Consider the following 55,447-nt stretch of genomic DNA (forward strand, 5'->3'; position numbering starts at 1 on the left):
CCAACCAGCTCATCCCCCAGCTCGAAGAACTCACCGCCAAACACCGCTGACGCGGGATCGGGAGACACCACCACCATGCGCATCCTGTTCACCACATATCCAGAACGGACGCACTTCCTGCTGCTGGCTCCGCTGGCCTGGGCGCTGCGCACGGCCGGCCACGAGGTGCGCGTCGCGGTCCAGCCCAAGTTCGCCGACGTCGTCACCCAGGCCGGCCTGACCGCCGTGCCCATCGGCACCGACCGCGACCTGTGGCAGTACCTCGGCCGCCTCAAGGAGATGGCCCATGCCAAGAAGGAGTGGACGGAGGAGTGGACCGGCAGCAAGGAGGTGGGCTGGCCCACCCCGTACGCGGCGGCGGAGTGGGAGCCCGAGGACGTCGACTGGGACTACCTCCGCAACGGCTACGAGCTGCAGATCGGCCAGTGGCACAAGCAGAGCAACGTCCCCATGATCAGCAGCCTGGTGGAGTTCGCCCAGAGCTGGCGCCCCGACCTGGTCGTCTGGGAACCCACCACCTACGCCGGCGCGATCGCCGCCAGGGCCTGCGGTGCCGCGCACGCCCGCCTGCTCATCGGCGCGGACGTCTACGGCATCACCCGCGACCACTACCTGCGGCTCGGCGCCGAACGCCCGGAGAACGACCGCGCCGACCCGATGGCCGACTGGCTCGGCTCCTACGCCCGCAAGTACGGGTTCGACTTCGGCGAGGAGCTCATCACCGGCCAGTTCACCATCGACATGTTGCCGCCCTCGCTGCGGATGCGGGCGAACCTGAACTACCTCCCGCTGCGGTACACCCCCTACGGCGGCCCGGCGGTCGTACCGAAGTGGCTGTCCACCCCGCCCGAGCGGACCAGGGTCGCCATCACCATGGGGCTCACCGTCACCGACCGCGCCGTCGGTTACCCGGTCGATGTGCAGGACCTCTTCGACGCCCTGGGGGATCTCGACATCGAGATCGTCGCCACCATCGTGGAGGAGGAGCAGCGGAAGCTCGCCAGGATCCCGGACAACATCCGCCCGGTGCCCTATGTGCCGCTCCAGGCGCTGCTCGCCTCCTGCTCCGCCGTCATCCACCACGCCGGGGTGGGCACCCTCGCCACCACGGCCCTGCAGGGTCTGCCCCAGCTGTCGCTGCCGTGGGACGTCGACCAGCCGGCGCTGGCCGAACGTCTGGCCGCGCAGGGCGCCGGCCTGGCCGTGCACGCCGCCAAGGCGACGGGCGAGGCCGTCCGCGAGAACCTGCTGCGGCTGCTGAACGAACCTCGGTTCCAGCACGGGGCCGCCCTGCTGCGCGAGGAGTTCCTCGCCATGCCGACGCCCAACGAGCTCGTCCCCCGGCTGGAGGAGCTCGTCGCCGAACACCGCGGCGACGGGTGAGGCCGATGCGCGTCCTGTTCACCACCTACCCGGAGAAGACGCACTTCTTGGCCATGGCCCCACTGGCCTGGGCACTGCGCACCGCCGGCCACGAGGTGGTCTTCGCCGTCCAGCCGGTCTTCACGGACGTGATCACCCAGGCGGGTCTGACCGCGGTGCCGGTCGGCGGGGAGCGGCACCTGTGGCAACTCATGAGCCGGCACATGCACTGGCTCCCCGCGGGGGTCGGCGGACTGCCCGTCCCCTACGACGCGGCCGAGTGGCATCCGGGCGACGTCACCTGGAGCTACCTGAAGGACGGGTACGAGCTCCAGGTCAGCCGCTGGCACAAGATGAGCAACGTCCCGATCGTCGCGGACCTGGTGGAGTTCGCCCGGTCCTGGAAACCCGACCTGGTCGTCTGGGAGCCCACCACCTACGCCGGCGCGATCGCCGCCGAGGCGTGCGGCGCCGCCCACGCCCGCCTGCTGTTCAGCGTGGACAGCCTCGCCGTGACCCGCGCCCACCACCTGCGGCTCATGGAACGGCAGCCCCCTGGGGACCGGGCCGACCCACTTGCCGACTGGCTCGGCGGCTACGCCCACAAGTACGGCTTCGAGTTCTCCGAGGAACTCGTCACCGGCCAGTTCACGATCAGCCTCCTGCCGCGCTCGCTGCGCCTGGAGGCCGACCTGCGGTACGTGCCGATGCGCTACGTGCCCTACAGCGGCGCGGCGGTCGTCCCGTCGTGGCTGCGGGAGCCCCCGGGACGCCCCAGGGTCGCGCTGACGATGGGGCTCAGCACCGCCGACCACGGGGCGGGATACGTGGTCGACCTGCCCGACGTACTGGAGGCGCTGGCCGACATGGACGTCGAGCTCGTCGCCACCGTCTCCGAGGCCGCGCGGGACAGGCTCGCCTCGATCCCGGACAACGCCCGGCTTGTGCCGTTCGTACCGTTGGACGCTCTGGCGGCCACCTGTTCGGCAGTGATCCACCACGCCGGTTTCGGCACCCTCGCCACCACCGCGCTGCACGCGGTCCCGCACCTGGTCGTCCCGTGGGACGGCGACGGCCCGGCGCTGGGACGCCGGATCGCGGCGCAGGGGGCCGGGCTGGCCCTGCACCCCATGCAGGCCACCGGCACCACCATCAGGGACCGCCTGCTGCGGCTGCTGAACGAACCTCGGTTCCGGCACGGGGCCGCCCTGCTGCGCGAGGAGATGCTGGCCATGCCGACGCCGAACGAGCTGGCCGGCGACCTTGAGGAACTGGCCGCGGCGCACCGGCACGCGCCGCTCGCCGGGTCCGCGATCGGTGGGGGGTGAGGACGATGCGTGTGCTGTTCGTCGCCAACCCGGAGAAGGCGCACCTGCTGACCATGGTCCCGCTGGCCTGGGCACTGCGCACCGCGGGCCACGAGGTCCGGGTCGCCGGCCAGCCGAAGTTCGCCGACATGATCACCCAGGCCGGGCTGACCGCCGTGCCCGTCGGCCGGGACGCCGACCTGTGGCAGCTGCTGGCCCGCGACCACCGTATCCCCGACTGGACCTGGGACCCCGCGTACGGCCTGCCCGTGCCGTACGACGTCGTGGACGATCCGGCCAGGGGCACCTGGCGGCACCTGGCCGACGGGTACGCCGAGGCGCTGCGCACCTGGCACCGGCCCGGCAGCCTGCCGATGATCGCGGGCCTGGTCGACTTCGCCCGGCACTGGCGGCCCGATCTGGTCATCTGGGAACCCCTGGCCTATGCCGGGCCGATCGCGGCCAAGGCCTGCGGCGCCGCGCACGCCCGCCTGCTGTGGAGCCTGGACGTCTTCGGCGTCGCCCGCGACCACTTCCTGCGGCTCAAGGCCGAACAGCCCCCCGAGGAGCGCGCCGACCCCCTGGCCGACTGGCTCGGCGCCTACGGCCGCAAGCACGGCTTCGACTTCACCGAGGACATGACCACCGGCCACTTCACCATCGACCAGATCCCCGCTTCGCTCAGCGTGCGAGCGGATCTGTCCTATCTCCCGATGCGGTTCGTCGCCTACGGCGGTCCCGCCTCCGTGCCGAAGTGGCTGTGGACCGCGCCCGAACGCCCCCGAGTCGCCCTGACGATGGGACTCAGCCTGACCGACCACAAGGCGGGTTACGCGGTCAGCGTGCAGGACGTCCTCGACTCCCTGGCCGACCTCGACGTCGAACTCGTCGCCACGGTCCCCGAGAGCGAGCGGCACAGGCTCAGCCGCGTCCCCGACAACGCGCGGCTCGTGTCGTACGCGCCGCTGCACGCCCTCGCGCCCACCTGCTCGGCGGTCATCAACCACGCGGGGTTCGGCACCTTCCTCACCACCGCGCTCTACGGAATCCCGCAACTCGCCCTGCCGTGGGACTTCGACGGGCCCGCGTTCGCCCGGCAGGCCGCCGGACAGGGCGCCACCCTGGTGATCCGGGCCGACCAGGCGACCGGTCAGGCCATCCGCCAGAGCGTCCTGCGGCTGCTCGGCGAACCCGCCTTCCGGCACCGGGCCGCCGACCTCCGCGACGAGATCCACGCCCTGCCCAGCCCCAACCAGCTCGTCCCCCAGCTCGAAGAACTCACCGCCAAACACCGCTGACGCGGGATCGGGAGACACCACCACCATGCGCGTCCTGTTCGCCGTCAACCCGGGAACGAGCACGTTCCTGCCACTGGTCCCGCTGGCCTGGGCACTGCGCACCGCGGGCCACGAGGTCCGGGTCGCCAGTCAGCCGAAGTTCGCCGACATGATCACCCAGGCCGGGCTGACCGCCGTGCCCGTCGGCCGGGACCTCGACATCATCAAGCTCTTCAAGATCTACGGCGTGACCGAGGAGCAGTTGGAGAAGGCCAGGGTCGGGCTGTCCCCGCCCTACGACGTCGCGGACGACCCGGCGAAGGCCACCTGGCGTCACATGCTGGACGGATACCTCGAAACCGTCGAGGGGTACAAGGCGGAGAACGCCCCGATGATCGCGGGCCTGGTCGACTTCGCCCGGCACTGGCAGCCCGACCTGGTCATCTGGGAACCCTTCACCTACTCCGGGCCGATCGCGGCCAAGGCCTGCGGCGCCGCGCACGCCCGCCTGCTGTGGAGCCTGGACGTCTTCGGCATCGCCCGCGACCACTTCCTGCGGCTCAAGGCCGAACAGCCCCCCGAGGAGCGCGCCGACCCCCTGGCCGACTGGCTCGGCGCCTACGGCCGCAAGTACGGCTTCGACTTCACCGAGGACATGGCCACCGGCCACTTCACCATCCATCAACTCCCCGCCTCGCTCAGCGACCAGGCCGGCTCGCAGCACTACCTGCGGATGCGGTACGTCCCCCACGGCGGTCCCGCCTCCGTGCCGAAGTGGCTGTGGACCGCGCCCGAACGCCCCCGAGTCGCCCTCACCCTCGGTTTCGCCGCCACCGAACTCTTCAGCGGCTACACGGTCGGTGTGCAGGATGTCCTCGACTCCCTGGCCGACCTCGACGTCGAACTCGTCGCCACGGTCTCCGAGAGCGAGCAGCACAAACTCGACCGCGTCCCCGACAACGCGCGGCTCGTGTCGTACGCGCCCCTGGACGCCCTCGCACCCACCTGCTCGGCGGTCATCAACCACGCCGGCGACGGGACCGTCCTCACCACCGCGCTACACGCCGTTCCCCAGCTCGCCATCGGCTACCACTTCAACGAGCCGATCATGGCGCGCAAGCTCGCCGCTCAGGGCGGGGCACTGCGGCTGCACCCCAGCGAGGCCACGGGCCCCAACATCCGCGAAAGTGTGCTCCGGCTGCTGCGCGAGCCCGCCTTCCGCGACGGCGCGATCCGGCTGCGCGACGAGATACGGGCTCTGCCCACTCCCAACGAACTCGTCCCCCACCTGGAGGAGCTCGCCGCCAAACACCGCACCGCGCCCCGGTGAAGCGAAGGAAGCCGATCCGGCTCGCCCGGGCTCCGGCAACACCGCCCGCACATTTCTCGAACGCCCCCCGAACCACCAAGAAAACCGGAGAGAACACATGACGATGACAGCGTCCGACCTCTATCTCGACCTCATGAAGCGAGTCGTCTGCAACACGGTCTACCAGGACCCGGACATGGACGTCTCCAACGTCGACATCGTCGAGGTCTCCGACGGAGAACAGACCGAGCTGAGAATGACGGGCGCCGAACTCGTCGAGTTCAGCGCCGAGGGCCGTGGCGAGGGCCGCGACTGGCCGCGTGACGCGCACACCATGATCGGCATGAAGCGCCTCAACAACCTGCAGGAGTGCACCGAACGCGCGCTGGCCGACGGCGTGCCCGGCGACTTCATGGAGACGGGGGTGTGGCGGGGCGGCGCGTGCATCTTCATGCGCGCCGTGCTGGCCGCGCACGGCGTGACGGACCGGCGGGTCTGGGTCGCCGACTCCTTCGAGGGGATCCCCGAGCCGGACGAGCGCTACCCGGACGACAAGCCGCTGTGGGGCATCCACCTGTTCGAGCCGCTCGCGATCTCCCAGGAGCAGGTGCAGGAGAACTTCCGCAGGTACGGCCTGCTCGACGAACAGGTCGAGTTCGTCAAGGGCCGGTTCGCCGACACCCTGCCCACCGTGCCCGTCGAGCGCCTGTCGGTCCTGCGCCTGGACGGCGACCTGTACGAGTCCACGATGGACGCGCTGGTGAACCTCTATCCCAAGCTGTCGCCGGGCGGATTCCTCATCGTCGACGACTACCACGCGCTGGAGGCCTGTGCCAAGGCCGTCCACGACTACCGGAACGAGCACGCCATCACCGATCCGATCGTCGACATCGACTGGTGCGGCGTGTACTGGCGCAAGGAGGCCTGAGCCGGGCACCGGCCGCGAGGCCGGTGCCCGCCTTCTCACCCACGGGGACATCACATTCACGAAAGGAGAACGATGTCCGGGGAGCAGCATTTCGACGACGCGGCGACCATGGGGGAAACCGGCGGCGATCTCACTTTTTCCTGGTCCACCGAGGGCCTCCCGATCCCGCCCGACCTGATGACGCGGGCCGTTTCCGGGATTCTGCGCGGCGGGAAGGCGCCACGTCCTGGCTCGACGGTGGATCGGATCCTCGACATCGTCGTCGGTTCGCGGCACACGCGTTTCGCCCCCAGGCCCGACGCGGACGGGCGCCGGATCCTGCGCGAACGCATCGACCGGGCGGTGTCGCGGAACGAGCCGATCCCCTTCTCGACGATGTGGGGATGCATCAAGCACTACGTCCGCGACGAGGACCAGGGCATCGACATCGCCGAGCTCTTCACCGTGTTGCGACTCACCCAGATCGTGACGGACATCTCCGAGATCTACGAACCGGGCGCCCGCATCAGTCTGATCATCGAGGACTTCGGCGTGTGGTACGAGGACGCCTACGGCCGTTCCCCCTCCGTCCAGAAGTCGATCACTGTGAACTCCCGCCTGTACGCGGACGGTCTGATCGACCTGATCGGGGTGGTGGCCGGAAAGTCCATACAGCCCTACCTGTTCCACGACACGGTCGACGCCGACTACCGCGAGTGCATCGCACAGGCCGAGCAGAACCGGGACCTGCTGCACGCCTACTGGACGGCGGAGGAGGACTCCGAGGCCCGATTCGGTGAGCTGTGCGCCGCGGGATGGCGCGGGGAGATCGGAGCCGAGACGCGACGGCACTACCTCGGCCGCCTCCGCAAGCTCTATCCCGCGGAGAACGAGACGCAGTGGCTCGACAGGGTCGTCCGCTACCTGGCGATGGTCCTGCTCTACGAGCAGACCGGGGCGCTGCGGAAGATCGACCCGCATGCCATTCGGCTCTCGTTCTACCAGCCCGCTCCCGGTATCGCGCAGGGCAGGGCGATGGCCCGGGTGCACCTGCGGGGCCTGCCGCGGACCTGGTGCTCGGCGGCCATGCCGCCCTGGACGGCCAGGGGGTGCTGGGTCCTTGAGCCCGACGGCTCCCTGCGCCCGCGGATCGAGAGCTTCCTGGAGTTGCACAGGTCCGGCACGACGTACCACCGGGGTTCCCTGAGCGTGACGCGCGCGAACCAGACGGCGGACCTGCTCATGAACGTGGTGATGCGGGATGGCCGGCCGGCACGGCCGCTGGCGCTGAAGCAGTACGGCTGACGACGCACAGCGGGGTCGCCTGACGCCCCCGGCGCGGGTCGCGGTCCTGGACGCGCGACCCGCGCCGCCGAGACAGGCGCCGTCAGAAAGAGAGCACGGAAAGGGGAGGGACCTCTCGGAGAGATCCCTCCCCTCCCACGCCGACCGTCAGGACAGGCCGGCCTCCGCCCGGCGGGCCACGACGAGGACGACACCTTCGTACTGCGGTCCTTCCGCCGCCTCCAGCCAGTCCTCGTCGCTTCCCTTGCCGAAGATTCGCGCGAGGTCCGGCGGTAGCTCACCGTGTCGCCGGACATACTCACCGGCTTTCAGATAGAGCTTTCCGAACGAGTACTTCGTGTGCTCGGTGATGTCCGCGACCTCGTCGATGACCAGACCGGCCTGACGCGCGAATTCCGGGTAGTGCTCGGCCCGTGGCATGGGGACCATACGCCAGAGCGCCGACATCTCCGCCAGCGCGTACTCCTCCTCCTCACTGAGCTCCGGCCCCCGCCTGACGTAGTCCGTGAGGACCACTCTGCCCCCGGGGCGCAGGACGCGCCCGATCTCGCTCAGGGCCCGCACCTGGTCGGAAAGGTGCACGAAGGAATCGATCGCCAGGACGGCGTCGAAGAAGCCGGGGGCGAACGACAGATTCAGCGCGTCGCCCCGCTGGAACCGCACCTGCCCTTCCATGCCCTCGGCCCTGGCCAGAGCGGCCGCCGTGTCGACCTCGCCGGCGCTGATCGAAACACCGACCACCTCCGCGCCCGTCGCCCGCGCCACCTGGACGGCCGACGCTCCCGACCCGCAGCCGAGGTCCAGGATCCTGTCGCCCGGCCCCACCCCGAGCTTTCCGATCATGACATCGGTCAGCCGGACGCCGGCCTCGCCCAGTTCGCTGCCGTCCTGGGGCCCCGTCCAGTACCCGACGTGCGTCTGCCCGCCGTACATCTCCGAGAGGGCCTGACCGTTCCTGTCGTAGAACTCGGCGACCTGTTCCGGCGTCGGGGGCTCGAAGGCCGAACGCGTCGTGGCCGAGATGAAGTCACGCGCGCTGCGCCGTAGCTGTTCGATGCTCATCGGCTCGTCCCCTCCCTCGTCACTCGGCGGCGAGCGCCGTGGCGGCGTGCCGGTCGAGCAGGTCGCGGGCGTCCCGCACCTCCTGGGCCATCGGCCGGTCGGCGTCCAGCGGCGGGGAGATCTCGGCCAGCTCCGCCCAGATCCCGTCGGCCTGGGGCTCCTCGCCGACCATCACGGCGAGCTGGGCCACGCCCAGGGCCAGCGAGCCGATGGCCAGCCAGCCCAGCTCCAGGCCGTCCGACACCGCGTTCGCCCCGTTGAGCGCCATCGGGACGTGGTCCTGGTTCCAGCCGTTGGTCGGCAGCGTGGTCAGCGAGGCCGGGTAGACGACCTGCCTGATCCGGGAGACGAACGACGTCGCGCTGATGTGCACGCCCGCCAGCCCGCAGCCCCGGCCGGCCCTCGGCGTGAGCATGGGCGGCAGGTCTCCGTTGGTGGCCGGGCTGAGCAGCAGGCCGAGCTGCCGTTCGGCCAGGTAGGCGGCCATGTGCAGGGAGAGCCCGATCTGGTCGGAGGCGAGGCCGACCGGCATGGCGTGGAAGTTGCCGCCGTGCAGGATCTGGCCCTCGTAGGCGATCGGGTTGTCCTGGCAGCCGCTCGCCTCCCTGGCCAGCACGTCACCCGCCGAGGTGAGCTGGTCGAGCACCGCGCCGAGCACCTGCGGCGCGCACCGCAGGCTGTACGGCTCCTGCAGCGGCCGCCGCTCGTCCCGGACCAGGCCCTGGGGCAGTTCCCGCCTGATCCACCTGGCCGCCGTGAGCTGCCCGAGCTGGCCGCGGGCGAACGCGTGGCCGTCGTCGTAGTGCTCGCTGTTGGCCCGCAGCAGGGTGGCCAGCCGGCCGGTCAGCATCGCCGCCGCCCGGACCAGCCGCACCGCCGACTGGTGGTTGAGGATGGACACCGCCAGGCTGGCGCCGGTGCCGTTGACGAAGGCAAGCGCCTCCCTGACCGGCCACTCGAACGGCTCGGCGCCCAGCGCCGCGAGCGCCTCCCTGGCGGGTCTCGTCTCCCAGCCGCCGCCGGCGCCGCGCATCCACGCCTCGCCGAATCCGGTGAACGTCAGCGCCGCGTGGGCCAGCGGCTGCAGGTCCCCGCTCGCGCTGACCGTGCCGTCCCGCGGGATCACCGGGGTGAAACCGGCGTTCCACAGGTCGGCCAGGGTCTGCCAGAACTCCGGCGAGACCGCCGAGAACCCTCGGCGCATGCTGTTGAGGCGCAGCCAGAAGACAAGCCTGGACACCTCCGGGCTCAGCGGCCTGCCCTGGCCGGTGCCCAGGTGTGAGATCAGCGAGCTGCCCTGCTCCATCTCCGATTCCGCGGCGTACGTGACGAGCGGGCCGAATCCCTGGGTGAGGCCGTAGATGGGCTGGTCGGCGGCCAGATGTTTCGCGACGGTCGCCGCGCTGGCCTCCATCCTGGCGATGTCGGCGTCGTCGCACGGATCGATCCGGCCATCCCAGGAGGCGCTCCTGGCGATCTCCGCCAGGTACGCCGCACCGGTCGTCTCGCTGCTCGTCATCTCGGCGGTCAGTGTCACTTCGCTACCTCTGCTTCGGTTGCCTCGGTGGTGGGTGATGTCTGGAGGTGCCGCACCTTGCCCAGCGCGGACCGCTCGATCCTGGGCACCGCGTGCACGCGCTTCGGGCGGACCCCGATCCGGTCGAACGCGGCGGACAGGTCGAGGTCGGCCAGTTCCGTGCCCGGCTTCAGCACGACCAGCAGGTCGACGTGCTCGCCGATCATCCGGTCGGCGACGGGGACGACCGCGAGGTCCTCGCAGTCCAGCACGGCGCGCAGCGCGTGCTCGACCTCGTCCAGGTTGATCCGGCGGCCGTTCACCTTGACCAGCCGGGTGCGGCGACCGGCGAACCGGAAGGTCCGCTCGTCCAACGGCTGGACGTGGTCGTCCGCCTCCCAGAGCGGCGGCGGCCGCTCGTCCGGCCGGAACGCCAGCCGGGGACTGCGGATCACGAGCGGTACCTCTTCGTCCTCGTCCGATCCGGCGGGTTCGGGTTCAGGCTCGGGATCGGCGAAGGACACGTCGGGGAAGAGGGTCCAGGGGGGAGGTTCGCCCTCCCGCCAGCGCCGGGTCGCGATGCCGCCCGCCTCGGTGGAGCCCAGCACCTCCACGATGAGCGCCCGGTCCGGGCCCGCCTCGGCGAGGAACTCCCCGGCCGTCGCGGGGAGCATCGCGCCGCCGTACAGCACGGTGATGTGCTCCAGCTCGCGGACCCAGCTCATGTGCTGCAACAGCAACGTGAAGATCCACGGTGTCGCCACCACCACGACCCGCCGCTGCTCGATGGGCGGCATGACACCGTAGAACGTCGGTTTGTACCAGACCGGCAGCCGGAGATGGGCGGGGATCAGCACGCTCGCCAGCGCCCCGTACAGGTGGGTCGGGGGAACGCAGGAGATGACCGCCTCCGGCTTCTCCGGTTCGATCAGCTCGGCGAGCATGCCCGCCTCCAGCCAGACGTTCTCCCGCAGCCGCCGCCAGCACCGGCTCGGACCCGTGCTCCCCGAGGTGTGAAAGTCGATGGTCGGCGGCAGGGTGCCGAGCACCAGTTCCCCCGGATCGCGGTCGGCGAGGTCCCAGCGCACCTGCCAGGCCCGGTCGGTCATCGCCGGCGCGGTGAATTCAAGAGAAAGCAATTCGGCCGGGCTCAGCTCGGCATAATCCATGGCCACTCCTTTGCCCCGGGCATGCGGAAAGAGAGACGAAAGAATCGGATTTGCTGTCCCGCTGGCGGGACAGTACTGCTCAGCCGAGCGACTGGGCGATTTCCATGAGGTACTGGCCGTATTCCGAATTCTTCATCCCGGCGCCGAGCCGGTGGCAGGCGTCCGCGTCGATGTATCCCATGCGCACCGCGATCTCCTCCAGGCAGGCCACCCGGACGCCCTGGCGTTTCTCGATGACCTGCACGTACTGGCTCGCGGCCAGAATCGAGTCGTGCGTGCCGGCGTCGAGCCAGGTGAAACCCCGCCCGAGCCGGACCAGGTGGGCCCGCCCCTGTTTCAGGTAGGTCTGGTTGACGTCCGTGATCTCCAGTTCGCCGCGCGGCGAGGGCGCCAGATCCCTGGCGATCTCCACGACGTCGTTGTCGTAGAAGTAGAGCCCGGTGATCGCGTCGTTCGAGCGCGGGCGGAGCGGCTTCTCCTCGATCGACACCAGCGCACCGCTGCCGTCGACCTCGCCGATGCCGTACCGCTCCGGGTCAGAGACCGGGTATCCGAACATCGTGCAACCGTTCAACCTGGTACGACAGGCCCGCAGGATCCGCGGGAAGCCCGCGCCGTGGAAGACGTTGTCGCCCAGGATGAGCGCCGTCTGGTCGTTGCCGATGTAGTCCGCGCCGATGATGAACGCCTCGGCGATTCCCCGCGGTTCCGCCTGCTCGGCATAGGAGATGTCGAGCCCCAGATGCGATCCGTCGCCCAGCAGGTTGCGCAGCGCGGGGAGGCTCTCCGGCGTTGAGATCACCAGAATGTCCCGCATGCCGGCCAGCATGAGCACGGAAAGCGGGTAATAAACCATTGGCTTGTCATAGATGGCCAGCAGCTGCTTGGACGTAGCCAATGTCAGGGGGTACATACGCGTACCGCTACCGCCGGCGAGAACGATTCCCTTCATCACCCGTCCTCTCCTCGATTTCGGGATGAATGCAGCGCAAGAGTAATCAGAGTTTCGCCCGCCGGCCAAGCAGCCGACCCGGTCGTATCCCTTCCCGGAAAACAGCGATGCCGTTTATCGTGTTGACGGGTTCGCTGTCAACCACATCGTTCCGGAAATCCGCGGCCCGGCGGCGACAGCCGCATCCGATTCACACAAGGGATTTCCCGCAAGCGATGAGAAGATGTCACGAACCCGCTCCGCGTGCTCGCCCGAACGGCCCATCGGGACCGGCCGTCGTTCGGCACGGACCCGATGTGCTCGTACACCACCTCCGTGGACGCAACCGCCGGAGGGGTCAAGCGGCCAGGCAGAAAAACAAGGCCACGGGTCTATGCGGGCGCCGGGGTCGGGGCCGGATGGGGGCATGGCCAGGTTTCCGGCAGATCTCCAGCGCCGGGATCACAAGCTGATTCCAAGCCAATAGCAAGATCGACGGAGCAGGGTGATGGCGCACGTCGGCCTGCTGGAGCTGTATAGGACCGCACCCGACGTCTCATCCGTCCGCGCACTCGAAGCTTCCTCTGACCGACCTGGTCGAAGCCGTCACGTCCACTCCGGAGAAGAGCATCTGATGCCCGAGTCCGGCTCGTCGAGCACCGATGGCCCATCACGCCGTCCCGTCAGAGGGCGCATGCTGGCGACCGTCGCCACCCTTGCGGTGTCCATTTTGGTCGTCCTGTTCTGGCAGTCGGACAGCCGCGAGACGCCCTCCTCGCCCGGTGGTTCCACCACGGACAAGGGTTCTGCCCCGGCGGCCCGTTCTGCGGCGACCGCCCCCTTCGGCACGCAGATCTATGTGCAGGCCACAGATCACATCGCCGCAGTGGAGGCGTTGGCGGTGACGGAGTTGAACGGCCGCCCAGTCGCCGTCACCGGCAGCACAGACATGACGGTGCGGGTGCGGGACCTGGCCACCGGCAAGCAGATCGGCGCGCCGTTCGTCCACCCCGACGTGGTCCGGACGATGACGGTGGCCCGGTTGGACGGCCTTCCGGTTGTCATCTCCACCGATCGAAGCTCGGGCTTGCAGGCGTGGAGCCTGTCCCCGCCCTATCCGCCCATCGGTTGATCCGGTTGCCGACCGACTTGGGAAGGCACCGCGTCGCCCCGGATGTCGCAGCCCGGGGCGACCAGACCGGGCCCCTACAGAAGACGTCGCGCGGGACCACGCGGGCCGACGCCCTGTGCTGCTCGCGATGATGAACCGAACATGAAGGAAGACGCATGCCTGTCCTCAGCCCCGTATGTACGTCTCGCGATCGGGGAGTTCTCTCCGCGGGGAGGGGCGCCGCCCGCCGCGCCAACGGTACGGCAGCCGCGGCGGTGGCGATGCTCGCCGTCTGCCTGCTCTCGGCGTGCGCGTCCGGCGGCTCCGGCGGCTCCGCGGCACCGTCTTCCCCTCTGGGTGGGCACTGGCCGGTGAAACCGCTGCCGCAGCGGACGGCGGGCCTTCGCCTCGACGCCATGTGGCCGTTCGCCACGCGGGAGGAACTGCTGTCCGACCGGCCCTCCGTCGGGGGTGCTCCTGTCTACGACGCGGTGAATGCCCGCTACGAGGAGACCGAGAAGGCCAAGGGCCGCAAATGGACCAGGCTCCTCATATTCACCGGATATGAGGCAAGGGTCGTCACCGACCAGTGGCAATCGGCCGTGGGCGACATCCTCCTCACCTTTCGGGCGGTCGGCACACCGGGCGAAGAATTCGAGATCCCCACAGGTCCGTTCGGCGGCTACGCCCGCTGTATTGAAACCCTGCACCTGGACTCCACATCGGGCATGTGTGCCTGGGCCGACGACGGCACGGTCGGAATCGTGTACGGCCCGAACTTCAACGCCGCCGAACTCAGGGATCTCCTCCCCACCTTCCGCGCCGACGTCGAACGCTGAGCGTCGGTGAGGACAGGCTCGCCGACGGGCGGAGTCGCGTGGTGGCCTGTGGATGTAGGACAGAGGTGACCCGCTACCACGCGATCTACCAGGAAGTATCGGTTCCCCGCGGCTACGGTGTTGACCACGCCCTGCCCGGCGACCTTGAGGTCGTAGTCCCACAGGGCGCCGCTTTGGTCGTGGACCCGGTAGTGGCCGCTCAACGTGACCTTGCCTGCCGGACCTCAATCGGTGAAGGCGACGCTGATCGCGTGGCTGTCCTCGTGCATGTGGTAGCCGCTGATCCTGGCGTCGGTGACGGTGAAGTGCAGGGCGAAGTCGTTGGTGAACGCCTTGCCGGTGGACAGCACGCCGAAGCGGCTGCGTCCGGTCACCACGGCGTGGTCACCGTCGAGGACGGTGGCGTTGACGGTGAACTCGTCGGCCGGGGTGAGCTCCGTACCGAGCAGGGTGAAGAACTCGGCGATCTCGTCCCTGGTGGAGCGGGTCCCGGTCCAGGGAACGTTCGGCGCGCCGGGGACGGAGAAGTCCACCCGGTCGGCGAACAGGTCGAGGAGGCCGGGCAGATCCCCGCTGCCGAAGCGGGTGAAGAAGGCGTCGACGATCTCGCGGGTGGTCTCGGGCGTCACGGTCATGTCTCTGTGCCGATCTCTCGTGTCTCTGGGGGTGGCGGGCAGGTCGGACGGAGGCTTGGAGGTCTCCGGTCCGGGTGTGATCAGCCGGGTTCCGGTGGGGCCCGGGTTTCACGCCGATGCCAGGGCCGGGATGGACCACATCTCCAACTGAACAGTTGGAGTTTGGCATGCCCGCCACCAAATGTCCAACTATCTGGTTGGAATCTTGTAGGCTGCCTCCATGGCCTGGGACACCGCCAAGACCAAGCAGCTCCTCCTCGACGCCGCCGTCCAGGAGTTCGCCGAGCACGGCCCCCAAGGCGCGCGGGTCGACCGCGTCGCCGCGCGGGCCGGGGCGAACAAGGAGCGCATTTACCAGTACTTCGGCAACAAGGAGCGGCTGTTCACCGCGGTACTCGAGGCCGAGTTGGCCAAGGTGGCCGCCGCCGTGCCGCTCAGCGTCGAACAGGGTGCCGACCTCGGCGAGTACGCGGGACGGGTCTTCGACTACCACTGCGCACACCCGCACTTCCTGCGCCTGCTGGCCTGGGAAGGGCTGCAGGACGGCCAGGTCGCGGTGGCGGCCGAGGACGAACGCACCACCCACTACGCCGACAAGGTCGCAGCCCTGGCCAGGGCTCAGGCGTCCGGGGCGATCGGCGAGGACCTCGATCCCGCGCACCTGTGCTACGCCGTGTTCGCCCTGACCACCTGGTGGTTCTCGGCTCCCCAGATCGTGCGCATGCTCATGGCCGGGGTCGCCGATGACAGCACCCGGTCGAGGCGCGAGGCGCTGGTCCGCATGGTCCGCCGCCTGGCCGGCTGACCACCGACAGGAGAGCGGAGGGTCCGGCCTCCGGCGCCCACCCCCTCGGTCTGCCGCTGGGCGGCGTTCGCGGTGGCCACCACCTCAGCAGTCCAGATCTCCGCCCAATGCGCGGGCTCGACGTGGGCCTTGACCGCGCCTGGTGAGAAGTCCCTACCCGGGGCAACGTACAACGGACGCCGCGGGGTGCGCCTCACACCGGGTTCGGCGCCGCGGCCAGGTTCTGCTTGACGTGCCGGGTGATGTCGTCGGCGAGGATTTCGGGGAGGCCCTTCTCGATGCCGTCCAGGGCCTGGGCCGCGACCTCGGCGGGATCGACCTTCCGCTCGGCGGGAACGCCGGCGGCCATGTCGGTGTCCATGTACCCGACGTGCAGCGCCGAGACGGTGATGCCGCGAGGTGCCAGTTCCTCGCGGATCGCGTTGGTCTGTGCCCACGCGGCGGCCTTGGCCGCCGAATAGGACCCGGAACCAGCCGGATGCAGCCAGGACAGCACGGACAGGACGTTGAGCACGGCGCCGCCGCCGTTGCCCTCGATGACCGGGGCGAAGGCCCGTGTCACGGCGAGCGGCCCGAAGAAGTTCGTGTCCATCTCCAGCCGCACCGAGTCCAGATCACCGGCGACCAGAGGGGTGCCGGTGAAGATCCCGGCATTGTTCACCAGCAGCGTCGCGTCGGAGGCGATGCCGGCCGCGGCCCGGATCGACTTCTCGTCGGTCACATCCAGGTGGAGTGGGACGGCACCGGCCACGTCCACGCTCTCAGCGCGGCGGGCCGCCGCGTACACCTTCGCTCCGCGCTCCAGAAGCTGGACGGCCAGCTGCCGGCCCAACCCCCGGTTGGCGCCGGTGACCACCGCGACCGTGTCCTTCAGTTCCATGCTTGCTCCCAGCGTCGCGGGCGGTTCCGATGACCGAGCCCGGAAATTAGATTACGTTAATAATCTAAACCGGAGGATAGGATAGATGTCAACCGACATCCAACTTGAGAGGTGGCCGATGGGCCGCGTGTCGCAGGCGCAAGCACAGGAGAACCGCAAGCGGGTCGTGGCAGCCGCCTCCCGGCTGTTCCGCGAGCGGGGCACGCAGGTCAGCGTCGCCGACCTCATGAAGGAGTGCGGGCTGACCCACGGCGGCTTCTACAAGCAGTTCGCCTCCAAGGAGGCGCTCGTCGACGAGGCCACCGCCCACGCCTTCGACGAGTTCGCCCGGCGCCGCGCGGCAGGACCGGAGCAGCGGGCGGCGATCGACACCTACCTCTCCGTCGAGCACCGCGACAACCCGGCGGACGGTTGCCCCGTCGCCGGGCTCGCCACCGACATGGCACGGGAACTCGGTGATCACGAGGCCCACCGCGTCTACGCCGAGGGCGTGAGCGACTTCGCCGAGTGGCTCGCCACCGAGGACCAGGACGGCATCACCCGGCTGTGCACGATGCTCGGCGCACTCGTCCTGTCCCGGGCCACCAAGGGCTCCCCCCTCTCCGAGGAGATCCTCACCACCGCACGCGCCGCCTTGACGGCGAACAGCTGACCCGGGACACAAGGCCCGCCGGTCCGGCGCCGACATCACGTTCACGCCGGACGGCGTCGCCTTCGTCGACCACGGCGACGGCATGGACGCCGTGGTCGGCCGGGTTGTCGGCGCGACGGCGGCGGCACTGGCCGACGAGACGTGGGCCCGCCTGAAAGCCTGCGCCAATGACGGTTGCCGGTGGGCCTTCCACGACCACTCCCGATCCCGGACGGGCCGCTGGTGCTCGATGCGACTGCGCGGGAACCGTGTCGATATGCCGCTAAGATCACCCGCATCGTCACTCGAATCTGGGCCGCCATCGGACGATACCGCTTCGGGCGCGTGGCCGCCGTCGTCGTCGCGCTCTACCTGACCGTCGTGGCGGTAGCCGCGGTGCTCGCCGCCGTGTCCGGGGACCTGTCGGCGCTGTCGGTGGCCGCGGCGGCCTCGACGTGGGGCATCTCCGCGGAGGAAGGCTGGCTGGGGCCCCTGCTCGCCGGGATCTGCGGGCTCAACGCGTGGATGCTGTGGCAGGTGCTGCGCGGTCCCGCGCTGCCGCGCGCCGAGGGGCTGCCGCGCGGCGTGGTCTGGCTGCGGCGCCTGCTCTATGTGAACGTCGTCGGCGACCTGGTGCTCTGGGAACTCGTCGACGAGCTGTCCGACACCGTGGAGTACGTCGCGAGCCTGGTCGCGTGGGCCGCCACGGTGATCCTGCTGGCGCGGGTCGTCTCCGGGGTCTCGGCCCTGTTCCGGGCGATCGCCCTGGCGCTCGGCCTGATCGGCGTGCTGACCCCGGCGTTGCTGCGCTTCCTCGACGGCCCCGGCCTCCAGGTGATCAGCCTGCTGGGACTGGCGAGCTTCGGCTGGATGGTGATGATCCTCGTCGGGCAGCGCCGCGACGGGCGGTGGAGCAGCGCCACGATCGACATCGGGCGGATCGCGCTCGTCGTCCTGCTGGCCTTCCCCGTGCTCAACCTCGCCTTCCAGTGGCTGCTGTTCGACGGCCCGGGGCTCGTGGTGAACGCGCTCGGCGTGTTCCACACGGTGTGGCTGGCACGCACCGCGCACGAGCTCGCCGGACCCGCCGACATGCCCGCCGCTGAAACCGCCACGCGGCCCGCCACCGGCCGCGGGCCGCGGCCGATCGTCGCCGTGGCGCTCGTGCTGCCGCTCGTCGTGGTCGGCGCCGAGGAAGGCGCCCGGTTCAGCTTCACCGGCGCGGACGAAGGTTGCCGCGAGCGGATCCGGTCCTACGCCGACACTCCGCCGCAGGACCGGCGGCGGGCGTTTCTGTGCCTGGCCAGGAACGACACCTACGCGGGGAGCCCGATGTTCCCCGAGGACCTGCCGGACCAGCGCATCCTGGCCCACGGCGAGAAACTGTGCGCGGTGCCCGGTGTCGAGGAACGGCGGGAGCTGCTCCGGCGGGCGGGCGGATCGGCGGGCGCGGGCGAGCTCGGCGACGCCCTGGAGTTCCTGTGCCCCGACGTCGTCGCCCGGCAGCGGGCGGACGAGGCGCGCGAACAGGCCGAGCGGGAGCGGGAACTGGCCGCGTGGGAGAGCGAGATGAACGCCCGATGCGTCGACCCCTGGCCGAAGCTGCGGGCCAGGCGGCAGGGCACGGCCGCGTACCTGCTCTTCGAAGGGGGCGGCTATGACGTCTTCGACGACCGGGACAGCACCGAGGGCGCGGGCGGTGACATCTTCAAGGCCATCGACGACGGGTTCATCGACGCCGCCGGCAGCAGCGCCGCCATCACGACCGACGGCGAGAACGCGCCGATGTGCCTGACCGTCAAGGCGTTCGGCGCCGCCCCGCCGCTCCGGCTCAAGGGCTGGGAGCGGGTGGTCGAGGTGGGCGTCATCAGCCGCAGCGGCCGCCTGGTCGTACCGCCGTACCCCGAGGGCGGTGACAGCGGGGCGATCAAGCCGCTGCCCAACCTGGCCGTCGACGGCCCCGGCCGCTACCGGATGCGCGTCTACGCCCGCGCGTTCGAGTGGAACGAGGACGACCCCGACGCGCCCGTCGAGGAGCACCTGATCGTCGTCTACCCCGGCCGTTCCGCGACGAAGGTCGTCCACCGCCCGTGGCGGTGACCGGTCGGCCGCCCTGCGCGCAGACCGTGCGCGAACACGCGCAGCGGGGACTCCTGTCTGGATGACAACCGGTGCCACGAACAAACCGTGTGGGCCGTCCGGGGAGCATGCCGCGTCGAACTCCTGACGTTTCTGAAACACGTCCTCATGTATCAAACCCTCCCCCTCGCCTAGGCCGATGGGTAGGATTTGATACATGAGGATGAGGGAGGAACGGGCGCCTGAGGGGCGATTGGCGGCCTTGCCGCCCACGTTCACCGCTGCTCAGGCGCGTCGTACTGGAATCTCCTCCCGTGATCTTTCCCAGCTGGTCACGGACGGAAAGCTCGACGAGCTGTCGCGAGGGGTCTACCGCCACGCGAGCGCTCCGGAGACAGCACATCTTGATCTGCTTGCCGTGTGTACGCGGGTCCCCCGCGCGATCGTCTGCGGAGAATCAGCTCTTGCTCTTCACGAGCTCATCGACGACATACCCTCCGCTGTTCACATCGCAGTGGCGCGCGGCAGTCATCGCCCGTCGATCTCCTATCCACCTGTCGTGGTGTCCCAGTACACAGTCAGCACATTCGACCTCGGCCGCGAAGAGTTCCAGGCCGCTCCTGGAGAGAGGATTCCTGTGTACAGCGCACCTCGGAGTGTGGTCGACGCGATGCGACATCGTCATCGGATCGGAGAGAGCTTGGCGCTTTCCGCGCTCGGCCGGTACCTGCGCACCCGCGGTGGTTCGGCGGTCAGTGACCTTCAGGACATGGCCGAGAGGCTGAACGCGATGCCCGTGATCCGTCCCGCGGTCGAGGCGGTGCTGGCCTGATGCCCAACCCACCCCGCGCTGACGTCGCCGGACAGGTGTACAACGACCTGCGTGCCCTGGCTCGCCGCGAGGGCAGATCCACTGATGAGGTCATGGTCGAGTACGTGCTCGAACGATTCCTCTTTCGGCTGGCCGCCTCGCCGCTCGGTGGACGGCACTTCGTCCTCAAGGGGGGCCTGCTTCTGGCTCAGTTCGGCGCCCGCCGCATGACGAGGGACATCGACATCCTTGGCCGTGCTTTTCCAGGAGATGACGCCGAGATCATCCGACGCATAGCGGGGATAGCCGAAACAGTCGTCGAGGATGGTGTGGCCTTTGACCCGGCCTCACTCAGGACGGTGCCAATACGCCAAGACGACGAGTATCACGGGCTCCGGCTCTCCATGGCCTCGAACATCGCACGCGCCCGGTTGAAGCTCCAACTGGATGTCAGCTTCGGCGACCCCATCACACCCGCGCCTCGGCTCATCGACTATCCCCAGCAACTGGCAGGTGGGAGCTTCCAGTTGTACGGGTACCCTCTCGCCACGGTCATCGCCGAGAAAGTCGTCACGGCGGTATCCCTGGGTGCCCTCAACACTCGGGATCGGGATTACGCCGACATCTACCGGTTGATCTCTCTCAATAACTTGAACGGTGACGAACTTACCGCCGCAGTCAGGGCCACTGCCGAGCACAGAGGCGTGATTCTCGAACCGCTGAGTTCTCGGATAAGCGATCTACCTGTGCGACGACAGTCCTCGTACTCGGCCTGGATACGACGACAGGGCCGGACTGACGCTGGTCACCCACCGGACTTTGTCGAGCTGACGGATCTTGTCACCACATTCGCGGACCCTCTCGTGGTGGGTAAAGCTGCCGGGCGTACCTGGGACGCCGAACGCAAAGCATGGAACTGAGCCCAAAGTCACCCCTTGTGGGGTGCGATACGGGCCCGTCCAGTAATCGGCTACGTGTTCGACGTCATCGACGGACCATACCCGCCGCACTCGCCGCGCCGGTTCAGGGAGTGGTACGCGGGAGTTCCGTCTGGCCGGTCAGCGCGATGCCGAGCCGTTCGGGGCAGGCGCGTTGGAGGAAGTACTTGGCGCCGGCCTTGGTCTCCTGGGTGGTGAGGGGGCGGTAGCGCATCGCAATCCAGCGGCCGAGGACGGCGTCGTGGTCGATGTACCAGCCGGGGAATGCCTGGCGCAGTACGGCGAGTGGCTCCTGTTTCGGGGGGTTCATCGCGGGGACTCCTGTCTGGATGACGCGGGCGGGCCGGGTGGGCGGCCCGCCCGCGTCACGCACCGCGTTTCACCCTCACGCGGTACGTCTTGGGCGGCACGGCGGCCCCGGATCGGGACCGCCGTGCCCGTTCAGAAGTGGCCGATACTGGCCGAGCCGGAGGTGAGCGCCCAGCGGTGCAGGAGCGCGGTCGTCTCGGCCTCGCGCATCTGCGTCTTCAGGCCCTCGGCGGTCCGGTCACAGATGATCAGCGGTTCCGGGGTGGGCCAGGTGGCGATGGCGTGGAAGAGACGGCTGCCGGTGCCGTACAGCACGGACCATCCCGGCCAGGTGATCTCCAGCATCGCGGCCTCGGCACGGGCCTCGTGGTCCCAGGTGTACTGCGGGACCGGGGCGGCGGCGTGGCCGTCGCGGTGACGGCCCCGGGCGGCGGCCAGACAGCGGCGGATCATGCAATCACCTGCCCAGCCTGCTCCTGCGTCTCCCGTGCCTTCGAGGCGGGAGCCTCCCGTGTCTCCTGTTCTCGTACCGCCTGCTCCTCCGCCTCGCGGGCGAAGGACTCCTGCCGGTCGGTCTCGGCCCGCAGCGCCTCCAGGCTGTCGGCGTCGACGGTCCGCTCAGCCCCGGCATAAAGCGCGGCCTTGGAGAAGGGCTTCTCCCGGCTGGCCCACAGTCGTCCGGCATCGCTGAGGATCAGCCGCCAGCCGGGGATCGTGGTTTCGGGGCTGGTGGGCTCTGGGTGGGTGGAACTACCATCTCTCACTGATTGGACCTCGATCCGATCAAGGGCCCGTCCGGTCGTTTCCAGCGGTGGACGGGCCTGCTTCATGAAGCGGGGAAGGATCTGGAGGGGTTCGCCGTACCGGCCGGGCGACCGGTACGAAGACGGGATGACCGTCGGGCGGTTCAGTGCGCAGGTGATTCTTCGCCTCGGGCGGGACGCGAGGCGACACCGGTAGCCCAGCCGGGGCGGCTTGGTGAGAGCGGACCTGGTCGCCGGACGCGGATGACAGGGCACCCGCCGAGACGGCGACGCCGGTACGGACGGTTCGACGACCGGACTCCGCCCGGGACGACGCTGCTCGGACATCGCCGGAATCCCCTCGGCCGGGGCCGACTCGGCACACCGCTGAACGGACACCGGCGCGGCCACCTCGGCGGACCGCTGAGCGGGGATCGCCCCGGCCGGGGCCGCGGGGGCGGGCAGCTCGAAGCACGGCAGGGAACGGTCCCCGGTACGACGGACCCGCAACCGGATGTCCAACAGGTCACCGGAGGGCTGGACGTACTCATGATCGGCGGGCCGCTCGGGACAGCTGTGCGCGTAGGGGGCATGCCCGCAGGTGGCACACCCCATCGGCATCGGCGGCACCTCGGCGAAACAACCGCAGCCACTCATCGTGGCCCGGTCGAGAACCGGAGCACCAGGGTTGTTCACGGATCAGGACTCACTTCCTGGTCAAGGGCCCGTCACGGTGTTCCAGCACCGGGCGGGTCCGCCTTATGTGCCTTGAGGCGGATTTCGAGCCTCTACAGCTCTTCTCTACATGTGCTCGTCCATGCTCGTACTCACATGAGTGCCTATGAGCATGGCCGTCTATCTTCTTCGCATGATCGAGTTCGAGCGCGATCGGCCGATATGGATCCAGGTCGCCGAGACCCTCACCGAGAGGATCGAACGCGGACAGTACCTGCCGCGCCACCTGATCCCTTCCGAAGTGCAGATGGTGCAGGAGTTCGGCATCGCCCGGGGCACGGCCAGGAAGGTGGTCGCCTACCTCCGCGAACAGGGGGTGGTCTACACCGTCCCGCAGATCGGATCGTTCGTCAGCCCGGCGAGGACACCCGCCGACGAGAAGGACTGAGTCCGTCACGACCACCTCGAACAGGCGGAGCCGTTGCGAGGATCGGCCTCCGACTGTCATGGTGTCCTCACTCTGAGTCATGGGGTGGTGGGTCCATATTGAACCTTGACCCGGCCAACTTGCAAGCCTCAAAGTTTATTACCTCAAACTATTTTCTCTCTGAGTCTTGATTGAGGGGGTCCGGCGTGAAGAGCAGTCCTACGGTGCGCCGACGGCAACTCAGCGCCGCGCTCATCAAGTTGCGCAAAGCAGCTGGTCTCACTGCCGAGGAGGTCGTTCGGCATCTGGCATGGTCGCCGGGCAAATTGACATACATGGAGGGAAATAGATGGGTAAGGCCTGATCTGGCGAATATCCGAGCCTTGCTGGATCTTTATGGCGTTACCGACAAAGCCATGCACGATGCTGTGCTCACTCTTGCCCGCCAGGCCCGCGAAAAGGGCTGGTGGTCGAAGTACAGCGACGTGTTCAGGGGTTCACTCGCGGGGTTCGAGGCAGCGGCCATTGACATTCGCGCCTACCACGCGCTGTCCATCCCCGGACTGTTGCAGGTGCCGGACTACATGACCGCCATCTTTCGAGGGGGTCGGGTCATGGACGAAACCCTCATTACCCGGCGCGTTGAGGCACGCCTTGCCCGGCAAGAGATCCTCCGGCAGAACAATCCGCCCAACCTGTGGGTCATCCTCGACGAGGCGGCGTTGCGCAAGATGGTCGGCAGTCCAGAGATCATGGCGCGGCAGCTGGAGCACGTGATCGAACTATCAGCGCGAGATCACATCACCATCCAAGTTCTCCCTGATGCGGCCGGCGCACACGCCGCCATGGAGGGCTCGTTCATGATTCTTGACTTCAAAGAGGGAGACGGCTCGATCGTCTACGTGGAGACGGCCATGAGCGACCTGTACTTGGAGACCAAAGAAGAGTTACGTGGTTATACGCTCATATTCGACCATGCGCGTGCGTCGGCACTCAGCGCGGAGGTTTCTGCCGCGTACCTCACCAAACTCGTTGATCATCTGAAGTAGAGGCGAGCATCATGGAATCCATCCATCCCGACCTCATCTGGATCAAAAGTAGCTACAGCGGCCCAAACGGAGACGACTGCGTGGAAGTAGCCACGAACCTTCCGGGCCTCATCGCCGTACGCGACAGCAAGAACCCATCCGGCCCGATGCTGACCTTCTCCCCGACCGCCTGGAACAACTTCCTGATGGACATCCGCAGCGAAGAAATCTGACCCGGCCACGGGTGCCGCGCGGCCAGAACCGCTGTGAAGCAGTCTGGCCGCACGGCGATGCGAGCCGAGGATCGGTGGGTGCCCACCCGTGGTGGGTCCCTACTCCAGGATCTCCAAAGGTGGGAGCTGGTCCACGATCTTCATGGTTTCCAGGCTGACGGTCACGATTCGTTTGAGAAGGTCGATGATGTAGCGCGGGTCGTCGGACCAGTCGTTGGGGTCGTTGATGATGCCGGAGTCCTTGTCGACCTTTATCTGGTACCGGTCGATGATTCACTCAATCGCGGAGCGGGCGCCGAGCTGGTAGCGGTACGCCTCTTCCGGGACGTTGGCGAGGGTCACTCGGCTGTTGTAGACGATGGTCGAGCGGTCCGCCTGTCCCTGCTTCTTAGGAATCTTCATCTTCTCGACGTGGTACAGCTCATGAGGTGGGGTGCCGTTTTAGCCAGATAGCGGACGTTTGACTAGGCGTTCTGGTCAGCGTTGTCTGGTTCGCAGTGAGGTAACCACGGCTCCGGCGGCCGACGACACGATCTGTGGATCCGGCAAGAAGCTCAATGTGGCGACGGCAGCACGGCCGGCTCGCGGGCGTAGCCGTCAGCCGCGGGAACGTATGCCAATCCCGTCAACGGATACGCGAGCGACCGCCGACTGCAGCCGATTATTTCTTAGCGTACGTTTCGTGAAGTGACTTTGCAGCGGTCTCGTCTGCCCGTAGCGGGCCTTATGGCGCTTATTGGGCCAATCTACTTCCTAGAAGGGATGTTTCCTGAAAAGATCCGATCTACAGGATTCGGGATCTTGTAAGAAGGGAAGACATGCCTGTCACGGAAGGCAACCAGGCAAGGTCCAGCATTGAGATCACGGTCTCCGACCCGTCGCAGCTGCGGTCGCTGCGCGGCTGGCTGGAACGAGTTGCCGGCATCCAGGTCGAGCAGGTGGCGGGTACACCCGGGCCTGGTGAGCAGGGCGCGGCCGATGTGCTGATGCTTCTCGGTGGCGGCGGGGCGCTGGCGGTCGCGATCAAGACCTTGCCGGAGTTCATCCGCTCGCGCCGCTCTGACATCGAGCTCACCCTGAAGACCGAGAGCAAAGAGATGACGATGAGCGCCACGAACGTCGACGATATTCCGACCATCATCGACAAGTTCCGTGATGCCTGCTGATGCACCACGGGACTTCTCCCAATCCCGAGCCGTGCTGATCGGAGTGGGCACCTACACCCATCTGCCGCCCGTGAAGGCTGCGCTCAACAGCCTGGCCCGTTTCACCTCCGTGCTCACCGGCCCGCTGTGTGGCTGGCCCGCAGACCGGATTTCGGTGATCTCCGACGTCAGGCAACCCGGGGATCTGCCCGACCGGCTGGTGGAACTCTTTGAACCCGTCCAGGACATCGCGCTGTTCTACTACGTCGGCCACGGCCAGGTCGACCCCGACGACAAATTATGTCTCGGGCTGGTGGACTCCCGCGCGGAAGCCAGCCGGCGCAAAACCACCAGTCTTCCCTTCGGCGCAGTGCGGGATGCCCTGAGAAGCGGTCGACCCCGAACAAAGATCGTGATCCTGGACTGCTGCTACGCGGGGCTGGCCGCCGGGCGCCACGGTTCTCTGGCCGCTTCCGACAACATATTGGACCGCACCCTCGGCGCCGGCGACTACACGTTGGCCGCCGCCGAGCAGTTCGCCACCGCCTGGTACGACACCGACACCACCACCACGCCGCAGACCTACTTCACCCAGTACCTGGCCGATGTCATCGAGGCCGGGATCCCCGGCAAGGGCCCGGATCTGACCTTGGACTCGATCTACCACGCCACCCACGATGCTCTCGGCCGCAATGGCAAGCCGTTGCCGACGAGCCGAGCTAACGGCCAGGCAACCAGGATCGTGTTCGCCCGCAACGCGGCCGCCATCCCTCCAGAGGCTCCCCCGAGCCTCCCCTCGCAGGATCCTTCGCCCGCCACACAAGCACCTTCGTCCCCCGAAGTCGCCGCCGCTCACACGGAATCCGAAAAAGATGAACCCGCCGCCACGGATTCCCATCACCCTACCGACACGAAAGAGTCGCATTTAAATGGCAAAGCGGACGGTGTAATTTTATTATTCTCCGGCTTGGTGATCGTTTTAGCATTTATAGTTTTGGCCCTTTCCTCAGGGAGCACAGCCGAGTTAACCCTTTCATCGGTGACGGGCGGGGCAAGGCCGAGGGCCGTGAAGACGGAAGGCCAAATTAATGCTTTTGACTATCGTCTATCCAGCGGTGCGCCCATCACCTCAGATTTCACTGTCCCTGCCATGGATGACCCCAGAATCGTCTTCAACGATAGCGAACGCGGCAAGCGTTACCTTAGGGCCGAAATCGCCTTTACGCCGGACAAGCCGTGCATGGCTGACGCCACTCTGACATGGACGTGGACCGGAGTGGCTCATTCAGATCATGCGCAGCGCAAAATGAAACTTAACCAAAAGGCCGTACTCGCCCTTGTGGAATTGTCAGGAAAGACGCTGAGGTTTTCTGCAACCATCTCGTCGTCCATCCCCTGCGCCGGGTCGCTCAAGCTAATCAATGCACGCATCCGAAATTCTAGCTTCCGCCCGCAAGACGAGCGATCTCCAGACTTTAGCCCCGTTAAAATTGAGACGCAAAAAACCTAACCTGGACCTAGCCTCGATCTTTATGGAAGCCGTCGCCTTCGCTCAGCTCTCGGTGGCGGAAGGTGGTTCCTTCAACAAGACGGGGAAATCCTGGCCAGTGACAATGCGGAACTCTTCGGCCACGCCGGCGTCCCCGGCATAGGCACGACGCAACAGCTCGCCGATCAACCCGATGATGTTCTGGGCGTACTCGGGCAGCTCCAGCGACGCCAGCAACGCCTCGGCCAGCGGAGCGGTCGCGTCACGAAACAGACGGCCTTCTACCAGCACATACCCACGGGTCGCGAGACTCTGGACATAGTTGGGCAGGTAGGCATCACGGTTGAGATCGACCAGTTCCCTGCACAGAAGGACCGCCCCCTCGCTGAACGGCACCGCCTCAACCTGAGCTTCCCCCGTTTTTCCGGAGGCTTTGGATCATGGTCCACGGATCATGGGAAAGGTCTCGATTATGGGGAAGCGAAAGTACCCGCTGGAGCTACGCGAGCGCGCGATGAGGCTGTATCGGCAGGCCGAGCCCAAGCCGGTCATCGCGCACCTGGCCGACCAACTGGGCATCCACCGGGAGGCGCTGCGGAACTGGATCCGGCAGGACCAGGCCGATCACGGCGAGCGTGACGACCTGCCGAGCACCGCGGTGCTGGAGGAGAACCGGCGGCTGGCCAAGGAGAACGCCGAACTGCGGCGCGTCAACGAGATCCTGCGGGCGGCCAGCGCTTATTTCGCCCAGGAGTTCGACCTGACCCGGCGGCGGTCATGAGGTTCATCGACACCCACCCTGGCCTTGCCGCGATCGAACTCATCCTGCGGGTCCTGGGCGTGCCCGTCTCCACCTACTACGGATGGCGTGAGCGCGTCGCCCGGCCCAGCGCACGAGCGGTGGCCGATGCCTTGCTGCTGGAGGAGATCGTTAAGATCCGGGCCGGTCACGAGTTCGCCGGCACCTACGGCTCACCACGCATCCACTTGGAGCTGCGCCGACGCGGCGTCCGCGTCTCCCGCAAGCGGGTCGAGCGCCTCATGCGCCAGGCCGGGCTGCAGGGCGCCTTCATGCGCAAGGGCTTCACGACCGGCTCCACCCGCCAGGACCCGCGTCATCAGGCGGCGCCGGACCTGGTCTGCCGCGACTTCTCCGCGTCCGCGCCAAACCGGCTGTGGGTCGCCGACCTGACAAGGATCCTCACCGGCCAGGGCGTGCTGTGGCTGGCCTCGGTCCGCGACGCCTTCTCCAACCGGGTCGTGGGCTGGAAGACCTCCGACCGGGCCGACACAGAGGTGGTGCTGGGCGCGCTGGAGTTCGCCCTGTGGAGCCGCGACGTGCGCACCGGGCAGCTCATTCACCACTCCGATAAGGGCTGTCAATATACGGCGATTCGCTTCACCCAGCGGCTGGCCGATGCGGGCATCGCCCCCTCGACCGGCAGCGTCGGCGACAGCTTCGACAACGCCCTGGCCGAGAACCTCTGGTCAACGATCAAGGTGGAGCTGGTCTACCGCACCACCTGGGCCACCCGAGAGGAAGCCGACACGGCCCTGTTCCGTTACATCGACGGGTGGTACAACCCCCGCCGCATCCAGAAAGGGCTGGGCGGACTCTCCCCGGACGAGTACGAGGCCGCCTGGTACGCCCGACAACACGATCTACCCGACACTGTCAGCAGCCACGCCGAGCTGACCGAAACCACATAGGAAACACTCCGGGAAACCGGGGGAACCTCAACCCGCCGCCCGATCTCCACCAGCCGCAGAGCATGGTTGTTCAACGAACCGGCCAGGTCAGGCAAGTGCGCATCGCGATTGAGATCAGCCAACCCCTAGCACAGAAGGACTGCCTCCTTACCAACCTGCACCGCCTCAACCCGCCGCCCTATCCCCGCCAGCCAGACGGCGTGGTTGCTCAACGACATCGCCAGACCGGGCAGGTAGGCGTCCCGGTTGGCCTCGACGAGCCGGTGCCGGATCTGGACGGCCTGGTGGCCTTCGGCCAAGGCGCGTGTGTGCAGACCGGCGTAGGACAGGCGAACCGCCAGCGCATCGTGGATACGAGCGCGGTCGGCGGGATCGGCGGCCACGGCCAGCCGATGCTCGGCCAGCCGGGCGGCCACCGCGGCGATCCCGACGTCCAGATCGATGTGCCGGTGCGCGGGCAACACCGATTCGATCCTCTCCAGCAGCACCGGATCGATCCCCGGCAGGGCGGCCAGGGTGGCCAGCGCGGCACCACCCATGTGCAGGGCCAACTGGGGGTGGGCGGCCAGCAGCGGATACACCTGCGTCTCAGCCAGGTCCGGCCATCGGCGGGCGGCCTCGATCAACGTGATCAGCCCGTGGCGAGCCCATATCGGCACGCTGGCATCAACGGTGTCGCCGGGCGGGGCCAGCAGACGGGCCGGAGCGTTCTCGGCCCAGGGGTCGGCCGGGAAAGCGTGGGGATGGCCGGGGGTGGACAGGGCGATGAAGTCCTCGCCCAGCCGGTCGGGATACAACGGCTCCAGCGCGGTGAGCGTGCGCCGGTCTTCAAAGTCCCCATCCGGCCCGGCGGGCGGGTAGCAGACGGCGTGATCTTTCAGGAGCTGGCCGGGATGTTCCCGGGACTCGATGCCGACGCGTTCCACGGCGGCGCCGGCCTGCTCGTAGTCGAGTCGGCCGGTCACCGTGGCGGTGTAGACGACCTGCCCCATCGCGTCCGGTGAGATCCTCAGGGGCCTGTCCCGGGTCGGAGCGCACATCGCCTCCCAGTGGTCCCGCTCGCGGGCCAGCAGCAACTCCGAGACCTGCACCGGGTCGGCGGGCGCAATATCGCCATGGTCACAGGCCAAGACGGCGGCCAGTGCGGCCATGTGCACGCTCAGCACCAGACGGTGGGCCTCATGCCGCTCCAGCTCCGGGGGTGGCGCCAGGGTGGCGGCGGCCGGTATCTCCAGCAGCTCGGCGAAACGGTCGCGGGCCGCGGTGAACAGCCCGGCGCGGGTGATGCCCGCCTCCCGCTCCAACGGCTTGAGCTCCTCCCGAGTGGGCGTCAGGCGCAGATCACGCTGGATGCGGCCCTCCAGGCTCTGCCACCAGGTGCCGGCCGGACGGGCCAGCAGCAGCACCCGTACTGGAAGTCCGGCGCGGATACGGGTGTCGGCCAGTAACGACAGCAGATCGGCGGTGTCCCACCGTTCGGCGTAATCGACCACCACCAGCACCCCGGCCGCCCCGCCGAGATCGGGAACCTGAAACTCCTGCGGGGCGGAGCGGTCGCGCCGGTGATGGGCGGCCAGCACCACCCACCCCTCCCGCTGCCACATCCGCGCGAGGTGGTCGGCCAGGCGGGTCTTGCCCTGCCCGCCGGGACCGTGGATCAGATGGACCGCCACCCCCTCCCGTACGGGATCCTCCCGCCAGCGGCGCAGGTCGGCCAGCAGGTCGTGGCGGCCGGTGAAGTCGATCAACGCGTTGGCCGCCCGCAGCAGCTCACTGGGCTGGGTCCGCGTCTCCCGTCCCGGCGTTCCCGGTGGTGGCTCGGGCCAGGCCGCCCATCGGTAGGGCTCGCCGCCCTCGTACACGATCATGTCCCCGGCGGCCTGATAGATGCGTGACAGCCCCGTGGCCTGGGCGTGCTGGACCGTCTCGCCCGGCCGACGTCCCGGGCTCATCACTCGTTGACGGTCTGGTCGCCACCGGCCTGGTACACCCGCCCTGACCCGGAGGCCTCCGCCCTCATCTGAATGTTGCGCGCCCCGTCCCCGGTGGAGACGATCCCACCGCCGTCGACCGGCCGCTCGCCCGAGGCCGATACGCCCGGCCTGTCCGGCTCGGCTGTTCCGCCGCCGCTGTCTTTGCGACCGGCGACCACGCCGTACACCGCCACCCCGAGCCCGGCCACGGCGACGAACAACCCGATCACGCTGGCCAGCTTGTCCGCCTCATCCAGCTTCACCCGGGACAGGTAGACCCCCAGCCCCGCCAGTGCCGCCACCGCGATGCCCGCCCCAGCCCAAACCAGCACACGTCCGCGCATACCGACATCATCGATCATCCAGGAAGATCACAAAACGTGTTTGGAAAATGACGCCAGATCACACATCGGAGGTGCCGTGCCGTCCGGGGACCCTGTTCCTGTCGCGCCCGCCCAGAGGGTCCATGGTCTACCGGTTCCGCATGCGCGGACGTGCCCGGGATCAGATGGGTGAGGAGGACTCGTCCAGTACGAGCATGAGGTGCTCGTGCTCGCCGTACCGGGCCGTCTCGACGTGCCGGAAGCCGCATTTCTCCAGCACTCGCACCGAGCCGATGTCCCGCCGAAGGGGTCGGCGTAGGGCGGGTCCGCTCCTGCCGAAGGTGGAGCGCCCACCCAGATGCCGATGCCCCGTCTCTCGAACTTTCGGTCGAACACATATCCGATGCATCGAACATGTGATCCAAAACTTCTGGACCAGAGCTCCGGTCGAGGTTACGATCTTGCTGTTCGCCGGCCGGGTCGATCGGCCGGCTCTCCACGCTGACGGGGTGCGAAGGCGCCCCACGACTGGACGGGAGATCGCCCTTGAGGCGTTCACTGATCGCGTTGGGTATCGGCTTGAGCGTGTTGGGTTCCACTGTCGTCACCGGGCCGGCACAGGCCGCGAGTGTGCTGACGGTCCCGTTGGCTCCCACGGTGACGACGGCTCAGCAGGTCGCGAGCTTCTGGCTCGCCGACGGGGCCGCCAACCTGAAGAACGCCACACCGTACGCCGTGCAGACCACGGTCGCCGGGGAACGCCTGTCCACGGACATCGTCCCGGACGGCCCCCCGATCTCCATCCCGCCAGTGGAGGAGTCGACCATACCGACATGGGGGACGCCCGCGACCTCGGGCAAGGTGTTCTTCATCGGCAGCGACCTCCAGCCGCACTGGTGCACCGGCACGTCCGTGTACTCGAAATACCGGAACCTCGTGGCGACGGCAGGTCACTGCCTGTTGGACGTCGAGGCCCCGGCCGGCCCGCTCGCCAAGTGGGTCTTCGTCCCCGACTACTCCGAGGGCACGACCCCGTTCGGCCTGTACGTCGGGAAGCAGGGCCTCGTTCACTATGACTTCGACGACATCCGGGACTACGACCGCGACCTGGCCTTCGTCAACGTGTACAACGGTGTCGTCCTCTCCTCTCCGGACGTACTGACCGATACCGGGAAGCTGGCCGACAGCGTCGGCGGCCAGGGGGTCGCGTTCAACCAGCCGCTCGCGCCCACGGTCGACGTCTTCGGCTACCCCGCCGGCCCCAACCCCGACGGCAGTCGGCCCTACCCGGGCGAGACCCTCGAACGGTCGACCGGATCGACGTTCGCCATGAAGGTCACAGGCCTCCCCGCGGACCGGCCTGTCGGGGTGGACTCCCCGTTCACCGGTGAGGGCTCTCTCGGTTCCTCGTGGCTGACCCAGTACACGGACGACACCCATACCGGCTATCTCAACGGCATCACCGTCAGCGTTTCCGACACCGATGGCGACGATCGGTACGACACCGGCGTCTCACCGTACTTCGACCGTGAGTTGCTCACGGTCTACCAGAAGGCCTCCAACCTCTGGACCGGCACCATCCGCTCCACCGTTTAGACGGCTCCCGTTCCCGCCGCGTCCGCCCAGAGGGGCGGGCGCGGTGTCATGATCCACCGGTTCCGCATGCGCGGACGCGCCCGGAATCAGGCGGGTGTGGAGGAGGCGTCCAGTACCAGCATGAGGTGCTCGTGCTCGCCGTACTGGACCTTCTCGACGTGCCGGAAGCCGCATTTCTCCAGCACTCGCACCGAACCGATGTTCCCGCTGAAGGGGTCGGCGTAGAGCGGGCGGGTCCGCTCCTGTCGCAGGTGGAGCGCCACCGCCCGGGTGCCGATGCCCCGGCCCCAGAACTCCTGGCCGAACACGTACCCGAGGAAGCGCTTCTCCTCATCCCACCAGGACACGACATTGCCGGCCACCTTCCCGTCCACGGTGACCGTCCGCACCAGGGCCGTAGGATCTCCCAGGACCCTGCTGGCCCAGTGGGTCATGAATCGCTCCCGATCCCGAGGGACGAACTTCGACCGCCGGACCGTCTCGGGATCGTGCTCATGCTCGAAGAACAGCTCCAGATCGGCCTCTTCGACTTCTCTCAACCGCACATCGCCGCTCATGCCGAGCGAGTGTGGCACAGGGGTACGACAATTCCGGCGCCGAAAGACCTGGGCGACCGCCCCACCGGGTCGGGGGCCCGGGACGTCGTCGTCCCGGGCCCCCGGCCCAGTGCCGGCGGTCAGTCGTGCGCCGCCACGGGGGTCGCGACCTCGGGTGTCGCGGACCGTGCCGTCTCCCGTCCGGGCTTGATGACCATGCCGATCACGAAGGTGATCAGGCAGCAGACCCCCATCAGGGCGAACACCTTGAAGTAGGCCGCCTCGGTTCCGAACGTGGTCCCCGGCACGGTGGCGGAGGCGAGCAGCACGGCCCCGACCGAGGTGGCGACGCCCTGGAAGGCGGTGCGGGTGACGACGTTGACGCCGGTCGCCTCGCTGGTGTTCTCCGCAGGGACCGCCTCGACCACCAGGTTGGGCAGCGCGGTGTAGACGAACGCCGTCGAGATGCCGAGGACGAGGGTGCTCGCGACCAGGCCGACGACGCTCTTGTGCAGCACCGCGAGCATCACGACGCCCGCCACGCCGACGGCCGCGCCGATCATCAGTGAGAGCCGGGCCCCCGCGGCCGCCGAGACGCGCCCGCTGACCGGGGTGAGCACGAAGCCGATGATGGAGGTGGAGAAGGCCAGCATCCCCGCGACGCTCGGGCTCAGCCCGAGACCCACCGGTGCCGTCTCCGGCGTCTGCATCATCAGGGGGAAGAGGAATCCGCTGATACCGAGCGGACCGAGCGCGAGGACCGCGGTGGCGAGCATCGTTAGGGCGAGCTTGTGCTGGAAGAACAGCCGGATATTGATCATCGGGTCGTCGACCCTGAGCTCCCACCACGCCCAGACCGCGAGTATCGCCAGCCCGACCAGGATGAAACCAAGCGTCCTGGCGTCTCCCCAGCTCCAGCTACGGGACTGGGTGACCCCGAACAGCACCAACGCGATGGCGGGGGCGAAGAGCACACCGCCCACATAGTCGATCTTCTGTACTCGCGCGACGACGGTCGAGGGTCGCAGGGCCAGGCAGGCCGCGGCGGCGACGAGCGCCAGGGCGGCGGCGAAGACGAAGATGAGGTGCCAGTCCGCCAGGTCGAGCAGCAGGCCGGAGACGAGGTTGCCCGACGCTCCGGCGATGAGCGCCGCGCCCGCGATGACCGCGACCGCGACCGGTACCCGCTTGGCCGGCAGCATCTCGCGGGCGAGGCCGAAGCAGAGCGGCAGGATCGCCCCGGCGGCTCCCTGGATCGCCCGGCCGACGATCACGCCGGTCAGCGTGCCGGTGGAGAGACTGATCAGCGAACCCACCGCCGAGAGCAGCAGCACGATGATCAGGAGCTTCCGCCGCCCGTAGACGTCACCGAGACGACCGCACAGCGCGGCGGACGCGGCCGCGACGAGAAGGAAGGCCGTCACGCTCCAGCTGACATCCGCGGCGTTGCTCTGGAACGCCGTGATGAACCGGGGCAGGGCGTTGTAGACCATGGTCGTCTCGAAGGCGCTGACGATCTCGGCGATGAGCAGCACCGCGATGACGACCGGAATCGACCGAGGTGGCAGGTTGGCGGCTGACGTACCGGAGGGTGATGACATTCTGGTTTCTCCTCGCATCCGGGAGCACTGCGGCGGGGGGTGGGAAGTGCGGAGACGAAGGTGAACGGGAACGCCGGCGCTCGGCGGAGCGGGGCGTTCCGGCTCACGTCGCGTACGGCCGTTCATGCACGCCGGTACGCGATGCCATAGGGAGGAGGACAGGCACGGACGCCTGTCGGAGGGAGGCCGACGGGGCCCTGTCGCGAGGCTCGCGCGGCAGGGGCTAGCCGGAGCGCGGCCGGAAGTAGGGCAGGTGCAGTCCGGGGCTCACCTCGTGGAAGTCGACCTCGACCGGCATCCCGGCGGTGATCTCCTCGGGCGCGATTCCGATCAGGTCCGTGACCATCTGGTAGCCCTCGTCCAGGTCGACGATGGCGGGCGCGTAGGGCGGGGTGAAGGCGGCGGTGACCGGCCGGTGCACGACCGTCCAGCTGTAGAGGGTGCCGCGGCCCGAGCTCTCCTCCCAGCCGAGGTCGGTGTCCAGGCACTCGCGGCAGACCTCGACCGGCGGGAAGTTGATCGACCGGCAGGCCGCGCAGCGCTGGAAGGTCAGCGTTCCCTCCGCGCAGCGGTTCCAGAACGGGGCGCTCAGCTCGGTGGGCTCGGCGTGCGGCAACTCACCGTGCTGGGGAGCCAGGGGTGTGCTCATGACGACGCCTCCGTGCCGAGCAGAACGACCGAGTTGAACAGGGCTCCGGCTCCGGCGCCGCTGCACAGCGCCACCTCGGCGCCGGGTACCTGCAGCGGTCCCGCCTCGCCGCGAAGTTGCTGGACGCCGCGGATGACGCGCTGGAACATCTGCGGTGACCCGCCCGCGTGGCTGAACGACATCGTTCCGCCGTCCGTGGTGACCGGGTGGCTGCCGGTGACGGCGATGTGCCCGTCCTCGACGAACGGACCGCCCTCGCCCGGCTCGCAGAAGCCGAACGCCTCCAGCTGGCGGATGATCTCGAACGAGAACGGGTCGTATAGTTCGAGGACGTCGACGTCGGAACGTTCCAGGCCGGCGTGCCGGAACGCCCGGTCCGCCGCCCGCCCGCCGATCCGGCCGTTGACCGGGCCGCCGCGACGGCCGGCCAGGTCCCAGCTGGGCGGGAACTGGTAGGCGGGGCCGTAGTAGTCCGCGCCGCCGCCCAGCACGTGGACGGGCTTGCCGGGGATGTCGGCCAGCCGGTCGGCGGCGACCAGGACCAGCGCGCACCCGCCCTCGGAGGTCATCGAGCAGTCCAGCAGGTGGAACGGGTCGGCGATCATCCGGGAGGCGAGGATGTCCTCGGGCTTGAACGGGCCACGTCCGAAGTACACCGCCTCGGGGTTCTGGTGCCCGTTGTTGCGGATGGTCGCGGCGACCGTGGCCAGCTGCTCGGGGGTCGTCCCGTAGGTCGTCATGTGCCGCCGGGCGATCAGGGCGAACTCCGCGGCGGTGAAGAGTCCCCAGGGCGCCACGAACTCGTTCTCCGGCCGGGTCCACGGCGCGGTCGCGTCCCGGTCGACGTACACGCCGGCCGCGGCCGCGACGATGAGGACGACGTCGGCCTGACCTCCCTCGATCGCGTTGGCCGCCTCGACGACGGCGTCGAGGCCGAATCCCCGCCCCTGCCAGGCGGGGCCGAGTCGCAGGTCGTAGATGAGCGCGGACGAATCTCCCTCCGTGATCACCCCGTCGACGTCGGCGAGCGTGAGCCCGGCGTCGCGCAGGGCGCCCAGGGCGGCCGACGCGATCAGTTTCCGGGTCGTCCAGTCCTCCAGGCGTCGCGCCTGCGGGGTGTTGTACACCCCGGCGATCACCGCGCGGCCGGCGCTCACCGGCCCGCCTTTCGCGGCAGGGTTCCGACTCGCTGTCTCACACGCATGTACAACCACCTCAGGAAGTGATCCGCACCACAAGACTCTGGGTCTATTAGATTCACCGTTTCTCACTACGTCAATAGGCGGGACTGTGCAAACTCCACACGATCTCGCACCGATAGTCCGATACATCCCTCTGAAAAACCCGACAGAACAGGCATATCGCAAGCAAGATCAACTTAGGTGAACCTAATTTATTCGGTGATGGACGGTTCCAAAATGCAGGGTTGACAGGACTAAAGGTCCGAGTTGTACTGGTCGCAATTCGCCACGGACCACGGAGGCCCTGTGAGCATCTCCATGCTTCTCTCCATGGCGGCGGCCGCTTTCGCGGACCGCGTCGCCCTCGGGCGCAGAGCGGACGGCATCACCTTCTCCGGCCTTGAGCGGGACGCGAACGCCGGGGCCACCCTGCTCCGGGAGGACGCCGCGGGTTCGGTCGCCTTCATCGGCCAGAACTCACCGCTGCTGCCCACCCTGCTGTTCGCCGGTGCCGCCGCCGGACTCCCGCTGGCCCCGCTGAACTATCGGCTGCCTCGCGATGTGCTGCGCGGCCTGCTCGATCGGCTGGACGCACCGGTGGTCGTCGCGGACTCCCGGTACGTCGAGATCGCCAGGAGTACCGGTCACCGCGTCATCGCGGCCGAGGAGTGGCTGTCCGCCGCCAGGCGGACCGAGCCGGTGCCCGGCCCCGAGGCCGATCCCGGCTCCGCCGCGGTCCTGCTGTTCACCAGCGGCACCACCGCCGATCCCAAGTGCGTCGTGCTGCGCCACTCCCACCTGCTCTCCTACGTCCTGGGCACCGTGGAGTTCGCGTCGGCGGAAGAGCGCGACTGCGCCCTGGTCAGCGTTCCGCCGTACCACGTGGCCGGGATCGGCTCGGCCCTGACCAACGTCTACGCGGGCCGCAGGATGGTCTACCTGCCGGACTTCGACCCCGCCCGCTGGCTGGAGCTCGTGCGCTCGGAGGGGGTGACCGGCGCGATGGTCGTGCCCACCATGCTGGCGCGCGTCGTCGAGCACCTCGGCGGAGCGAACGCGGACTGCCCGGCACTCGCCTCGCTCGCCTACGGGGGCGCGCGCATGCCGCCGCCGGTGCTCGAACAGGCCCTGCGCGCCTTCCCGGAGACCGGATTCGCCAACGCCTACGGTCTGACCGAGACCAGTTCCACCATCGCCGTGCTCGGACCCGAGGACCACCGCAAGGCGATCGAGTCCGACGACCCGGTCGTCCGGGCCAGGCTCGGCTCGGCCGGCCAGGTCGTGCCCGGCATCGAGACGCAGATCCGGGCGGACGACGGATCGGTCCTCGGCCCTGGGACGACCGGTGAGCTGTGGGTCCGCGGCGAGCAGGTGTCCGGGGAGTACCGGGGAGCGGGCTCGGTGCTGGACGCCGACGGCTGGTTCCCCACCCGCGACCTCGCCCGCCTCGACGAGGACGGCTACCTGTTCCTGAGCGGCCGCAACGACGACACCGTCATCCGGGGCGGAGAGAACATCGCGCCCGCGGAGGTGGAGGACGCACTGCTGACCCACCCGGCGGTGGCGGAGGCCGCGGTCGTCGGCGTGCCCGACGACGAGTGGGGTCAACGGCTCGTCGCGGTCGTCGTCCGCCGCGAGGACGCGAAAGCCGATGCCGCGGAGCTACGTGCGCACGTCCGCGGCCTGCTGCGCGGTTCCCGGACACCCGACGAGGTCGTCTTCCGCGACGAGCTTCCCTACACGCCGACGGGAAAGATCATCCGCCGCCATCTCGTCGCCTGGCTCAGCCCTCCCGTGGCGGGCTGAGCCACTCCCCGAACCCGCGGAGAGCCGCGCGGGCAACCATTCAACGAAGGAGTCGATCATGAGTACCGAGGCCGTCGGCCTCCGCGCCGGGCTGCGCCTGAAAAGCCAGGTGTGCGCCACCGAGGTCATCGTCATCCGGCCGGGAACGCGCCCGCTGTCGCTCTGCTGCGGCGGCGTCCCGATGCTCGGACGTGACGCGTCCGGCGCGGCGGAGACGACACCGGTCGCCGAGCGGATGCGCGGGTCACTGCTCGGCAAGCGCTACACCCACCCCGGCGACGACGCCGTCGAGGTGCTGGTGACCGTGGGCGGTGCGGGCTCGCTGTCGGACGGCGAGACCGACCTCGTCCTCAAAGAGGCCAAGCCACTCCCGGCCAGCGACTGATGGGGACCACGGACGGTGCCGTCCTCCTCATCCGTGTCGCGGTCGGAGTGATCTTCATCGTGCACGGTCTCAACCACGCCTTCGGCGGCGGGAAGCTCGCCGGAACGGCCCGCTGGTTCGCGGGCCTGGGCATGCGCCATCCCAAGCTGCAGGCCGTCATGTCGGTCGCGGTGGAGGTCGCGGCGGGCACGGCGCTCGCGATCGGACTGCTGACACCGATGGCGGCGGGCGCGCTGGTCGGTGTCGCGGTCGTCGCCGGGCTCGCCGCCCACGCCCGCAACGGCTTCTTCGTGTTCAAGGACGGCTACGAGTACGTACTGCTGCTCGCGGTGACCTGCCTCGCGGTCGCCCTCGCCGGTCCGGGCGGAGCCTCGCTCGACGCGGTGCTGGGAATCGACGCCCTCGCCGACGGATGGGCCGGGCTGGCGGTCGCCCTTCTCGTCGGCGTGGGTGGCGCGGCCGTCCTGCTCCTCGCGACGTGGCGGCCGGTACGGGACCGGGCCTGAGCCCTCGGCCGTCCCGCCCACGCCTCCCGATCGATCCCGGCCCGCGTCCGAAGGCCCGTACCCGGAAAAAGCGTCCAGGCCGTGTCCCCTCATCCGTCCTGCCAGGCAGGACCAGCCAACGGAGGTTGAAATGAACAAGGACGATCTGATCCTGATCAGCGTCGACGACCACATCGCCGAGCCCGCGGACATGTTCCACGCCCATGTCCCCCAGCGGTACAAGGACCAGGCCCCCAAGGTGATCATCGAGGACGACGGGGTCCAGCAGTGGTACTACGGCGACCTGCGCGGCCGGAACATGGGCCTCAACGCGGTGGCCGGCAAGCCCCGTGAGATGTACAACATCGACGCCAGCAGCTACGACGAGATGCGGCCGGGCTGCTTCAACGTCGACGAGCGGGTCCGGGACATGAACGCGGGCGGCCAGCTCGCGGGCCTGAACTTCCCGAACTGGACCGGGTTCTCCGGGCAGGTGCTCAACCAGGGCCCGGACCGCGACCTCAACCTGATCATGATCAAGGCGTACAACGACTGGCACGTCGACGAGTGGTGCGGCGCCCACCCCGGCCGTTTCATCCCGTGCGGGATCCTGCCGCTGTTCGACGTGGAGGAGGCGGCCAAGGAGATCAGGCGGCTGGCCGACAAGGGCTGCCACGCCGTCACGTTCTCGGAGAACCCCGAGGCGCTGAACATGCCCAGCATCCACACCGACTACTGGTACCCGCTGTTCAAGGCGGCCTCGGACAACAACACGGTGCTCTGCTGCCACGTCGGTTCGTCCTCGCGGATGCCGATGATCTCCACCGACGCGCCGCCGAGCGTGGCGATGTCCATCTCGTCGATGATGAGCACGTACACCCTGCTTGAGCTGATCTGGGCAGAGTTCTGGGGTAAGTTCCCCAACCTGAAGTTCTCCCTCACCGAGGGCGACATCGGCTGGATCCCCTACTTCCTCTGGCGCTCCGAGCACGTGCTCAACCGCCACTCCGGCTGGACCAACGCCACCTTCCCCGAGGGCTACACCGGGCCGACCGACGTGTTCAAGAAGCACCTCTACACCTGCTTCATCACCGACAAGGTCGGCCCCCAACTGATCGACCACTTCAACGAGAACCACGTGTTCTGGGAGTCGGACTACCCGCACTCGGACAGCAACTGGCCCTTCGCGCCCGAGGACGTCATCGAGACGATGGGCCACCTGCCCGACTCGGTGATCAACAAGATCACCCATGAGAACGCGATGAAGGCCTACTCCTTCGACCCCTTCAAGCACATCCCCCGGGAGCAGGCGACCGCCGGATACCTCCGGTCGCAGGCCACCGACGTCGACGTGGTCACCCATGTCGGCCGCGAGGCCAGCCAGCGCGACCGCGACGCCTGGGCCCGGATGACCCGGTTCGGTCAGGCCCGCACCCGCCAGGACGCCTGACCCCCACTGATCGGCCGCCCGCCCGCCTCCTCCCGCGGGCGGGCGCCGTATCCCCCCGACTTCACCACGCGAGGTAGAGATGACGCAGCGCACCCCCTACGCCGAACTCAGAGTCCTGGAGATCTCGGCGGGCATCGCCGCCTCCTACTGCGGAAAGATGTTCGCCGACGCCGGCGCCGAGGTGGTCAAGATCGAGCCACCGGAAGGTGATCCGATGCGCCGGTGGAGCGTGTCGGGCTTCCGGCCCGCCGCCGACGGCGAGAGCGGCGCGCTGTTCGGCTACCTCAACGCGGGCAAGAAGTCCGTGCTGTCCGGCACCACGGAACTGTTCTCCGACGTCGATCTCGTCGTCACCGACGGGTCGGCGGGCTGGGACGTCGACGCGGTACGCCGGCTGCTGCCCCCCGGCTCCACGACGGTGGTCGTCTCGATCACCCCCTTCGGTCTCGACGGGCCCTACGCCGAGGCCGGCCTGCCGGTCAACGAGTTCGTACTGCAGGCGATGTGCGGGTCCATCGGCGGCCGAGGCTGGCCCGGTGAGATGCCGCTGCAGGCCGGAGGGCGGATCGGTGAGTGGGTGGCCGGCTCCTACGCCGCCGTCGCCGCCGCCGCCGCGCTGCGCCGGAGCAGGCGGACCGGACAGGGCGACGTCGTCGACGTGTCGACGTTCGAGGCCATGGTCATCACGATGGGCGGCCTGTCCGCGGTAGCGGCCGGCCTCCCCGACGGGGGCCAGGGCCTGCCGCCGAGGAACCTCGAACTGCCCTCGATCGTCCCCACCGCCGACGGCCTGGTCGGGTTCTGCACCATCACCGCCCAGCAGTTCGCCGACTTCCTGGTGCTGATCGACCGGGCCGACCTGGTCGAGGACGCCGACCTGGCCTCATTCGCCGGCCGCCTGCGGCGGCGGGAGGAGTTCGCCGAGATGGTGGCGAGCTGGGCCGCCACCCGTACCACGGCCGAGATCGTGGAGTTCGCCTCCGCGCTGCGCATCCCCGTCGCGCCCATCGGCACCCCGACCACGATCACCGAGATCGACCACTTCCGCGAGCGCGGCGTCTTCGTCAAGAACGCGAGCGGCAGCCTGCAGCCACGGGTTCCCTACCGCAGCGGCGCGTTCGACACCGTCGGCCCCGGCGAGGTGCCGGCCCCCGGCGCGCACGACGGCCAGGTGAGCTGGCCGGCCCGGGACCGCGCCCCGGCGGCCGAGAACGCGGCCGACGCGTCGGCCCGTCCGCTCGCGGGGCTGCGGGTCGTGGACTTCACCGCCTTCTGGGCCGGTCCCTCGGCCACCCAGACCCTCGCCGCGCTGGGTGCCGAGGTCATCAAGGTCGAGGGGCTGCGCCGCCCCGACGGGATGCGTTTCTCCGGCGGCCGTCCCCCGACCGTCGACCAGTGGTGGGAGTGGGGCCTGTTCTTCCTCTGCAACAACAGCGACAAGCTCGACCTCACCCTGGAGCTGAGCCTGCCCCAGGCCCGCGAGGTGGCGTTGCGCCTGATCTCCACCGCCGACATGGTCATCGAGAACTTCTCCCCCCGGGTGATGGGAAACCTCGGGCTGGAGTGGGACGCGGTCAGGGCGGCCAACCCGCGCGCCACGATGATCCGGATGCCCGCCTTCGGCCTCGACGGGCCGTGGCGCGACCGGGTGGGCTTCGCCCAGACGATGGAGCAGGCCAGCGGCATGGCGTGGATGACCGGCGCGGCCGACGGTCCGCCGCTGATCCCCCGCGGCGTGTGCGACCCCCTCGCCGGCCTGCACGCCGCGTTCGCCTCGATCGCCGCGTTCGAGGTCCGCGACACCACCGGAGCCGGCATGCAGGTCGAGTCGACGATGGTCGAGGCGGCGCTCAACGTCGCGGCCGAGGCGCTGCTGGAGGCGAGCGCCAACGGCCGGGAACCGCGGCGCGACGGCAACCGCGGCCCGGGTGCCGGCCCGCAGGGGGTCTACCGCTGCGCCGGGGACGACGAGTGGGTGGCCCTGGCCGTACTCGGCGACGACGCGTGGCCCGCGCTCGCCCGGCTCCTCGGCCGGGACGACCTGGCCGACCGCGCCGACCTGGCCCACGAGCCGGGCCGTCGGGCGGCCGGCGACGAGCTGGACGAGGCGATCGGCTCGTGGAGCGCGCGCGTCGACGTGGGCGACGCGGTGAACCGGCTCCGGGCGGCCGGGGTCGCCGCCGCGCGGGTGAGTCCCGCCGCCGACCTGCTGACCGACGCGCAGCTCACCGCCCGCGGGTTCTGGGAGCCGTCGGCACATCCGACGACCGGGGAGTTCCTGACCGCCGGGCTGCCGTTCCGCCTCGCCAGTGTCACCGAGCCGTGGTTCCGCACCCCGGCGCCCCTGCTGGGCCAGCACAACGAGGAGATCCTCACCGGCATCCTCGGGATGAGCGAGGACGAGATCCGGGTCCTGGCCGAGGAGAAGGTGATCGGTACCCGGCCGGCGGGCCTGTGAGCGGGACGACCGGCACGGCGGCCGTCCCGCACGGGCGGCGGCCCTCGGTGCGCACGCTGCGGATGCACTCCTTCACCAGCGAGTTCAAACGGCTCACCACGCTCGCCTCGGCCGCCGGGATCGACCCCGCCGACGTGGTGCTCCCCGCCGAGGGCGTCGTACGGGCCGACGACGGGGTGCGACTGCACTACCTGGAGTGGCCCGGCCCGGCCACCGAACCGTTGCTGCTGTTCCTGCACGGGGGCGGGTTGCACGCGCACTCCTTCGACGCTGTCGGGCTGCTGCTGCGGCGGCTCGGCCGCTGCGTCGCGCTCGACCTGCGCGGGCACGGGGAGAGCGACTGGGCGGGGCCGGGCGGGTACGGCACCGACGCCATCGCCGCGGACCTCGACACGGTGACCGCGAGGTTCGGTGCCCGGCGGGTCGTCCTGGTCGGGCACTCGATGGGCGGCATGGCGGCTCTGGTCTGGGCCGCCCGGCGCCCGGCGGTGCTGGCCGGGCTGGTCGTGGTCGACGTCGGCCCCGACATCGACGCCGCGGCGGGCCGGTCCGTCAACGAGCTGATCTCCCGGCGCCCGCTCTTCGCCGACCTCGACGAGGCCGACGCCTTCCTCTCCGGCGTGCTGCCGCGTACCCGGGAGGCCGCCACGTCCGGGGTGGCGCAGAACCTGACCTGGACCGATGACGGCCTGCTCACCTGGAAGCACGACACGACGCAGTTCCAGCCGAGTATGGGGCGAATCGCCTCTCCGGACGAGTTGCGACGGGCCGCCGCGCGGATCACCTGCCCCACCCTGGTGCTGCGCGGCGAGCGCAGCCGGGTGTTCGGCGACGAAGGGGCGGCGGAACTCGCCGCGCTCATCCCCGGAGCCCGCTGGGAACGGGTTCCCGACGCCGGGCACACCATCCAGACCAGCAACCCCCGCGGCCTCGCCGACGCGGTGACCCGTTTCCTGCGCGACCAAGATGATGAAGGAGCCGAGTGATGGCGATCAGTCTGTGCATTCCGCCGCGGCAGGGGGAGCTGTGCGCACCCGTCCGGTTCGACCTGACCGGCGAGCACACCTTTCTCGAACTGACCTCGCGGCACCGCGTGACGAAGGTCGAGCAGGACGAGGTGAAGGGCACCGTCGCGGTCTGGGTCGACATCACCGACCCCGAGACCTCCCGGCCCGTCCACGTCCGGTTCAGCGTGCTCCCGCTGGGCGGCCAGAACTCCCCGCGCAGCCGGCTGCTCGGAGAGATCGAGCGTGACGGCGAGCGGCTCGGTGTCTACGGGACGTACCTGGGGGTGGTCTCGGAGGAGAACTGACCGTCCACCGCACCGGTCCACCGGCGCGTCCTCCGGTCGCGCGTCATACCGGTGTGCCCGTCGTCATATCCGCCACGTCACTGGTCGGGCAGGTCCTCCGGCGGCGCGTCCTGCTGACGCAGGCGGCGCCGGAGCAGGCCCTTGGGGCGGGTGACCTTCAGCTCCGGATGGTCGGGGTCGTAGTCGGCGATGCGATCGCGCAACTGGCGCACGTTGCCGTACTCGAAGTGGGCGGCGCGCAGCAGGTAGTCGCCGAGCGCGCTCCCGTACTGGACACGCTCCTCCTCGTCGAGGCCGAGTTCGTGGCTGCGCCTCTTGCCCCAGACGAGGTCCTTGATCTGCTCCTCCAGCTGCTCCAGCCGGTCGTCGAGGACCTTGACGAGCTCGTAGGGCTCGGTGAACCTGCCGAGGTAGACCCGGAGCAGCGCGGGGTTCTTCAGCATCACCGGCTCGTCGACCGGCGGGCTGGAGACCCACTGCCGGAGCACCTCCTCACCGCGCTCCGTGGTCTGGTACAGGGTGCTCCGCCTGACCCTGCCGATCGTCACCTCGCGCTCGGTCACCAGCCCCAGGTCCCCCAGTCTCCGCAGCTCCCGGCGGATGTGGCTGATGGCGGGGGACCAGTAGAACCAGCGCAGCGTGTAGTCGCACCGGACCTTGATCTCGGCGGCGGACAGCTCCTCGTCGAGGACCGACAGAACGCCCAGAACCGTGTAGGCGGTGGCGGGGAGCGGTGCACCGATCTCTGCCTCGGGCTCGTCGTCCACGGGATCAAGTCTAGTGGCGGGCGCGGCGCCGACGGCACGTCCGGCCCCGTCCCCCGGAGGTGTTCGCCTCGGCCGCCCACCCCGCCGACGATCCCGCGGGTTCCCAACCGGCCGGAAGCGTGATCGGCCCCCGCCGGTCCTGAGCGCCCGGTCCGTCCTGAGCGCATCGGGCCGAGCCGCTCGCGTACGGCGGCAGGGTGCGCGGGCTCCCGGGCGCGCACCCGGCCCCGACTTTCGGCAGGTCGCCAGGGGCGAAACGCGTTTCCGAGCCCGCCGCGAAGTACGATCGATCAATGACCGAAATGACCGAAACCACGCCCGGCTGGCTCTCTCCCGACGAGCTGGAGTCGACCCGCGCACGAATGCCGATCCTCTACGTCGACGCCGTGCCGGTGCGAGTCGACGAGGCCGGAACGGTCACGCGTGTCGGCCTGCTGCTGCGCATCGGAGCGGACGGAACGGTCAGCCGCGCCCTCGTCTCCGGCCGGGTGCTGCACCACGAGCGGGTCCGCGACGCGCTCATCCGCCATCTGGAGAAGGACCTCGGCCCGACCGCGCTGCCCAACATCCCCGCCTCTCCGCAGCCGTTCACCATCGCCGAGTACTTCCCGACGCAGGGCGTCACGCCCTATCACGACCCCCGGCAGCACGCGGTCTCCCTCGCCTACGTCGTCCCGGTCGCGGGTGACTGCCGCCCCCGGCAGGACGCCCTCGACCTCGTCTGGTTCACTCCCGAGGAGGCCTCGTCACCACTGGTGCAACAGGAGATGCTCGGCGGCCAGGGCACCCTGCTGAAGCAGGCCCTCGCCTACGTCGGCTGCCTCTCCTGACCTTCCGCCGCCGGAAGTCCCCGCCGGCGCGAGGAGAACGGGCCACTGTGCCCTCGTGGGACCAGGTCCGCCGATGCCCGCCCGGCGGCGTTCCAGTACAGAATGCGCTGGTCCCGAGCCGATTGCAGCCACCTCCAAGACGTCTTCAAGCCGATCGAAAGACCATCGATCATCCTCGACGACGAAAGGAGGACCTCTCATGAACAGAAAGCACAAGGCCATCGCGGTCATCGCGATGTTCTTCGCACTCGGCGGCGCGCAGGCGCTCACCGCCGGTTCCGCCTTCGCCATGCCCCCCGTGTGCAACCCCATTCACGACTGTGGCGAACCAGAGCACGGAGGCCTAGGTGGCGGTGGAGGTGGCACCCCGCCTCCCCCACCGCCCCCGCCCCCGCCGCCGCCGAGCACCCCGGGCACTCCCGGCTGAGGTCCGCCGCCCGTCTCCTCAAGTCCGCTGTACCCCTGAGTCGACGCGCCTTCGACCTCTAATGGGTTCTCATCGCGAGGATCGACAAGGGCTTCACGGGATGCCGCCCCGATCCGGGCGGCATCCTCCTCAAGGCTCACCGGGTGCGGCTGGCCAGGAAGCGGCGCCATTCCGGGTTGGTCCGCGCGAGTGCTCGCAGCGAGGCCGGGACCTGGGGCCTGGGGTCGTTGCCGTCCAGGCGCAGTTCGGTGAGCGCGGTCAGCTCACCCAGCCACTCCGGCAGCTCGGCCAGCCGGTTTCTCCGCAGATCGAGACTGGTCAGGGCGGTGAGGGTCCGCATCGACTCGGGAAGGGCGGTCAGCTCGTTCACACCCAGGTTGAGGGACCTGAGGGCGGTGAGCCTGCCGATCGACTCCGGCAGCTCTCTCAGCTTGGTGTTCCACAGGCTGAGAGAGGTGAGGGCGGTGAGGTTCCCGACTGACTCCGGCAGGCCGCCGGTCAGTGGGACGGATTGCATCTCGAGACGCTCCAGAGCGGTCAGCTCGCCCAACCACGGAGAGAGGTCGGCGGGCCGGCTGTATGCCAGGTCCAACCGGGTGAGGGCGGTGAGACGGGCCATCGACGCCGGGAAGCAGTCCGGCCCGGCGTACCACATACTGAGCCTGGCGAGCCGGGTGAGGTCGCCGATCCACTCGGGCACCTCCAGGTCATGGAGGTTGTTCAGGTCGAGTTCCGTGAGGCCGGTGAGCTCGCGCATCGAGTCGGGAAGGCGGCGCAGTCCGGTCACCCCGACATCGAGGCGGACCAGTCCGGTCAGCTCGCCGATCCACTCGGGCAGGGCGGTCAGCGTACGGTTGTGCCCGAGGTCGAGCTCGGTCAGCGTGGGCAGGTCGGTCAGGAACCGGGGAATCTCGGTCAACCAGTTGGATTCCAGGCACAGCACCCGCAGACCGGGAAGCTCGGCCACCTCCTCGGGCACCTGGACCAGGCCGAGACCCGACAGGTTCAACGTGTCCGATCCCTCGCGCAGGTAGGTGTTCATCCGCCGCCGAGCGGTCCGAAGCACGTGATTCACCGCTGCCACCTTGATTTTCTCCTTGCCCGTCAACAGGATGTGACCGGCGATCACGGTAACGACGAGGACTTGCGACCCGGTTGTGGATCATTGAACTTGTTTCGTCCTCGGGGTGCGGCGTCGCCGGTCACGGCATGAGCGAGTCGGGGCGCGTCCGGTGAATCCCGGTCGACTCGCACCACGCCGTGAGACCCCCGGTCATTTAAAGATCATTCGGCCGTGTCGCCGCCGCCGACGTTCATGGTCATCACACCTGGGGACTTTGGATACTCGCCCTGCTGACGACCTCCTCCGCCGTCAGGGGAGCCTTGGGGTGGTGGGTCAGGCAGAGCGGCACCCGTACCTTGGTGAAAGCGGTCCCCTCGGCGGCCAGGTAGAACTGACCGGCCGTCAACCGGGAGACGTCGTCGACCCGGCCGCCCTTGGCGCGGGCCACCTCCTTGGCCGCCTCGATCTGGGCGGGAGCGTTGAGCAGGCCGAAGAACTGGGTCGCCGCGTTTCCCGGGATCATGTTGTGCAGCCCCTTGGGCGCCTGGGTGGCGAACACCAGGCCGAGGCCGTACTTGCGCGCCTGGGCGGCCAGCATCAGCGTGCTCTGCGTGCAGGCGGTCATCGCACCGGACGGCGCGAAGGTCTGCGCCTCGTCCATCACGAACAGGCCACCCAGCGGGCGGTCACCGGCCGGATGCCTCCTGATCCAGGCGAACAGCGCCATCTGCAACTGGTTGACGAAGCTCTGGCGCTGCTCGTCCGAGAGCAGGCCGACAAAGCTGATCACCGAGACCCGTGCCCGTTTGCCCGGTGGTGGAGTGAGCAGGACACCGGGATCCGCAGGAGTTCCGGTACCGGCGAACAGAGGGTCGATGACCATCGCCGCCTTCAGGGTCTGCGCCAGGTCGGCGGCGATCTGCTCGGCCTTGTCGAGCCCGCTCACCCCGTCCGGCAGAGCGGCCAGTAGCCCGATGAGACCCGGCAGCCCCTGTCCGCCCGCGCGCCCGTAGTGCGCGACGACCTCCCGGAGCACGGCCTGCCCGCGCTGGGCCTTGACCATCTTGGAGTCGAGTTTGGCACGCGGCACGAGCGAGGCGACGGCGGCGTCCACCGCCGCGCCGAACTCGTCGGGGTCCGCGGCGAGGCCCGTGAAATCGGGCAGCGGCTGGAAACTGAGCGGCCGTCCGGCTACCCGGCGGGGTGTCCAGATGACGACATCGGTGGCGGCCAGGTAGGCGGCGGCCTTCTCCCGATCACCGGGCCCCCACCCCGAGGGCTGTTCCGGCCAGCCGTCCCCGAGCCGTGCCAGGTCGTTGTTGGGGTCGAGCACGATCGCCGAGACTCCCTGGAGCGCGCATTCCTCGACCAGGCGGCGAATGAGGACCGTCTTCCCCGACCCGGTTCCAGCGAAGATCACGGCGTGCTTCCGCAGCGCCTCCAATTCGATCCCGACGGTTCGCCCGCCGGGAACGGTGTCGCCGAGGGGGATGTACGGCGTGGTCGCCTTGGTGTCCACGGGGTCGGCGGCCGGCTGCTCGACAGGTTCGGTGCCGGTGTCACCAAGGGCCTCGCGCAACAGCGCGACCTCGCCCGCCGGCCGCCGCGCGGCGAGCCAGGCCCGCAGGTTCGGCGGGTTCTCCGCGTACAGTTCACGCAGCGCGGCCAAGACGCCGAGATCCTCCTCGCTCACCGCAAGCACCCTGCCCCCCGCCCGCTCGAACGCGGTCACGGCCTCGATCGTTCGGGGTCCCTTCGCCCAGGGGATCGTACGCAGGACGAACAGCTTCCGCCTGGGGACCTCGGTGTTCAGTCCGGCCGCCACCGAGGCGGTCCGCAGGCGACTCAGCGCGGCGATCGCATTCGTGGCGGCGATGGCGCGGAACGCCCAGTGCGCCTCGTCCTCGGTCTCCTCGTCCAAGGTGTGCCGCAGCCGGGCGTGCAGCGGAGGCTTCCTACCGGGTGGCGGGTCGACGCTGAACTCACGTCCCGCCCCGCCGAGCCCGTCGATCCAGGCCGACAGCCCCGCCGCCAGCAGGGCGGGCATCACGGCGTCCTCGACGGTGGCGTCCAGGGCGTCGGTCACGCGCGCCTTCTGCCGGAGTTCGGCGAAGCGGGAGTCGATGGCGCTGAGGCGGTCATCGGGGGCAGATGCCCGATGCGAATCGGCAGTCTGGCCGAGGCGCTCCAGTTCCCGCACCTCTCCGTCGTTCAGGCATGCCTCGATGTGCGCGTCGATCCTCATCAGGAGCTGTCGCGGGGTGAACTCGTCGGCATCGCCGAACACGGCCTCCCGTACCGGCCAGGTCGAGTAGGGCGGCTCGTAGCCGAGTTCGGCGAACCGGGTGGTGAACCGCTTCTCGACCAGGGCGCGAGCGGCCTCGGCGTCGGGGAGCGGTTGCAGGTCGGGCATCGGCCGGAACCGGTCGCGCGCGGTGGCGGTGGCGAACTTCTCGATGAGGGTCCAGGTCTGTTGCAGGCAGGAGACGATCGTCAGGGTCCTGCGGGTGACCTCGCGCAGCGCCATCAGGCCACCGGCCACCTGGTCGACCACGATCAGGTCGTGCCAGTCGTGTACTGCCGTTCCCTCACCGCTGACCGGAGACTGCGCCACGAGCACATCGATCTGGTCGACGGCGACGACGGACGGCCCGGTCAGCGCCAGGAGGCGGGAGAGGTCCTTGACGATCTCCTGTGGCGTCTTCGGGAACTGCCGGATTCCCCAGGCCGCGCGCTCGCCCGGCTCCTCCTCGGGCAGCGCGGAGAGAAACCCGTCGCCGATGTCCTGCATGCCGTGGTCGGCACTGGCATAGAGCACGAGCGCGCGCAGGCTGTCCTTGGCCCCCTTACCGACCTGGACATCGAACTTACGTAAACCGGCCGCGAAGGCGTCGAGCCCCTCGCGCGTCACCAGACGGTTCCCGATCACCTCGCGTTGCGCCCAGCGCGGCACGTCGGCCAGTTCCGCCAGCCGCCGGAGCAGGATCTTGACCTGGCTCTCCCCCTCGCTGCCGTCCCGCAGCAGGCCGTCGAGCATGGAGATCAGCGTGCTCTCCCAGAAGGTCCGCGCGTCCAGCAGGCTGACCAGGAAGAAGTAGCCGTTCTCCCGCTGGATCCTTTCCCTGGTCCAGCCGAGCAGGTGGGTCTTGCCCGAGCCTCGCTGACCGCGCAGGACCAGACCGATCGGGCTGGTGGCGCTCCCGGCGGCCACGTCGACGATCCCGCCGAGAATGCCGCGTTCCACGTTCGGGTTCAGGCCCTCCACGTGGAAGGGCGAGGGGCTCCACACGTCTTCCGGGCCCTCGGCCCAGTTGAACCTGAGCGCCTGAAGGGCTTTCAGTTCGCGGCTGTTCATCGTGCCTCGATCGAGATCAGATGCTTGTCCTGGTCGCCGATGGTCACCGCCGCCGCCCTGGCCTCGGGGGTGAGGGTCTTCTGGTTGTGCTCGGGCATGATGCTCACGCCCGGCAGGTGGATCATCCCCTTGAGCGCACCGTCCACCTCGGCTCTGGTGAACTCGCCGAGCAGCGGTCGCAGCCGCGCCAGGCCGACCGAGGCGCCGGGCTCGGCGGCCAGCTCGGTGTAGGCGGCGCGGATGCGCGCGGTGACGTCCCCGGCCTCGACCGGATCGTCTTTGACGGGAAAGATGTCGGCCGGGCTCTGGCCGGTCCTCGCCAGGAAACCACGCAGCCAGAACAGCAGTGCACGGTTCATCGCACCGGCCGCGCCACTGGGCACGGGAATGCCGGATCGGATCTCCTCGGCCATCCTGGCCCAGCCCTGGTCGGTCAGGAGATGAACGAACGCCCGGCCTGCCTTCCGGCTCTGCACGAGCTTGAGATCGTTCAGTTTCAGGCGCGATTTCCCGTCAAGGGTCAGGCCGTAACGTTTCTTAAGATCGGGGTTGGAGATCTCATTCACCTCGACCATCAACACCACCAGCGCCGCTGTCTCGGAGAGTGTGAGTTCTGTTCCCGGCATATCCCTGTCCTTCGCGCGTGCGGTGGGTTTGCAGAAACTGCTTCAGCTCGCGGAGCACAGCCGGCATGTCGGCCATGACGCGTTCATTGGTGAAGCGCAGGACCGCGTAACCGTCCCTTCCCAGCCGCGCGTCCCGCGCCAGGTCGTCGGCGAGCCTGCCCGGGCGGCGATGTTCCGGGCCGTCGAGCTCGACGACGCAGCGCTCGTCCGGCCAGCACAGGTCCACCCGGATGGGGTTGACCAGCGGGTGCGGTTGGTAGGTCTGGTTCCAGGCCCGCCCCGCGGCCCACCCATGAGAGCTGAGCGCCCGCTCCAGTGCGGACTCCACGGGGCTGAACGGATGCGGAAGCCCCGCCGTGGCCGAGGAAACGGAGACGTGTCGCAGCGGCTCGGACCGTACGGTCACCGTCTGGATCCGGTCGACGGTGACCAGCGCGGCCCCGGTGAGCCAGACACCGAGCCCACCGCGCTGGACAAGCCACTCACCGGCCGCCACCAGCGTCTCCTCCTCGGCGGCGGAGAGCCCCTCCGGCACTTGGACCAGTATCGAGGTACGGGGACGACCGAGACTCGCGGCGAACGCCAAGGCCAGCCCGGCGGCGCGCACCTCGGTCATGCCGGGGTGACCACGGGGCACCGCACCTGTCAGGGACCGCGCGGCGAGATCCATCAGGAAAGGGGCGAGGTGCCGATGACCGGACGCTGCCCGCCTTGCGAGTTCGCGCACGGCGGGCACGGCCGCGCCCCCCGGACCGTCGATGCCCTCGGCACCGGGTAGCCAGGCCGGGAAAAGATCGACGACGTTTCTTTCCAGTTCATGAAGTACGTCGGCGACCGTTTCCGCGACGGTCCGCCCCCCGCCCGCGAGGTAGCTGAATATCGCGGGGGAACCTTCGGGCAACGCGCCGGTCCGCGACATGACGACTGCGGAACTCACCCCGCACGCCCACACGACACGACACGTCGGCAACTCGGCCCACGACTGTGCCATGCCGTTTTCCTTTGAGGGGCGGATGGTACGACCTAGCAGAGGCTAGGGGAGCGCAGGAGGCGGCGTATGCGTTTTCGGCAAATCCTCAACTGCCTCTGAAGTCATACGCATCACGACAGGCACGAATTCCAGTCGAGCGAAATTCGAACCGTTCAGAGCACATCTCGGGACCGAACCTCTTTCGCTACCGGATTCGCCCCTCAACTCGATAGGCATACAGCCGGCCGACACCTTCGCGTCCACTGTGACCTGCTCTGCCACACCCCGGAGCTCAGCCCCGCCCCACACTTATCACCCGCCCATTCCCAACTCCGGTACGCCGGCCCGCGATGGGCAGGCCCGTGAAGGACCGCGCGGGTCATGCGACCATGGCAGCGAATGTGACGGCGGAACGAGGAAGACGATCGCCATGCCGTGTGACTCACGTGGCGGTGCTCCGCCCGGACTGCTGCCCGCCGCTCCGGCCGCGGTCGCCGGAGCGATCGTCGAGGTCCGCACCATCGGCGGCTACTTCGAGGTCGAGGCGGCCGAGGCCGAGGCCGGATGGCGGCCGTTCACCGATCTGTGGACCGATCCGGGCGTCCTGGAGGCGAGAATCCACGACATGGCCGGACGGCTGGGCACCGCCGAGCACCGGGTGGCCGCCTCGATCCTGTTCCAGGGCCTGGCCGCCCGTCTGTGGTCCCCGTGCATCGGTGCCGTGGTCGCGCACGACCTGCTCATCGACCTGGCCCCCGGGCACCTGTACTGGCGGCCGGCCCCCGACCCGCTGCCGCTGCGGGCCACCCGGCTGTCCGGCTGGGGCATCCGCGACCCCGCGCGGATCGCCGAACCGGTCTACCGCGCCATCATGACCGAGACGCTGGAACCGCTCGCCGCGGCAGTCCGGCGGATCGTGAAGATCGCGCCGGGGCTGTTGTGGGGCAATGCGGCCTCCGCACTGGTCGGAACCGTCGGCGCCGTCACCCGTCGACGGCCCGACCTCACCGCGAAGGCCGTGCGGCTGGGCCGCGAACTGCTGGACCGGGATCTCCTGCGCGGCACGGGCGAACCGACCGAGCCCGTACCCGGCCGTCCCTGCTTCGTCCGTCGCAGCTGCTGCCTGTACTACCGCCTGCCCGGCGGCGGCATGTGCGGTGACTGCGCCCTGCTACCACCCCGCCGCCCACAGACCCGCCGCTCTGACTGACGCTCTTCGTTCTGCTCGCCACAACCGATTCTCGGCTCCGCCGAGTACAGACCGGGTCGAGTACGCCGTCACCGGGGAACCTTCCCGTCGCCTCCGGCCCGAGATCCCGGGGACCCTGCCGGAGCCGATGGAGGCGGTCAACTACGTCCGACGACGCCGAGGATGCCGGGCTTGCTGAAGTCGACGGTGATCTTCTCTCCGTACTCGTTGTACTCGGAACGCCACGCCTCGACCGGGACGATCCCCGGCTCCAGCAGATCCATTCCGTTCAGCAGCTCGGCCAGCTGTTTCGGGCCGCGCGAGGTGAGAGCCCCCGCGCTGGTCGAGCGGTAGACCTGCTGCCCGGCCTCGTGCACCTCGGCGCTGACCTCGGCCTCGAAGGCGTGCGTGACGATCAGATAGCTACCCGGGACGAGCCGTTCGCGGATCGCGGTGATGATGCGGGTGACCAGTGCGTCGTCGGGGATGAAGTGCAGCATCGAGATCAGCAGCACGGCGACGGGCTGGGTGAAGTCGATGGCGTCTGTGATCTGCGGGTCCGTCAGGAGCTTCTCGGGTTCCCGCATGTCGCCCTGGACGACAGAGGTGAGGTTGTTGTCCGCCAGGAGCGCTCGGCCGTGCGCCAGGACGATGGGGTCGTTGTCGACATAGACCACCCGGGTGTCGGGCGCGATGCGATGGGCGACCTGGTGCACGTTGTCCTGCGTCGGCAGCCCCGACCCGATGTCGAGGAACTGCCGCACGCCCTGGCCCGTGAGCAGTTCGACGACTCGCGAGAGGAACAGCCGGTTCGCCCGGGTTATCTCGCGGATGCCGGGCACCACCTGCATGAACTGTTCCGCGGCCGCCCGATCGGAGGCGAAGTTGTCCTTCCCTCCGAGGTAGTAATCGTACATTCGAGCAACACTTGGAATATTCGGGTCGATACCCGCCGGAACAGCCTCTTGCTCAGCCATACCCTCACCCTTTCTCGCCTCCGGAAAGGATATGGGAAATCCGCAAGATCGTGGATCTTTGCTGACAAACCATACGTGACCGCCACTGGAGGGAGCACCCCCGCGCGCACTCCGGCATCCCCGGCTCTACCTGTTCCGACGCACCGAACCGGAGTTGCTCTCGGTGCTCCGGTAGCTCTGGTGACCGGGCACCCAGGTCCAGGTCTCCGTGCGGTCACCGTTCCTGACCGTCAGCGTGCCCGAGGGCTCGTAGTCCTCCGACAGGGGGGACCAGGGAGGCAGGGGCTCAGGGTCGGCGTAGGCGACCGGCGCGGCGAGCGCCACCGTCGAAACGGCGAGAACAGCGGCGACGAGATAACGGAAAATGGACATTTGATCCCTCAGAAGGTGTAAACGGTACGTTGGTGATATTGCCTGATAAAAGGCAAAGAGAACCACGCCGATGATCAAGACTCTGGTCGATTCACATTCGGCCCGGCCGCCCGCTCCAGTGCGAGACCGCTCATCCCGGTGAGGAGTGGCAATCGTCGACGGCGGGCATCCCGTCATCCGGGTATCTCGCCGGATTCCCCTCGGGGCCCGGCCTCATTGGACCGATCGCACTTGGCAGAAGCTTGGTGCCCGGCATGAGCGAGCGAGGTCCCGGCCCGTCGGTCGCCCTCGGAAGCTGTGAGCCAAGGCGGCGGTACGCAGGACGCCAAGTCTCCGCCAAGGAGCGTCGGTCAACCTGACGGGGTCAAACCATCTGGCCCTGCACACTGGGGCGGGGCCCCTCCCTGAGGAGAATCCCAATGGCGCGCGGTCTGTCCACCAACCACAGCAAGTTCGCCCTCGCGGACGGCATGACCGTCAACC

The 55,447-nt window shown here is 68.9% G+C and carries 56 protein-coding genes and 1 pseudogene (1 of these 57 cut by a window edge); 33 read left to right on the forward strand and 24 right to left on the reverse strand.

Annotation, left to right across the window (positions count from 1 at the left end):
* The first annotated feature begins 75 nt into the window (after window positions 1-75).
* The 6 genes from AB0K21_RS39925 (at window position 76) to AB0K21_RS39950 (ending at window position 7,467) form a co-directional block, all read left to right on the forward strand.
* Window positions 76-1,383 (forward strand): activator-dependent family glycosyltransferase, encoded by a 1,308-nt coding sequence (locus AB0K21_RS39925; RefSeq protein ID WP_364157592.1) that lies wholly within the window; start codon window positions 76-78, stop codon window positions 1,381-1,383.
* A gap of 5 nt (window positions 1,384-1,388) precedes the next feature.
* The gene (locus AB0K21_RS39930) at window positions 1,389-2,690 is read left to right on the forward strand and encodes an activator-dependent family glycosyltransferase (RefSeq protein ID WP_364157595.1); all 1,302 of its coding nucleotides are present in this window, start codon (window positions 1,389-1,391) and stop codon (window positions 2,688-2,690) included.
* Window positions 2,691-2,695: 5 nt separating this feature from the next.
* Window positions 2,696-3,967 (forward strand): activator-dependent family glycosyltransferase, encoded by a 1,272-nt coding sequence (locus AB0K21_RS39935; RefSeq protein WP_364157598.1) that lies wholly within the window; start codon window positions 2,696-2,698, stop codon window positions 3,965-3,967.
* A gap of 25 nt (window positions 3,968-3,992) precedes the next feature.
* Window positions 3,993-5,276: an activator-dependent family glycosyltransferase gene (locus AB0K21_RS39940; protein ID WP_364157601.1), complete on the forward strand. Its 1,284-nt coding sequence runs from the start codon at window positions 3,993-3,995 to the stop codon at window positions 5,274-5,276.
* 97 nt (window positions 5,277-5,373) lie between these two features.
* Window positions 5,374-6,183 carry a TylF/MycF family methyltransferase gene (locus AB0K21_RS39945; protein WP_364157604.1) on the forward strand — a complete coding sequence of 270 codons (810 nt, stop codon included), beginning with the start codon at window positions 5,374-5,376 and terminating at the stop codon, window positions 6,181-6,183.
* A 72-nt stretch (window positions 6,184-6,255) separates the two neighbouring features.
* Window positions 6,256-7,467, forward strand: a complete 1,212-nt coding sequence (locus AB0K21_RS39950; protein WP_364157607.1) for a hypothetical protein — start codon at window positions 6,256-6,258, stop codon at window positions 7,465-7,467.
* A 147-nt stretch (window positions 7,468-7,614) separates the two neighbouring features.
* Here the strand turns inward: AB0K21_RS39950 and AB0K21_RS39955 are convergent, their stop codons facing one another.
* The 4 genes from AB0K21_RS39955 to rfbA form a co-directional block, all read right to left on the reverse strand.
* Window positions 7,615-8,529 (reverse strand): methyltransferase domain-containing protein, encoded by a 915-nt coding sequence (locus AB0K21_RS39955; protein WP_364157610.1) that lies wholly within the window; start codon window positions 8,527-8,529, stop codon window positions 7,615-7,617.
* A 19-nt stretch (window positions 8,530-8,548) separates the two neighbouring features.
* Window positions 8,549-10,066 carry an aromatic amino acid ammonia-lyase gene (locus tag AB0K21_RS39960; protein WP_364157613.1) on the reverse strand — a complete coding sequence of 506 codons (1,518 nt, stop codon included), beginning with the start codon at window positions 10,064-10,066 and terminating at the stop codon, window positions 8,549-8,551.
* Window positions 10,063-11,214, reverse strand: a complete 1,152-nt coding sequence (locus tag AB0K21_RS39965) for a class I adenylate-forming enzyme family protein (RefSeq protein ID WP_364157616.1) — start codon at window positions 11,212-11,214, stop codon at window positions 10,063-10,065. The genes AB0K21_RS39960 and AB0K21_RS39965 overlap by 4 nt, the downstream gene beginning before the upstream one ends.
* Window positions 11,215-11,293: 79 nt before the next feature.
* Entirely contained in the window at window positions 11,294-12,166 is an 873-nt protein-coding gene (gene rfbA / locus AB0K21_RS39970; protein ID WP_364157619.1) for a glucose-1-phosphate thymidylyltransferase RfbA, read from the reverse strand.
* Window positions 12,167-12,839: 673 nt separating this feature from the next.
* Here rfbA and AB0K21_RS39975 point away from each other — a divergent pair.
* Both AB0K21_RS39975 and AB0K21_RS39980 read left to right on the forward strand, forming a co-directional pair.
* Complete coding sequence (locus AB0K21_RS39975) at window positions 12,840-13,277, forward strand: hypothetical protein (RefSeq protein ID WP_343962471.1); 438 nt, start codon at window positions 12,840-12,842, stop codon at window positions 13,275-13,277.
* Window positions 13,278-13,531: 254 nt separating this feature from the next.
* Window positions 13,532-14,095, forward strand: coding sequence for a hypothetical protein (locus tag AB0K21_RS39980; protein ID WP_364157623.1), 564 nt, complete (start codon window positions 13,532-13,534; stop codon window positions 14,093-14,095).
* 224 nt (window positions 14,096-14,319) lie between these two features.
* Here AB0K21_RS39980 and AB0K21_RS39985 read toward each other — a convergent pair whose 3' ends face one another.
* Window positions 14,320-14,730 (reverse strand): nuclear transport factor 2 family protein, encoded by a 411-nt coding sequence (locus AB0K21_RS39985; protein WP_343962467.1) that lies wholly within the window; start codon window positions 14,728-14,730, stop codon window positions 14,320-14,322.
* 220 nt (window positions 14,731-14,950) lie between these two features.
* Here AB0K21_RS39985 and AB0K21_RS39990 point away from each other — a divergent pair, with 220 nt between their 5' ends.
* Window positions 14,951-15,535, forward strand: coding sequence for a TetR family transcriptional regulator (locus AB0K21_RS39990; protein ID WP_343962465.1), 585 nt, complete (start codon window positions 14,951-14,953; stop codon window positions 15,533-15,535).
* Window positions 15,536-15,728: 193 nt separating this feature from the next.
* Here the strand turns inward: AB0K21_RS39990 and AB0K21_RS39995 are convergent, their stop codons facing one another.
* The gene (locus tag AB0K21_RS39995) at window positions 15,729-16,415 is read right to left on the reverse strand and encodes an SDR family oxidoreductase (RefSeq protein WP_364157628.1); all 687 of its coding nucleotides are present in this window, start codon (window positions 16,413-16,415) and stop codon (window positions 15,729-15,731) included.
* A gap of 85 nt (window positions 16,416-16,500) precedes the next feature.
* Here AB0K21_RS39995 and AB0K21_RS40000 point away from each other — a divergent pair, with 85 nt between their 5' ends.
* The 5 genes from AB0K21_RS40000 (at window position 16,501) to AB0K21_RS40020 (ending at window position 20,856) form a co-directional block, all read left to right on the forward strand.
* A complete protein-coding gene (locus tag AB0K21_RS40000; RefSeq protein ID WP_343962461.1) occupies window positions 16,501-17,067 on the forward strand; it encodes a TetR/AcrR family transcriptional regulator in 567 nt (188 codons plus the stop codon).
* A gap of 82 nt (window positions 17,068-17,149) precedes the next feature.
* Window positions 17,150-17,422: a CGNR zinc finger domain-containing protein gene (locus AB0K21_RS40005; protein WP_364157631.1), complete on the forward strand. Its 273-nt coding sequence runs from the start codon at window positions 17,150-17,152 to the stop codon at window positions 17,420-17,422.
* Window positions 17,392-19,146, forward strand: coding sequence for a hypothetical protein (locus AB0K21_RS40010; RefSeq protein WP_364157634.1), 1,755 nt, complete (start codon window positions 17,392-17,394; stop codon window positions 19,144-19,146). The genes AB0K21_RS40005 and AB0K21_RS40010 overlap by 31 nt, the downstream gene beginning before the upstream one ends.
* Window positions 19,147-19,342: 196 nt before the next feature.
* Complete coding sequence (locus tag AB0K21_RS40015; protein ID WP_343962457.1) at window positions 19,343-19,957, forward strand: type IV toxin-antitoxin system AbiEi family antitoxin domain-containing protein; 615 nt, start codon at window positions 19,343-19,345, stop codon at window positions 19,955-19,957.
* Window positions 19,957-20,856: a nucleotidyl transferase AbiEii/AbiGii toxin family protein gene (locus AB0K21_RS40020; RefSeq protein WP_364157637.1), complete on the forward strand. Its 900-nt coding sequence runs from the start codon at window positions 19,957-19,959 to the stop codon at window positions 20,854-20,856. Before AB0K21_RS40015 ends, AB0K21_RS40020 begins: the two co-directional genes overlap by 1 nt.
* A gap of 103 nt (window positions 20,857-20,959) precedes the next feature.
* Here the strand turns inward: AB0K21_RS40020 and AB0K21_RS40025 are convergent, their stop codons facing one another.
* The 3 genes from AB0K21_RS40025 to AB0K21_RS40035 all read right to left on the reverse strand — a co-directional run bounded on the left by AB0K21_RS40025 (window position 20,960) and on the right by AB0K21_RS40035 (window position 22,622).
* The gene (locus tag AB0K21_RS40025) at window positions 20,960-21,184 is read right to left on the reverse strand and encodes a hypothetical protein (protein WP_364157640.1); all 225 of its coding nucleotides are present in this window, start codon (window positions 21,182-21,184) and stop codon (window positions 20,960-20,962) included.
* A 131-nt stretch (window positions 21,185-21,315) separates the two neighbouring features.
* Window positions 21,316-21,636 carry a hypothetical protein gene (locus AB0K21_RS40030; protein ID WP_364157643.1) on the reverse strand — a complete coding sequence of 107 codons (321 nt, stop codon included), beginning with the start codon at window positions 21,634-21,636 and terminating at the stop codon, window positions 21,316-21,318.
* A complete protein-coding gene (locus tag AB0K21_RS40035; RefSeq protein WP_364157646.1) occupies window positions 21,633-22,622 on the reverse strand; it encodes a hypothetical protein in 990 nt (329 codons plus the stop codon). Before AB0K21_RS40035 ends, AB0K21_RS40030 begins: the two co-directional genes overlap by 4 nt.
* A 172-nt stretch (window positions 22,623-22,794) precedes the next feature.
* Between AB0K21_RS40035 and AB0K21_RS40040 the strand changes: the two genes are divergently transcribed.
* The 3 genes from AB0K21_RS40040 (at window position 22,795) to AB0K21_RS40050 (ending at window position 24,289) form a co-directional block, all read left to right on the forward strand.
* A complete protein-coding gene (locus AB0K21_RS40040) occupies window positions 22,795-23,049 on the forward strand; it encodes a winged helix-turn-helix domain-containing protein (RefSeq protein WP_364157649.1) in 255 nt (84 codons plus the stop codon).
* A 185-nt stretch (window positions 23,050-23,234) separates the two neighbouring features.
* On the forward strand, window positions 23,235-24,077 hold the full coding sequence (locus AB0K21_RS40045; RefSeq protein ID WP_364157652.1) for a helix-turn-helix transcriptional regulator: 843 nt from the start codon (window positions 23,235-23,237) through the stop codon (window positions 24,075-24,077).
* An 11-nt stretch (window positions 24,078-24,088) separates the two neighbouring features.
* Entirely contained in the window at window positions 24,089-24,289 is a 201-nt protein-coding gene (locus AB0K21_RS40050; protein ID WP_364157655.1) for a DUF397 domain-containing protein, read from the forward strand.
* Between the two features lie 99 nt (window positions 24,290-24,388).
* Here the strand turns inward: AB0K21_RS40050 and AB0K21_RS40055 are convergent.
* Window positions 24,389-24,712, reverse strand: a pseudogene (locus tag AB0K21_RS40055) (type ISP restriction/modification enzyme); the annotation flags it as partial.
* A gap of 395 nt (window positions 24,713-25,107) precedes the next feature.
* Between AB0K21_RS40055 and AB0K21_RS40060 the strand changes: the two are divergent.
* Window positions 25,108-25,455 carry a hypothetical protein gene (locus AB0K21_RS40060; protein WP_364157658.1) on the forward strand — a complete coding sequence of 116 codons (348 nt, stop codon included), beginning with the start codon at window positions 25,108-25,110 and terminating at the stop codon, window positions 25,453-25,455.
* A gap of 31 nt (window positions 25,456-25,486) precedes the next feature.
* Window positions 25,487-26,944 carry a hypothetical protein gene (locus tag AB0K21_RS40065; RefSeq protein WP_364157661.1) on the forward strand — a complete coding sequence of 486 codons (1,458 nt, stop codon included), beginning with the start codon at window positions 25,487-25,489 and terminating at the stop codon, window positions 26,942-26,944.
* A gap of 42 nt (window positions 26,945-26,986) precedes the next feature.
* Here AB0K21_RS40065 and AB0K21_RS40070 read toward each other — a convergent pair whose 3' ends face one another.
* Window positions 26,987-27,319 (reverse strand): hypothetical protein, encoded by a 333-nt coding sequence (locus AB0K21_RS40070; protein ID WP_364157664.1) that lies wholly within the window; start codon window positions 27,317-27,319, stop codon window positions 26,987-26,989.
* A gap of 76 nt (window positions 27,320-27,395) precedes the next feature.
* Here AB0K21_RS40070 and AB0K21_RS40075 point away from each other — a divergent pair, with 76 nt between their 5' ends.
* Both AB0K21_RS40075 and AB0K21_RS40080 read left to right on the forward strand, forming a co-directional pair.
* Window positions 27,396-27,704, forward strand: a complete 309-nt coding sequence (locus AB0K21_RS40075; RefSeq protein ID WP_355575034.1) for a transposase — start codon at window positions 27,396-27,398, stop codon at window positions 27,702-27,704.
* Window positions 27,701-28,633, forward strand: a complete 933-nt coding sequence (locus AB0K21_RS40080) for an IS3 family transposase (protein WP_364157668.1) — start codon at window positions 27,701-27,703, stop codon at window positions 28,631-28,633. The genes AB0K21_RS40075 and AB0K21_RS40080 overlap by 4 nt, the downstream gene beginning before the upstream one ends.
* A gap of 125 nt (window positions 28,634-28,758) precedes the next feature.
* Here the strand turns inward: AB0K21_RS40080 and AB0K21_RS40085 are convergent, their stop codons facing one another.
* On the reverse strand, window positions 28,759-30,585 hold the full coding sequence (locus AB0K21_RS40085) for a hypothetical protein (protein WP_364157671.1): 1,827 nt from the start codon (window positions 30,583-30,585) through the stop codon (window positions 28,759-28,761).
* A complete protein-coding gene (locus AB0K21_RS40090) occupies window positions 30,585-30,950 on the reverse strand; it encodes a hypothetical protein (RefSeq protein ID WP_364157674.1) in 366 nt (121 codons plus the stop codon). Before AB0K21_RS40090 ends, AB0K21_RS40085 begins: the two co-directional genes overlap by 1 nt.
* A gap of 564 nt (window positions 30,951-31,514) precedes the next feature.
* Here AB0K21_RS40090 and AB0K21_RS40095 point away from each other — a divergent pair.
* A complete protein-coding gene (locus AB0K21_RS40095; RefSeq protein ID WP_364157677.1) occupies window positions 31,515-32,525 on the forward strand; it encodes a hypothetical protein in 1,011 nt (336 codons plus the stop codon).
* An 86-nt stretch (window positions 32,526-32,611) separates the two neighbouring features.
* On the opposite strand, the gene AB0K21_RS40100 is transcribed toward AB0K21_RS40095, so the two are convergent.
* The 4 genes from AB0K21_RS40100 to AB0K21_RS40115 all read right to left on the reverse strand — a co-directional run bounded on the left by AB0K21_RS40100 (window position 32,612) and on the right by AB0K21_RS40115 (window position 36,468).
* Window positions 32,612-33,082, reverse strand: a complete 471-nt coding sequence (locus AB0K21_RS40100; RefSeq protein WP_364157680.1) for a GNAT family N-acetyltransferase — start codon at window positions 33,080-33,082, stop codon at window positions 32,612-32,614.
* Between the two features lie 119 nt (window positions 33,083-33,201).
* On the reverse strand, window positions 33,202-34,662 hold the full coding sequence (locus tag AB0K21_RS40105) for an MFS transporter (protein WP_364157683.1): 1,461 nt from the start codon (window positions 34,660-34,662) through the stop codon (window positions 33,202-33,204).
* A gap of 223 nt (window positions 34,663-34,885) precedes the next feature.
* Window positions 34,886-35,311 (reverse strand): OB-fold domain-containing protein, encoded by a 426-nt coding sequence (locus AB0K21_RS40110; protein ID WP_343962424.1) that lies wholly within the window; start codon window positions 35,309-35,311, stop codon window positions 34,886-34,888.
* Entirely contained in the window at window positions 35,308-36,468 is a 1,161-nt protein-coding gene (locus AB0K21_RS40115; RefSeq protein WP_343962422.1) for a thiolase family protein, read from the reverse strand. Before AB0K21_RS40115 ends, AB0K21_RS40110 begins: the two co-directional genes overlap by 4 nt.
* Before the next feature lie 330 nt (window positions 36,469-36,798).
* Between AB0K21_RS40115 and AB0K21_RS40120 the strand changes: the two genes are divergently transcribed.
* The 7 genes from AB0K21_RS40120 (at window position 36,799) to AB0K21_RS40150 (ending at window position 44,388) form a co-directional block, all read left to right on the forward strand.
* Complete coding sequence (locus tag AB0K21_RS40120) at window positions 36,799-38,298, forward strand: long-chain fatty acid--CoA ligase (protein WP_343962419.1); 1,500 nt, start codon at window positions 36,799-36,801, stop codon at window positions 38,296-38,298.
* Window positions 38,299-38,356: 58 nt separating this feature from the next.
* Window positions 38,357-38,683, forward strand: a complete 327-nt coding sequence (locus AB0K21_RS40125) for a hypothetical protein (protein WP_343962417.1) — start codon at window positions 38,357-38,359, stop codon at window positions 38,681-38,683.
* Window positions 38,683-39,189 carry a DoxX family protein gene (locus AB0K21_RS40130; RefSeq protein ID WP_343962415.1) on the forward strand — a complete coding sequence of 169 codons (507 nt, stop codon included), beginning with the start codon at window positions 38,683-38,685 and terminating at the stop codon, window positions 39,187-39,189. The genes AB0K21_RS40125 and AB0K21_RS40130 overlap by 1 nt, the downstream gene beginning before the upstream one ends.
* Window positions 39,190-39,319: 130 nt before the next feature.
* Entirely contained in the window at window positions 39,320-40,618 is a 1,299-nt protein-coding gene (locus AB0K21_RS40135; protein WP_343962413.1) for an amidohydrolase family protein, read from the forward strand.
* Window positions 40,619-40,697: 79 nt separating this feature from the next.
* Window positions 40,698-43,076, forward strand: coding sequence for a CoA transferase (locus AB0K21_RS40140; protein ID WP_343962411.1), 2,379 nt, complete (start codon window positions 40,698-40,700; stop codon window positions 43,074-43,076).
* Entirely contained in the window at window positions 43,073-44,062 is a 990-nt protein-coding gene (locus AB0K21_RS40145; RefSeq protein ID WP_343962409.1) for an alpha/beta hydrolase, read from the forward strand. The genes AB0K21_RS40140 and AB0K21_RS40145 overlap by 4 nt, the downstream gene beginning before the upstream one ends.
* Window positions 44,062-44,388 (forward strand): hypothetical protein, encoded by a 327-nt coding sequence (locus AB0K21_RS40150; protein WP_343962407.1) that lies wholly within the window; start codon window positions 44,062-44,064, stop codon window positions 44,386-44,388. The genes AB0K21_RS40145 and AB0K21_RS40150 overlap by 1 nt, the downstream gene beginning before the upstream one ends.
* Window positions 44,389-44,465: 77 nt before the next feature.
* Here the strand turns inward: AB0K21_RS40150 and AB0K21_RS40155 are convergent, their stop codons facing one another.
* Window positions 44,466-45,155 carry a hypothetical protein gene (locus tag AB0K21_RS40155; RefSeq protein WP_343962405.1) on the reverse strand — a complete coding sequence of 230 codons (690 nt, stop codon included), beginning with the start codon at window positions 45,153-45,155 and terminating at the stop codon, window positions 44,466-44,468.
* 293 nt (window positions 45,156-45,448) lie between these two features.
* Between AB0K21_RS40155 and AB0K21_RS40160 the strand changes: the two genes are divergently transcribed.
* The gene (locus tag AB0K21_RS40160) at window positions 45,449-45,985 is read left to right on the forward strand and encodes an NUDIX hydrolase family protein (RefSeq protein ID WP_343962403.1); all 537 of its coding nucleotides are present in this window, start codon (window positions 45,449-45,451) and stop codon (window positions 45,983-45,985) included.
* A gap of 199 nt (window positions 45,986-46,184) precedes the next feature.
* Window positions 46,185-46,412 carry a hypothetical protein gene (locus AB0K21_RS40165; RefSeq protein WP_343962401.1) on the forward strand — a complete coding sequence of 76 codons (228 nt, stop codon included), beginning with the start codon at window positions 46,185-46,187 and terminating at the stop codon, window positions 46,410-46,412.
* Between the two features lie 136 nt (window positions 46,413-46,548).
* Here the strand turns inward: AB0K21_RS40165 and AB0K21_RS40170 are convergent, their stop codons facing one another.
* From AB0K21_RS40170 to AB0K21_RS40185, 4 genes are all read right to left on the reverse strand, one after another.
* Window positions 46,549-47,487, reverse strand: coding sequence for a hypothetical protein (locus AB0K21_RS40170; RefSeq protein WP_343962399.1), 939 nt, complete (start codon window positions 47,485-47,487; stop codon window positions 46,549-46,551).
* 247 nt (window positions 47,488-47,734) lie between these two features.
* On the reverse strand, window positions 47,735-50,830 hold the full coding sequence (locus AB0K21_RS40175; RefSeq protein WP_343962397.1) for a DUF87 domain-containing protein: 3,096 nt from the start codon (window positions 50,828-50,830) through the stop codon (window positions 47,735-47,737).
* Window positions 50,827-51,405: a hypothetical protein gene (locus AB0K21_RS40180; RefSeq protein WP_343962395.1), complete on the reverse strand. Its 579-nt coding sequence runs from the start codon at window positions 51,403-51,405 to the stop codon at window positions 50,827-50,829. Before AB0K21_RS40180 ends, AB0K21_RS40175 begins: the two co-directional genes overlap by 4 nt.
* On the reverse strand, window positions 51,389-52,447 hold the full coding sequence (locus AB0K21_RS40185; RefSeq protein WP_343962393.1) for a DUF559 domain-containing protein: 1,059 nt from the start codon (window positions 52,445-52,447) through the stop codon (window positions 51,389-51,391). Before AB0K21_RS40185 ends, AB0K21_RS40180 begins: the two co-directional genes overlap by 17 nt.
* Before the next feature lie 409 nt (window positions 52,448-52,856).
* Here AB0K21_RS40185 and AB0K21_RS40190 point away from each other — a divergent pair, with 409 nt between their 5' ends.
* Window positions 52,857-53,636 (forward strand): (2Fe-2S)-binding protein, encoded by a 780-nt coding sequence (locus AB0K21_RS40190; protein ID WP_343962391.1) that lies wholly within the window; start codon window positions 52,857-52,859, stop codon window positions 53,634-53,636.
* Between the two features lie 137 nt (window positions 53,637-53,773).
* Here AB0K21_RS40190 and AB0K21_RS40195 read toward each other — a convergent pair whose 3' ends face one another.
* On the reverse strand, window positions 53,774-54,592 hold the full coding sequence (locus AB0K21_RS40195; RefSeq protein ID WP_343962389.1) for an SAM-dependent methyltransferase: 819 nt from the start codon (window positions 54,590-54,592) through the stop codon (window positions 53,774-53,776).
* A 126-nt stretch (window positions 54,593-54,718) separates the two neighbouring features.
* Window positions 54,719-54,964: a hypothetical protein gene (locus AB0K21_RS40200; protein WP_343962387.1), complete on the reverse strand. Its 246-nt coding sequence runs from the start codon at window positions 54,962-54,964 to the stop codon at window positions 54,719-54,721.
* Window positions 54,965-55,383: 419 nt separating this feature from the next.
* Between AB0K21_RS40200 and AB0K21_RS40205 the strand changes: the two genes are divergently transcribed.
* A protein-coding gene (locus tag AB0K21_RS40205; RefSeq protein ID WP_343962384.1) for a hypothetical protein crosses the window boundary here: on the forward strand, window positions 55,384-55,447 show its beginning. 98 nt of this gene lie beyond the right edge of the window; 64 of the gene's 162 nt are visible here — the first part of the coding sequence; its start codon is at window positions 55,384-55,386; its stop codon lies beyond the right edge, outside the window.

The sequence above is a fragment of the Streptosporangium sp. NPDC049248 genome, from assembly GCF_040678965.1.
In the GTDB taxonomy this organism is placed as follows: Bacteria; Actinomycetota; Actinomycetes; order Streptosporangiales; family Streptosporangiaceae; genus Streptosporangium; species Streptosporangium fukuiense.

Bases quoted from the DNA above. Each gene is read 5' to 3' on its own strand.
- AB0K21_RS40005 (WP_364157631.1), top strand. From the start codon at position 17,150: ATGGACGCCGTGGTCGGCCGGGTTGTCGGCGCGACGGCGGCGGCACTG.
- AB0K21_RS40020 (WP_364157637.1), top strand. From the start codon at position 19,957: ATGCCCAACCCACCCCGCGCTGACGTCGCCGGACAGGTGTACAACGAC.
- AB0K21_RS39930 (WP_364157595.1), top strand. From the start codon at position 1,389: ATGCGCGTCCTGTTCACCACCTACCCGGAGAAGACGCACTTCTTGGCC.
- AB0K21_RS40025 (WP_364157640.1), bottom strand. From the start codon at position 21,184: ATGAACCCCCCGAAACAGGAGCCACTCGCCGTACTGCGCCAGGCATTC.
- AB0K21_RS40200 (WP_343962387.1), bottom strand. From the start codon at position 54,964: ATGTCCATTTTCCGTTATCTCGTCGCCGCTGTTCTCGCCGTTTCGACG.
- AB0K21_RS40000 (WP_343962461.1), top strand. From the start codon at position 16,501: ATGTCAACCGACATCCAACTTGAGAGGTGGCCGATGGGCCGCGTGTCG.
- rfbA (WP_364157619.1), bottom strand. From the start codon at position 12,166: ATGAAGGGAATCGTTCTCGCCGGCGGTAGCGGTACGCGTATGTACCCC.
- AB0K21_RS39975 (WP_343962471.1), top strand. From the start codon at position 12,840: ATGCTGGCGACCGTCGCCACCCTTGCGGTGTCCATTTTGGTCGTCCTG.
- AB0K21_RS40050 (WP_364157655.1), top strand. From the start codon at position 24,089: ATGGAATCCATCCATCCCGACCTCATCTGGATCAAAAGTAGCTACAGC.
- AB0K21_RS40165 (WP_343962401.1), top strand. From the start codon at position 46,185: ATGAACAGAAAGCACAAGGCCATCGCGGTCATCGCGATGTTCTTCGCA.
- AB0K21_RS40080 (WP_364157668.1), top strand. From the start codon at position 27,701: ATGAGGTTCATCGACACCCACCCTGGCCTTGCCGCGATCGAACTCATC.
- AB0K21_RS40110 (WP_343962424.1), bottom strand. From the start codon at position 35,311: ATGAGCACACCCCTGGCTCCCCAGCACGGTGAGTTGCCGCACGCCGAG.
- AB0K21_RS40015 (WP_343962457.1), top strand. From the start codon at position 19,343: ATGAGGATGAGGGAGGAACGGGCGCCTGAGGGGCGATTGGCGGCCTTG.
- AB0K21_RS40075 (WP_355575034.1), top strand. From the start codon at position 27,396: ATGGGGAAGCGAAAGTACCCGCTGGAGCTACGCGAGCGCGCGATGAGG.
- AB0K21_RS40190 (WP_343962391.1), top strand. From the start codon at position 52,857: ATGCCGTGTGACTCACGTGGCGGTGCTCCGCCCGGACTGCTGCCCGCC.
- AB0K21_RS40185 (WP_343962393.1), bottom strand. From the start codon at position 52,447: ATGGCACAGTCGTGGGCCGAGTTGCCGACGTGTCGTGTCGTGTGGGCG.
- AB0K21_RS40160 (WP_343962403.1), top strand. From the start codon at position 45,449: ATGACCGAAATGACCGAAACCACGCCCGGCTGGCTCTCTCCCGACGAG.
- AB0K21_RS40100 (WP_364157680.1), bottom strand. From the start codon at position 33,082: ATGAGCGGCGATGTGCGGTTGAGAGAAGTCGAAGAGGCCGATCTGGAG.
- AB0K21_RS40180 (WP_343962395.1), bottom strand. From the start codon at position 51,405: ATGGTCGAGGTGAATGAGATCTCCAACCCCGATCTTAAGAAACGTTAC.
- AB0K21_RS40195 (WP_343962389.1), bottom strand. From the start codon at position 54,592: ATGGCTGAGCAAGAGGCTGTTCCGGCGGGTATCGACCCGAATATTCCA.
- AB0K21_RS40125 (WP_343962417.1), top strand. From the start codon at position 38,357: ATGAGTACCGAGGCCGTCGGCCTCCGCGCCGGGCTGCGCCTGAAAAGC.
- AB0K21_RS40085 (WP_364157671.1), bottom strand. From the start codon at position 30,585: ATGAGCCCGGGACGTCGGCCGGGCGAGACGGTCCAGCACGCCCAGGCC.
- AB0K21_RS40060 (WP_364157658.1), top strand. From the start codon at position 25,108: ATGCCTGTCACGGAAGGCAACCAGGCAAGGTCCAGCATTGAGATCACG.
- AB0K21_RS40135 (WP_343962413.1), top strand. From the start codon at position 39,320: ATGAACAAGGACGATCTGATCCTGATCAGCGTCGACGACCACATCGCC.
- AB0K21_RS39990 (WP_343962465.1), top strand. From the start codon at position 14,951: ATGGCCTGGGACACCGCCAAGACCAAGCAGCTCCTCCTCGACGCCGCC.
- AB0K21_RS39935 (WP_364157598.1), top strand. From the start codon at position 2,696: ATGCGTGTGCTGTTCGTCGCCAACCCGGAGAAGGCGCACCTGCTGACC.
- AB0K21_RS40030 (WP_364157643.1), bottom strand. From the start codon at position 21,636: ATGATCCGCCGCTGTCTGGCCGCCGCCCGGGGCCGTCACCGCGACGGC.
- AB0K21_RS39965 (WP_364157616.1), bottom strand. From the start codon at position 11,214: ATGGATTATGCCGAGCTGAGCCCGGCCGAATTGCTTTCTCTTGAATTC.
- AB0K21_RS40140 (WP_343962411.1), top strand. From the start codon at position 40,698: ATGACGCAGCGCACCCCCTACGCCGAACTCAGAGTCCTGGAGATCTCG.
- AB0K21_RS39995 (WP_364157628.1), bottom strand. From the start codon at position 16,415: ATGGAACTGAAGGACACGGTCGCGGTGGTCACCGGCGCCAACCGGGGG.
- AB0K21_RS40090 (WP_364157674.1), bottom strand. From the start codon at position 30,950: ATGCGCGGACGTGTGCTGGTTTGGGCTGGGGCGGGCATCGCGGTGGCG.
- AB0K21_RS39940 (WP_364157601.1), top strand. From the start codon at position 3,993: ATGCGCGTCCTGTTCGCCGTCAACCCGGGAACGAGCACGTTCCTGCCA.
- AB0K21_RS40150 (WP_343962407.1), top strand. From the start codon at position 44,062: ATGGCGATCAGTCTGTGCATTCCGCCGCGGCAGGGGGAGCTGTGCGCA.
- AB0K21_RS39955 (WP_364157610.1), bottom strand. From the start codon at position 8,529: ATGAGCATCGAACAGCTACGGCGCAGCGCGCGTGACTTCATCTCGGCC.
- AB0K21_RS39985 (WP_343962467.1), bottom strand. From the start codon at position 14,730: ATGACCGTGACGCCCGAGACCACCCGCGAGATCGTCGACGCCTTCTTC.
- AB0K21_RS39945 (WP_364157604.1), top strand. From the start codon at position 5,374: ATGACGATGACAGCGTCCGACCTCTATCTCGACCTCATGAAGCGAGTC.
- AB0K21_RS40175 (WP_343962397.1), bottom strand. From the start codon at position 50,830: ATGAACAGCCGCGAACTGAAAGCCCTTCAGGCGCTCAGGTTCAACTGG.
- AB0K21_RS39950 (WP_364157607.1), top strand. From the start codon at position 6,256: ATGTCCGGGGAGCAGCATTTCGACGACGCGGCGACCATGGGGGAAACC.
- AB0K21_RS40130 (WP_343962415.1), top strand. From the start codon at position 38,683: ATGGGGACCACGGACGGTGCCGTCCTCCTCATCCGTGTCGCGGTCGGA.
- AB0K21_RS40105 (WP_364157683.1), bottom strand. From the start codon at position 34,662: ATGTCATCACCCTCCGGTACGTCAGCCGCCAACCTGCCACCTCGGTCG.
- AB0K21_RS39925 (WP_364157592.1), top strand. From the start codon at position 76: ATGCGCATCCTGTTCACCACATATCCAGAACGGACGCACTTCCTGCTG.
- AB0K21_RS40040 (WP_364157649.1), top strand. From the start codon at position 22,795: ATGATCGAGTTCGAGCGCGATCGGCCGATATGGATCCAGGTCGCCGAG.